A 57,671-nucleotide genomic window follows, 5' to 3' on the forward strand; every position below is an offset into this window, starting at 1 on the left:
TCAGTCTCAGTCTCAGTCTCAGTCTCAGTCTCAGTCTCAGTCTCAGTCTCAGTCTCAGTCTCAGTCTCAGTCTCAGTAATAATTTCATTACCCGTACTAAAAGACCAAACATCACCTACAATCACATCACCGTTTGCTTTAACCGCATCAACCCGCCAAAAATATTGGCTATCAATATCAAGATCCGCAGCAGAATATACATTGTGTGTTTGCGCACTCACTTCAGCTAAGCTCGATTGGCTTTTTGCTAAATACACGCGATAGCTTTGTGCTTGATAGGCTTGTCGCCAAATCAAATCAGTATTGGTTTTAACTTGGTTTGCTAATGTCGCCGGAATTGGATGACTGGTTTGCATTAATTGTCGACCGGGGATCCAATATTGCTCAGCAGTCGGTTTATAGCTGCCAGAATAAGAAAATTGCCCTTTTTCATAATCGGTCAAATAAGCAGAATCAATCAAATCACCTTGATTCAATAAAGAGTTATTTTGTGCTCTAAAATCGCGATTGCTTGCATCTTTTAATGATTCAGATAAAGTGCTGTTTTGTTCAATAGCACTGACATTAAAACCAAGGTTAACCCAATCTAAAATCGGCTCAACACTAGCACGTTGACTTGAGATCACATCAGCGGCGTTATTGATAACAATCGAGTTCTCATTGGCACCACCTAAAATACCGTTTACATTGGCATCATCTAATATAATCAAGTCACTGCGTTTAGCTTCTTGGGTATCAAAAACCGTATTGTGATAAACCTGATGATCCGTACCTTTAACCATGATGCCATTGGCATTCCAAACCACGTTGTGATGTGCGATCGCTTCACTACCGTATAAAGTAGCTGGAATAGGCGCATCAAAACGGATACCGTATTTGCTTGAATCATGCAGCCAGTTATATCGAACAATCGAGCCTTTTTGCGCGGGTATACGCAATTGGATCATCGCGCCATCACTTTGTGCAAAACCTGTATCAGAAATATCGTTAAACTCAGCTGTTAACACACCGCCCGGCGCACCTTGATATAACCCATTACCTGTAGGTGCAGCACCAGAGCTAGCTAAGGTTTCTGAGGTACCCGCGGTTTTGACCGTGTTATATCGGAATGTATTGTAGTTGCCATCAAATACTAGAGATGAGCTTGGAGCATAAGTTTCTGTTGCCGCCCAATCAATATTTTCAAATGATGAGTTTTCGACAACAACGCCATTGCCTCGCATTACAAAACCTTGACCATCAACATTGCGTACACTGATATTGCGTAAGGTGTTGTTAGAACGATGATCGAGCGCTTTATTATTTGAACTAATAAATAAAATATCCGCTTTTTCAGCCGTTTCGCCTAAAGCACGCTTAGCTGAGCCAGCATAATCAAAATTAGCGTTTTCAATAGTAAAGTTTTCACAGCCACCACAACGTATGGTGCTGGCAAAAAAGTCGACATCTTTAATTGTGACGTGATACCAAGAGCTAACGTTAAAAGCATATGCTTGCTTTTTAGCGCGGATTTCACCACTTGGCGCACCATTTGATGAATACAAATACGCTTTTTTCGTATTGCTATCAAAAAACCATTCGTTATCGTTATCTAACAACGCTTTGCTGTTTTCGACATAATAGTAAAAGTGATTTTGGTTTTTCCAAATTCGCGGTGTCGCTTGATATTCAAAACGACTATTACCCGCTTGGTGAGAGGTAATGGTACGTGTCCAAGTATCAAAACTGCCGACATTGGCAACCACCACAGCGCCTTCGAGGCTAATATTGTTAATATTGATATCGCTCGCTAGGCTATCATCAAGCATGACACCTAAACCATTGCCCGAAGTATTGGCATGCGCCCAACTTTCTCGGCTGTAAACCGATTCAATATCACCTTGTTTGTCACCAAAACGAGCATTAGGCCAACGGGCATTCGCTTTTTGTTGCCACTGGCCATTTTCATTAACAAATAACTGCCAAACATCTTCATTTAACTGTTTGCTATAAATGTTATTGCCTTCTGATTGCCAACCTTGAGAAATATCGATACTGCCATCAAACAATACCTTCTCATTGTTGTAGGCTTGAATGGTTATCTGTCTATCAGCAGCCCCTTTTACCCCACTTTTAGTGACTATTTCAGTGTAAGTGCCGCCACGTAATTGGATACTGTAAGGTGATTTTGTACCACTATTGTATTGGGATTGAGCATAAGCTATCGCATCGCTAATGGATTTAAAAGGCTTGGTAATAGAACCATCTGCACCATTATTACCTTTGGTTAAGCCGTTTACCGGGTCGACAAAAACTTGAGGTTCAGTGCTTGCCAGCGCTGTCGTTGAAATAATGAAACCGCTTAATAACAAGCTCATTTTCCAATGAGATTTGCTCATGCTATTTACTCCCAGCCCAACATTGCGATGAACCATTGTTATTATTATGTAACAACAATGTTAACAGAAGAAAAGATAAGCTTGCAAAGTTATGTTTTATGTGGTGATTTATTTAAAATAATAATCATTAGTTTGGGGAATAATAGGATGAAATGAACAAAATACTTTTTTGGTCCTTTATTCAAATTCCCACGACAGTTTTGCTATGAATTACTGCTCAGTATCACCTTTAGGGCTGGCCTTTACATAAGCTAACCCCAGCTCTAAATCATCCACAATTTTATATACCATACCTAAGCTGTAATGGCTGCTGTATTCGTCTTCGCCACTTTCGCCGTCTTCGGTTTCTTTATCCCTAGTGATTTCAGCCATTAGCGCAATATCTTCAAACAAAGGTACCGTGTAGCCTAATCCCAACGCATACTCTTTTTCGTCATCAGTTTGCTCATAACTGACATTAAGATGTAGGGAATGTTTTTCAAATAAAGCTTGGCTAAAAAGTGCCGCTAACTCATAACCGCCCTCGCCTTCTTCATCTTGATAACCCAGCTCAACAGAAAATGAACGTTGATTTTGTTGCTGGTGATAAACGTTATACCCGAGCGAAACTTCAAAGCTGTTCTCTTGTTCGAATATCCCCTCTTCAAGCTGATATTGTGATTGAGTAGCCACTTCAATTTGTAATCTATCGGTTAAACCATATTCTGCCGCTAAACCCCAATCACTTTTATTCTCTTGCTGAAATTCAGTTCGAGTTAACTCAGCATTGAGTTGCCACTCACCGTCATCTTGCAGGTAGGTAGCTTCAGTTAAAAAACCAAACTCTTTAGCTGCCCAACTAGGAAAAGCACATAAAAGTGTAATCAAGCTTAATTTAACTTTCATAAATTCAACACGTTTCATAAAAAAAGCCCAGTTTTAATAACTTTGTTAATTCTAGTAATAAAACGTGTTGATTGTCGTTAATGGTTACAAATAAATAGCCATTAATTACAGATGTTATAGCTAAAATTCGATACAATTCTGGATAAATTACAAGCACATAAGGTGCAATAACGAGTATTTTTCACTATTTATGATGTTTTTGAAAAAAGTTAATACTTCTGTCATCACTACCATTTTCTTAACGCTTCTTGCCGTTTGTAGTGCCTCACTGTTTAATCTCGACCAACCACCGATAGCAAAATGGATGTACATGCTATTTGCTCTGACCACAGGTGCGAGTTACTTTCTTGAACATCCACCACATAAAAAGTTTTTAAGCATTATTAGCTTTATTCTGATCTTTGCTATTGGCCACTTATTTCCGCTAGATATTGAGGATATTGAAGAAATTTACATCGGTATTCCTATTTTATATCTGCTTATTTTCCCTGGCTCACTCTGGCCCATTGCCGTAGGTTTTGCCATTTTAACCGCCTATATGCACTCAGTTGGTATAGCCGAAATGTTTGATATTGTAGAAGATGGCCTAGAGGTTATAGTGATCACTACTTTTGCTTGTGTGATGTCGTTTTATCAACAACAAACCAAGCGCCAAATGATGCAATTTAGGGAAGAAAGCTACACAGATTATTTAACGGGTTTATCTAACCGCAAGAAATTCCAAGAATTTTTATATCATCAAGTCGATAAAACTAAACACATCGCCAAAGCGGGTGAGGGTTTTGCATTAATCAATATCGACCTTGATGGCTTTAAAAAAATTAATGATCAGCTCGGTCATCAAGTAGGCGATCAGTTATTAAAACAAGTAGGACGCCGGCTTGAATCATTTACCGGTAAAGACTACAGCGCCTACCGAGTAGGTGGTGATGAATTTGCTTTCATTATTAAATCGAGTAAAAACATCGCCAATAAGGCGCAATCTTTAAGTGAAAGCATTTTAAAGCAGGCCACTAAGCCTTATGAACTAACCGACAAAAAATACAAAATATCCGCCAGTATTGGTATTGCCATATACCCACAAGACGCTTTTGATGCCGAATCATTAGTCGTTCGAGCCGATCTCGCCATGTACAAAGCCAAAGCAGAAGGCAAAGGGCGTTACTCTTTTTATCAACAGAAACTAACAGAAAAAACCATTCGTTATCGCGAATTAGAAGCCGATTTAAAACTCGCCGCTCAGCGCGATCAACTATCACTTTATTATCAACCTAAAGTTGATATTCAAACGGGCAAGATCTTTTCAGCGGAAGCTTTACTCAGGTGGCACCACCCTAAATATGGCCATGTCAGCCCATTTGAATTTATTAAAATTGCCGAAGAAGACGATACTATTTTAGACATAGGCCGTTGGGTTGCCGAGCAAGCATGCAAGGACATTCATCACTTCAAAGCCATATCAGATATAGAAAACATCGCGATTAATGTTTCAGCAAGACAGTTGGCCGATATTGATTTTGTCGATAAGCTCAAAGTGATTCTTGCGAAACAAAAATGTCCGCCGCACTGGATTGAAATAGAGCAAACAGAAAGTGTGCTGATGCAATCAACTCAAGACAATATTGAAGTACTTAAGCAGCTTAAAGAACATGGCTTTAGCCTGTCACTCGATGACTTTGGTACGAGTTATTCATCACTGTCACAGCTGGGTAATTTACCTATCGATATTCTGAAAATTGATAAGCGCTTTGTCGATCATTGTGACACCAATAACAAAGATCACATGATAGTGCGTACTATCATTCAGCTCGCTCAAAATTTAGGGCTAAGAACAATAGCAGAAGGGGTAGAAACTCAACCTCAACTCGAAGTGTTAAAGTCTGAGGGCTGTGCCAGTTATCAGGGGTATTTATTCTCTAAGCCGCTACCAACAGATGAATTTGAAGTACTGTTAAAAGTACAAACTGACTAAACAAAGAATAAGCCAAGTAATTGTAATCAGTGCTTGGCTTGTCTACCCTAGAGCAAATTTATAATAAGAACCTGAATTTATGAATATTGTTTGCTCATCTTGTTTTGCCACCAATCGCGTACCAGACGATAAAGACCATACCCTAGGCAAATGTGGTAAGTGCCAACAACCGATTTACTCGGCTAAACCGGTTGATTTAACCGATAGTACCTTTGACGCTTTTATTGAGAACAATCAACTCCCGGTTATTGTTGATTTTTGGGCGAGTTGGTGTGGACCGTGCCAGCAAATGGCGCCTGCATTTGGTGCCGTCGCGGCGCAATCGCCACAACTTTTATTTGCAAAAGTAAATACTGAACAAGCACCACAAATATCAGCTGATGCCATGATTCGCAGAATTCCCACACTCATTTTCTTTCATAGTGGAAAAGAAATCGATCGTATTTCTGGTGGTTTATCAGAAGGTCATATCAAGCAATGGATAATGCAATGTATCCAAAAATTAAGTGCATAGCGCAAAGACAAAAAAGCCTGCTAACGCAGGCTTTTTTATGTCGCTTTCAGCGCAGCTTAGCTATTGTTTTGCTGCTGCATTTTCGCTTTAGCTTCTTCTACTTTACTAAAGTCTAATCCTAACTCTTCAACTGCTTGTTTGATTAAATCAGGTTGCGCCATTACCGCCATCATTAAAGGTTGTAATTTCTCTGGCGGAATACCTAACTGCCCCACAGTCGCCATTGCAGCTAACGGGTTTTCTGTTAACGCTTGGAAGACCTCTGCGATTTTTTCATCGCTTACATTGTGTTCTTTTAAAGTTTGAATAATTGGGTTCATAGCTAAACCTTATTGATTAATCATGTTTTAGCCATTGTAAGCGCTAATCAGTATCGAACAAAGCACAATATCTCACTACTTTAAACTCAATATAAAAAGAGCCATAGACTTACTTTTTCCAAAATAGGTTCACTAAGGCTCCAGCGATAATTAACCCACCGCCGATAAAAGTAGTTATTGCAGGCACTTCAGCAAAATAAACCCAGCCGATAATGATTGAAAACACGACTTGAACGTAGGCATAACCAGTTGCTTTACTGGCATCTTCACATGCTAACGCCTTGGTTAACCCCACCTGCCCTACTTGGGTAAATAAGCCAACGAGTAACAATAAACCACACGCTGCCAAACTAGGCATAACAAAATCACTACCGAGTAAAACAAGTGAAAACGGCAGCGCAACAAACGGAAAGTAAAATACAATCACAGAGCTATCGTCGGTTTTAGTTAGCTTTTTCACAACAACATAAGCGATAGCACTACCTAAAGCGCCAAGAATGGCAGCTCCGATACTGACCCAAGAATAAATCAGTGAGGAGCTCACTGAGTCAAAACTCTGAAAATTAGGTGCCACCATGACAAGCAGCCCCAGCAAGCTCAGCGCAATGCAGGCAATTGTTGAGCGTTTTATCACCTCTTTTAAAAACAGCACAGCCAAAACAGCGGTAAATACCGGGTGTAAATATTGTAAAATAGTCGCTTCAGCTAAAGGCAAAGTAGTAACAGCGTAATAAACGAAAATCAGTGCAACGGCACCCATTATGCCTCGTAACCATAGCAGCGGTTTGTTGACTCCCCAAGGCGAGATTTTTTTACGCTTGATATCAGCATAACTCAAAAAAGCAGAGACCAGCGCGCGTGCTGCAACGATTTGTAATACCGGGATCCCCATAGCTGAGACTTCTTTGACACACGCGGCCATTAAAGCAAAACCCAATGCGGATAAAATCATATACCCGACACTAGCAGGTATCATTGCAGCGATTGCATTCATATATCAGAGGATGATTAAAACGTAAGAAAAGACCGCATAAGTTTACCTTATTTCGAATAGAAAAAGGGGTTAAATTTACACTAAGCTTTTAATTTATTGTCGAGCCGCTAAAATAACCGCTTTTTTATCCTGTTGATCTGAATTTATATTTTCATGTGGCGTTACTTCGTTTTTATATTTTTGCTCATTAGTTGCTACTGTTCTTTTGCAAGTACGGCTGAAACGTTTAGCCAAGACTTTGCTAAAACAGTGCAAAAGCAATTCAAACTCAATGACATTCCAGGTGGTGCGTATGTGATTGTTAAAGAAAATCACGTTGTGTCGCTTAAAACTTTAGGTACAACAGTACAAAAGGGCAACCAACCCATTAACCGCAATACAGTGTTCAGGCTAGCGTCTGTCTCTAAAACCTTTGCGGCTGCTATTACCACCAAACTGGCTCATGAAAATAAGCTGAATTTAGAAACGCCCATCACTGATTATGTCCCCTACTTTCAACTGGCAAAAAAAGGCTTTGCAGAGCAAATTCAGCTCAAGCATTTATTGAGTCATTCATCAGGATTAATGCCTAATACTTATGACAATATGCTGCATGAAAAATGGCCACTCGAAAAAGTCATCAAGCGTTTTGACAAACTCAACCCCATTTGTGGCGTAGGTAAATGTTATGGCTATCAAAATATCGCCTATTCATTGGTCGAACCAGCCATTGAGCACAGCCAAGCACTAAGCTATGAACAGTTAGTCAATAGCCAACTGTTTAAACCATTGGATATGAAAAATGCCAGTGTCGGTTATAAAGCGTTTATCAATTCCGTTAACAGCGCGCAGCCGCATATTTTAATCAAGCGCAAACGCACCAAACAAAGAGATAGCTTTGGCGATATCATCAGCCACAATACTTGGCGCAAGGTGAAAGTCAGCCCAGATTATTACAAAGTGCCCTCTGCAGCGGGTATCAATGCCAGTATCAGTGATATGGCAAAGTGGTTGATGGCGAATATGGGCCATAGTCCAGAAGTATTATCACCTAGCCTATTGGATGATATGACAACGCCTAGAGTTAAAACCAAAAAAGATCTACGCCGTAAATATTGGCGAAATCTGCTTACCGATGCACATTACGGTTATGGTTGGCGTATTTATCAGTTAGAGAACTTTCCAATTGTTTATCATTCAGGTTGGGTCGCCGGCTTTAGAGCCGAAGTGGGCTATTCGCCCGATTTAGGTATTGGCTTTGCGATGTTGATTAATGCCGAATCAAACGTAATAAGCAAACTATCGAGCCATTTTTGGAATAATGCGGAACAATTAACTCCTTCAACTTTAAACCAACTTTCAAAGTTAAATAATTAATACAACGCATTAAAGTATTACTACTATCGGTAAATGGGTAGAAAACAAGGTAAACAGTTTGTACTGTCTACCTTTAAACAAATTAAATTAGTTCTCAGAAACGCGGTATAACTTTCCACTAGAATTAATCAATAATTCGCCATCAACAGTCTTTAATGTTTCATGGCTAAAACTTTCTGCAAAAGAATTACTAATTGCAGGTAGTTTCCAAGTTATTTTTCCTTCATTTAATGAAAACGCAGATATCGCTTTTCCATCCTCCCCATATATAGAGTGCCATATTAATATACTATCTGGTGCGATAGACGCATCATAAGTAATTGCATCAACATAGCCATTTATATGAAGATCATAAGTTGCAATTTTATCTAAATCTGATGTGTAAGTAGTGAATTCATAATTCGATAAACAAACTAAGTGATGCTCAGCTGACATCAAGGTTATATCAAGAAGCTTATCACAACTGCCCGATTCAGATTTTATCAAATTCGCTCCTGCTTCATCTATATTCCACAATTTGATCACGCTATAGTCGTGTGCAAATAATTTCACAGCAGTGTCGTCGGCTGAATTCATATAAAGAGGCTCAATATTATTCTCTTGAGTACTTAAATTCAGTATTTGTTGATTATGGATATCGTGGCTTACCATAGTATTATTACTTACATACAAAATATCTTGGTATCCATCTTGATTTAAATCGGCAAAGTGTACTGTTTTACCCCATGTATAATAACTGAGTGTACCTGTAACAAACGGACTTAAATCAGTTAAATTAAATAACGTAAATGTTCTATCATCGTAAGAGACAAATAATTCATCTATACCGTCTAAGTTGTAATCCACTAATTTAAGCAGGGATACAGTACTAAAATTTTCAGGTTTAGGCAAAGATAGTAAAATATTCGGCTCTAAATCTTCAGACAAGGTAACTAAATGCATTTGATCATCATTGTCTTTAGCAATAATGATATCTTTTTTTTCATTAGAACCGACTTTAGCCTCACCTAATAAATCAAACGTTTGATAGTAACGTTCACTTTTATATGTTTGTACTTCGGCCTGAGCTGAATTTACAGCCAGTTCAGCAGGGGTATTGACAACATAAGCTTCATCAGTACTTCGATCAATGACCACCTCATTATAATTGTCATTATCAATATCAAAAACAAAGGCAGAACCGTTATAAGTATTACCTATAGATTGTTGCCAAAACAGATTTAAGCCCTCTGATGATAAATTGTAAGCATCAAAGCTATAGTTATTACAGTTATGCAAAATTAATTCATTGCCAACTTTATTGTCTAATTCACCACTGTCTAAACGACAAAATTCACTAGGGTTAAATTCTATTTCTTGAGCAATTTTTTTAGCCGAGATATCAAATAAAGTTAACTTAGTTACATAATCAACATCGTCATAAGATAGTGATGCAAGTCGACTCATGCCATTATTTGGTTCATCAACTAAAACCATATCAAAACCAAATCCATCTGGATAAAACCATTCATTCTTAAGCGAGACACCGTCATAAACGTAACCATCACTCAAAATAACCTCTTGAGCGAGATCGTCATCAACATTTGCGACAAGCATTAAGGTTCGATTCCATGATTGAATCGCTGGCACGTCAACACTTTTAATAAGTGTAAATTGTTCAGTTTCAATGATGTTTAAATTAGTAGCCGTTAACAAAGCTAGATCGAGTTGGCCATCAGCATTCAAATCAGTAATTGCGATATGCTCAAAGCTTTCATTAATATTTAACTTTTCAGCAGATAAAATTTTCTTTGGTGGTGCTTTAAAGTCACCAATTTGAAACAATTCTGTGCCTGTTAAAATGTAAACCTCATCAGTTTCATCGTTATTTAAGTCTGCTTTAAGTAATTTCCCACTTGGCGCACTATAAGGGTAAAACCACTTTAAACTCGCCGTTTCACCGTCCATTTTTAAGGCATATAAGTCACCGAATGAATAAACAAGCATCTCTGTGTTGGCATCATTATCAAACTGACCCGTTAAAATATTCTCATCATACCAAGCCAAGCCCACGCCTTTATAAGCAGTAAATGTTTTAGTTGAATCAACTAAAGGTAAATACGTTTTGTTTAGCTGAGACCACTCATCAGTCTTAAAACTTACAGGGTAGTATAAATAAGGGAAGCTCTGCTCAAGTGGTGTTTGCCAAACCAAAACTTCACCATCAAATTGACTGTTATTAGGTACTGACTGCACATCTAGATATTGATTGTTAATTGTATCTTCAACATCATCATCATCTAAAACAAACTTCAATTGATAATTTTGATTGGTTAATAGTGGCGATTTAGGCACATCTAGAAAAATAGTTCCGGGGGAATCATTTATATAAACAACAGATGAATCGTAACCCACAAGGTTAATTCCATCGTCTAAAATAACGCGTGCATATACATTGTCATCTTTTCTTGCAATAAAAGGTGGTAATGTTGGTTCTGAAATATCTTGTTTAATTCCATTAATATACCATTCATATGTCACACTAATATGGTCGTTTTCCCTATCATATAAATTATCTAATACAGTAGAAAGACTACTACTTGTGTAGTAGCTACCTGCGGTATTTATAGCAAAGTAAGCTGTTGGCGGGTAATTATAGTCAACAAAGGTTAGCTCAAGCGTATCATCAGAATTAAAGACAACACTGTTGATAGGCTCGCCATTACTGCTCTGTTTGATCACGTAATTAAATCGCTTATTAACAAAGCTACCTTCAAATTCTTTAGTTGAGTCGGTCAATATAATGGCGCCTCTGATATCACCGTTATCAGCAATTACGATTTTTTCATTCGCTTTTCGATTAACGTAAACCCAGCCAAAATCTGCATGATACAAATAACCAGTTATCGACGCTTCTACTGATGGGCTTGTATCACTAAAAAATTCACTCCAGTTTTCAACTTGAAAAGTAGTATCTAAAACAGGATCATAGACGGCCATGTTTTGAAGGCCGTAAGTAGAACTATCTCCGGTCAACTGATACTTTTCGCCACCATCTGTAACGGCCAATTGATTTAAAAACACATTTTCCACAACGCCATAATAAAAATACGTCAGTGCCTCACCATCAAATACTACATTATCAAGTTCACATTGTTGAAAAATTACTGTGATGGGGCCTGTAGAGTTATCATCTAATTCCCCTAGTACTCGAACAGTACCGCTATCACAACTATCTTGCTCATCAATTGAAATCGCTTGCTCTTGACTAGCTACCTGAACCTGCTCATTAGCGGTTTGATTATTTTGTGAAAACTGGCTAATGCGTGAAGTTGTATAGCTGACAAGCTTTAGCGCACTGGCATTAGAGGATGATTCAATGCTATCTGGAAAACCAATATCAGTATTGAGTTGTCTTAGGACAAGCTGGCTAAATTGACGCAAGTTATTATTACTCAATTTTGCTTGAGTAGTAATACCGCCATAAAAAGCTAACCGCATGTCAGTAAAGTCATCGTATATCTGCTCAAATGTTTTATTACTCGGATCGTACTTAACGGTGACATTATCATTTGAGTTATTAGCTCTGCTTGGAGCACTGTTGGATGAGGAGGCTCCTCCCCCTCCACCGCATGCGATTAGAAAGAAAAAGCCAATCAACATTATGATTTTTTTCACAATAGTTCCTTTATTTTGGGTAATTTTTTTCAGGTCAAACCTATCACAAATAGCAATACTTAAAAACACTTCACCATGCTCAAAAAGGAGATATATCCAGATTTTAAAAGTAAAAATGTAAACACTCGCTACACTTTATATGTGTTAGAAATCAAACGTATAAATGATAGGAGAAAAATAATGGTAACCCCTTACCCACGTACCTTTTCACACATTGGTATTTCAGTACCCGATGTTGAAAAAGCGGTAAAGTTTTATACCGAAGTTTTAGGTTTGTACTTAATTATGAAACCAACTGAAATCACAGAAGACGACAGCCCTATTGGTGAGATGTGTACCGATGTATTTGGTGCCAATTGGAAGCGATTTAAAATAGCTCATCTATCGACAGGTGATCGTATTGGTGTTGAATTATTTGAGTTTGATAACCAAGAAAACCCAGAAGATAATTTTGAATACTGGAAAACAGGTATCTTTCATTTCTGCCTACAGGACCCTAATCTGGAGGAACTTGCTGATAAAATTGTCGAACACGGTGGTAAGAAGCGTATGAAAGCACCACGCTATTATTATCCGGGCGAAAAACCTTATCGCATGATTTATGTGGAAGACCCATTTGGTAATATCTTAGAAATCTACAGCCACAGTTATGAATTAACCTACTCTGCTGGCGCTTATTAAACAAATTGGCTTGGCTTTTATAAAATCAGTTACACCCAACAAAAATACGCGACCTAGTTTAATATTAATACGACTCTTTATTTAAGCATCTGCTTTAGCAAGCAGAGCTTATACCACGACTTGCTCTATTTTATCTATCACCATATCAAACCGCGCAGCTAATGTGCGGTTTTTCTTTTTTACTAAATACAAGGTTTCAATTACTGGCTGTGGTGGTTTAAATACCTGTATGGCGTTGTGATCATCAAAGCAGTCTACCGCACTTTTGGGTAATACAGTAAAACCAACACCCTTCGCTACAGGCTGGAGTATTTGGCTGATTTGATTGATAAACCCTGATTCTGCCAAAGTGGCAATATTTAAACTTTGCAGAGATTGTTCTGCACTTTTAGCAAAATAAAGCGATAAGTAATGCTCGGCATCTGGATGGTTAATAAGCCCAAGCTCTGACAATACCGCTGCAATATCCCACAGTTCGAACACCCTATCAATAGTTGCTGGCAATACTAAACACAGTTCTTCTTGTGCCAATTTAGTGACATCAAACAAGCTGGGGTTAGGGACATCCGTAACTATGCCTATATCCACCTTCCCTGTTTGAATTTCTTGAATAATTTGCTGATTTGGGGCGGCTTTGAGTCTTATCACCAAATCTGCATGGCGCTGTTGTAGGGATAAAAGCGCAGGATACAAACCTAATGCTAAAGCGCCAGAACAGGCAATCGTGCATTGCCCAGCATAGGGGCTATCAAACGATAACTGCTCTATTAGCGCTTGTTCATTTTTCTTTTGTGCTTGCGCATATTGATAAACTAAACGCCCCTGTTCGGTTAATTCAAACTGCTTTTTACTGCGTTCAATTAGCGAGTAGCCACAGGCTTGCTCTAACTTATTAATATGTTGAGTGACGCCAGGTTGAGTCATAAAGCGTTTTTCAGCTGTTTTAGTAAAGTGCCCTGTATCGACAAGCGTAATAAAGGTATCTAACCAAATTGGATTAAGCAAAACAGCCCCATAACAATAAATTATTGAAATGATAATAATTGATAATTTTCATTAATCAAAATTTCTTCATAAACTCCTCATATCAAGTCAGCAGGTGACTTAATAATTTTGGAGTAAGACGATGAAAATGAATCACATTGGTATTATGGTTGGTGATATGGACCAAGCGGTTGAGTTCTACACTAACGTTTTAGGGCTTCGTATTGTAATGAACAATACCAAAGTTATTGAAGAGCGAGAAAGTGCAATCGGCCGCATGTGTATTGCAGTATTTGGTGAAGGCTTTAAAGGTTTTAACATTGCTCATTTGGTCACAACAGATGGAATTGGCGTTGAGTTATTTGAAATGAAAGAGCGTGCAGAACGCCATGATTTAGATTTTTCTCGTTTGGGTATTTTCCATTTTTGCCTGCAAACTGATGACTTTGAAACCGTGATGAAAAAGACTGAAGAATATGGCGGAAAAGTGAGAATGGATGTAATGCGTTACCACCCTGAAGATGATACCAAACCGGCAAAAATGGTTTATCTAGAAGACCCGTTTGGCAATCTATTTGAGCTTTACTCTCATACTTATGAAGAAACCTATGCCACCGATTATGAGTAACGCTAGCTAGACAAAACTCATAGGAATAAAAAAAGCGGCAAGTTCGATAATGAACTTGCCGCTTTTATTTTAAATGAGCATATGTATTGTGATTAGAACTTAACCACTAACCAATCTTTATTTTCACTGAAATAAAGCGTGCGAGTTTGTCCTTTGCCTTCAATATTGACCATATTGATTTGCGTAGGCCATAAATCGCGCAGCGAACCATTGTATAGCTTAATGCCGCTTAGCTCAGTCTCTTTCGGTAAAGCGACGTCTTGATATACCCAAAAAAACTTGCCTTCCACTTCGTAGCCGACACTCGATAATGGCAAATCTTTATCATCTAGCGTGCGCGCTAAAAAGTGTTTAGCAACATAGTCAGCAAATTCTTGCTGTGTTTTTTTAGAGTCAAGAATATCTGCTCGCTTATCAAATAAAGTCTGTACTGCGTGCTCTGTATCATGCAAATAAAAGCGGTGCATCACTTCTAAGTGACCTGAACGTTGGTTGAATAAAACCGTTGTCTCTGCCGCTTTTTGCTGATGAGCAAACGCTTGTTGGGCTGCCACAAACGTGGCAACCATTAAAACAGTACTTACAAAGTAACGAGAAAAACGCTTTAACATTACTCAGCCTTGTCCTTGTCTGACGCTTCTTGGTCTTTTTTCAGCTCAGTTTTAATGTCTTGCATGATGTCGCGATGTACCTTACCCGAACGCTTTTTCTTCTTGTATGCTTCAACACGAGAAGGAATGATTTGACGCGGGTAATGGTTGTTCTCAACATCTACATCAGCAGTTTCCCAACCTGGATCGACCACAACACTCGCCAGCTCTTTATCTTTGTCTGTGACAATTAACTTGCGAACATGTTTAGGCGTACGGCGCCAAATTTCAGCCGGAATATACTGCTCTTCAACCGAACCATCTTTATAAGTCAGTTCAAGAAGGATTGGCATCACTAAACCGCCCTTGTTAGAAAACTCTAACACATAGTAGTTTTTGTCTTCTTTAACCGCACGCTCTAGGGCTTTGCGCTCCCAAGGTTTTAATCCTTTTAAGAAATCTTGGTAATCGTTGCGCTCTTTATTCGTTACCGTGAAGCGGTCATTTTCATCGTAGAAATCACTGACATCAGGATTGCGGTTGATCCATAATTCTTTGCCTTCGGCTTTATTGCGTTCAACAAATAACGATGAAGGTTTGTTGTTTTCGATATCGCGCAAACGAGCGAAATCGATATCAGGATCATGCGTGTCTAAACGCATTTGGTAGACTTTGTCGATAGCAATATCTACGTGATCAGTCGAATAGAACCAACCACGCCAGAACCAATCTAAATCAACACCTGAAGCTTCTTCCATTGTTCTGAAAAAATCAGCCGGCGTAGGACGCTTAAACTTCCAGCGAACAGAGAACTCTTTGAAAGCAAAATCGAATAATTCACGACCTAATACTACTTCACGTAAGATATTTAACGCAGCAGCAGGTTTAGTGTAAGCATTTGGACCAAGGCGCAATACGCTGTCTGATTGCGTCATAATTGGTACTTGTTGCTCAGACTTCATATAACCGACGATATCTCGTGGCTCTACACCCCATGGAATGTTTGGATCCCACTCACGACCTGCAACGCCATCTAAGAAACTGTTTAAACCTTCATCCATCCAAGTCCATTGACGCTCATCTGAGTTCACAATCATCGGGAAATAGATATGACCAATCTCGTGAATAACCACGCCAATTAAGAAACGCTTTTCAGCTTGCGAGTATGTGCGCGAGCCATCGTCCTGTAATTCAGTACGCGGGCCATTAAATGTGATCATTGGGTATTCCATACCGCCGACAGGACCATTGACTGATTGTGCCGTTGGGTATGGGTAATCAAAAGAATAACGCGAGTAAACTTCCATCGTATGGATAACCGACTCAGTTGAGTACTTCTTCCATAAGTCTCCGCCCTCTTTCGGGTAGAAAGACATCGCCATGACAAATGGCATATCGTCGCCACCTTGGTCATAGCCTTTAGCATCCCACATAAATTTACGCGATGAAGCCCAAGCAAAGTCACGAACGTTTTCAGCTTTAAACTTCCACGTTTTGCGCTTATTGGTACCAGCTTTTTCATTTGCTAACGCTTCTTCTTCGGTCACAATAAAGACAGGACGTTTAGCCGTTTTCGCTTTTTCTAAACGTTTACGCTGTGTTTTAGTCAGTACGTCTTTTGGGTTAGTTAATACACCTGTTGAGCTAACAATGTGATCGGCAGGTACTTCAATTTCAACTTCATAATCACCGAACTCAAGCGTGAATTCACCACGACCTAAAAACTCTTTATTATTCCAACCTTCGTAGTCAGTGTAAGCGTGTAAACGCGGGAACCACTGTGCTAATAAAAAGATATCATTGCCGCCTTCTCTTGCATCATCTGGGAAATGTTCATAGCCAGAACGAGCAGATACAGCGTCTTCTTCAACAATGTTGAAGGCAAAATCAATGGTAAACTCTACATCTTCACCTGACTTTAACGGCTTAGGTAAATCAATACGCATTTGAGTGCCAACTACAGTAAAGTCGATGGCTTTACCTCGGCTATCTTTTACCGCACTGATTTCATAACCCAATTCGTTATCAGCCATAAATTGCTGACGACGCAATTCACCCAAGCTGATTTTTGCAGGCGTTTTGGCATCACCAGGGGCTGTATAAGGACCACGACGACCAACACCGCCAAAATTATTGGCAACATTAGCAATTGAATCTTCTTTGAAGATATTTTGGTCTAACTGCACCCATAAGTACTTTAACTTATAAGGTGAATTGTTCTGGTAAGTGATGTCTTCAGTACCGGTTAAACGGCGCTTATTTTCATCAAGCGATATTTTGATTTTGTAGTCGACTTTTTGTTGCCAGTATTTTTCACCCGGCTCACCCGATGCATTTCGATATACATTAGGTGTAGGAAGGACTTCTTCTAACTGTCGGAATTTATCTTCAAAATCCCCTTTAGTTTGCTTAATAGCCGAAGCGTAAGCAGAACTAACAGTGAACAAAGTCATCAGTGCGACAAGCACTATATTTTTAGTTTTATTCATAGACAGGTTTGCTATTTTAGTTAGTTGCAATTGAGTTAATCTAGCGTTTGTATTTTGGCCGAGCCAAACAATCAACGTTACAATATAACAATTGGTTAATAAAGGCCTGTATCAGTATAGATACAAATCGCTCTATTTCATTATTTAAAAACCTGTAACTATAAAATTACAAAGCAGTTTTTTAAGGGTGAAATACTTAAAAAGTGTGAATAAAACCGGATTCCACCCACACTTTTTTACCAAAATAATACTTACCTCTCGCTGTACCTATCGACTAAAAAGTCTTTGTGATCTCTAGTTAAATAGGTAAATCGCATCAATTCTTCCATCACATCCACAATGCGATCTCGGTAGCTTGACGCTTTCATCGAACCATCCTGTTCAAACTCATCATAAGCTTTAGCCACAGATGACTGATTAGGGATGGTCAGCATCCTCATCCAACGCCCTAAAACTCGCATATTGTTTACCGCGTTGAAACTTTGAGAGCCACCTGTTACTTGCATGACAGCGAGCACTTTACCTTGAGATGGCCTGATAGAGCCTTCTGTTAGCGGGATCCAATCAATTTGCGATTTCAATACACTGGACATATTGCCGTGGATTTCAGGAGATGACCAAACTTGTGCTTCAGACCATTTTACTAACTCTCTAAGTTCAGCCACTTTGGGATGCGTAGCTGATTCATTGTGATCAAACAAAGGTAAGCCTTTGGGGTCAAAAAACTTCACTTCTGCGCCCATTAATCTTAATACCCTAGCCGCTTCTTCAGCAGCTAATCGGCTATATGAACGTTGACGCAATGAACCATAAAGCATTAAAACCCTCGGTTTATGAATACTTTTTATCAATTCAGCAGGTTGTAACTGAAAATTCTGTTGGGCTAAATAATGCATGATGTCTCCTTTTGATTAGCCGTTTTACCCGTAAGACGTTAAGCTCGAACAAAAGACGACATTTTTTAGTATTTTATTAAGGTCTTAAAATAAGATGGATATTGAGCAAATTTGGCAGGCTTACAAACAGTCTTTAAAAGCATTTCTGCACAGCCGTATCTCCCAACCAGAAGATGTGGATGATTTACTGCAAGATATTTTCATCAAAACCTTTACTAAACTTGAGCAATTAGAAAACCCAAGCAGCATCAAACCTTGGCTGTTCCAATTGGCCAATAACACCATTACTGACTACTACCGAAAAAAAGCCACTCATGGAACAAACTTTATAAGCCAACAAGAAGCTGAGCAGCTGATACCATTTGAACTAACGAATGATGAGCAAACCAAGCAAAATTTAGTGAATTGTATACAGCCGTTTTTACAGCAATTACCCGCTAAGGAAGCACAATTAATTAAAGCGATTGATATAGAGAGCCATTCACAAAAAGCGTATGCGGAAGCACATCAATTAAGTTACTCGACATTAAAATCACAAGTTCAAAAAAGCCGCCGCAACCTTAAAGCAGTGTTCGATAACTGCTGTCATTTTTACACCGATAAAGATGGTCGCGTTTTTGACTACCAACGAAAGCCAGACTTCAAATTAGGTAAGAAATAGATATAAAAAAAGCAGCGGTTAAGCTGCTTTTTTTGATAGTGAAAAAGGCTTATTTAACAATCGTCATCTCTTCAACGATGTTTTGCGCACCATCAACATTTTCCATGGTCCATAACATAAACGGCACACTCGTATGAATGGCACGGTTTAACTTAGTATCGTAATCCCAATCTCCAATGATAGATTCATAAACCCCATCAAAGACTAAACCGACAAACTCACCTTTACCGTTGAGTGTTGGCGATCCTGAATTACCACCCGTGATATCTAGCGTAGAAAGGTAGTTAACAGGAACAGAGCCAACTTTAGCATTGTAATGCTCCCCAAAGTTTTGCTGTTTTATCGCAGTACGCGCAGCTTGGGGTAAATCAAACTCTGCATCACCTGGAATATATTTAGCTAACATGCCTTCTAAGGTGGTAAAAGGTTTAGCGTATAAACCATCTTTAGGAGAGTAACCTTTGACATTACCGTATGTGATACGCAATGAACTATTTGCATCCGCGTAGACAGGCTCTCCTTTGCTCTTTTTATAAGCGATCATCGCGGCCATAAAGGCAGGGCGTGCTTTAGCTAAGTGACCATATAACTCATCGTCTTTTTTCTCTTTAGCCATATCATTGGCATATTGAGAAACGGCAAATTGAATATAAGGGTCGTCACTGTTTTTAAAGTCAGCAACTGATTTATCCATCCAAGCTAAACGCACCGCTTCTTGGTCTAACTCTGTATTAGCATGCATTTTATCGAGCTGGCGAACTAACTTATCAATGCTAAAACCTTGGTCTAAACCAAAGTATTGATCAAAAGCGGTATTGCGCTGCTCAGCTGGAAACTGAGCGTATTGAGAAATAAAATGGGCTAAAACGGCTTTATCCACATTCGCATCATAACGTCGATTGACTCGCTTCATACCTTGACGGAAACGGTTAACATCACGTTCTTGATAACCTTGTTTACGATCAGCGTCTGGCTTAGTTTTCTCGTTCGCTAATCGATATAAGCGCTTGGCAACGCTTATCATATTAGTACGGCCAATATAGGCCATCATTAGATCAAGCTCTTGTTGCGCTTGGCCTTGTGCAACTAACTCATCAAGCGTAGTTAACGCCTGAGCATATTGTGCTTTTCGCGCTTTATCGCTATTGATCCACGCTTGTAAATCGGCGAGTTCTTGTTGTTTGCGATTTAACATATCACCGCTGTGGAAGCTTTTGATCATAGAGCCATAGTTTTTAGCGTAATTAGCAAGCCCTGCTAATGTGCTTTCATACTTTATACGCGCTTCACTCCCCTCAGCTGCTGTAGCTTTGATTACATCCATATACTCTTCACGGTAACGTTTAGCCGTTGGATAGACCCAATTAAATTGGTTTTCTACCTCATCTGCAGTGCGGTAACGATTGGTACGCCCCGGATAACCAAGTACCATGACATAATCATCTTCATCGACCCCATTTGCATTAACGGTTAGAAATGCTTTCGGTTCAAATGGTACATTGTCTTTCGCATAATCTGCAGGTTTACCATCTTTACCGACATAAGCGCGGTAAAAGGCCCAGTCCCCAGTATGGCGTGGCCACATCCAGTTATCGGTATCACCACCAAATTTACCTATGCTCGAAGGTGGCGCATAAACAAGGCGCACATCGCGAATAGCCAGCTGCTTAATTAAAAAATACTCCAAACCACCGTGAAAACTATAAACCTCACAGCGATAATCTTGTGATGTCTCACACTCTGCAACAAGCGCTTTTTCATTTGCCTCTACCGCTTTGTAAAAAGCTTCACCTGTTACCGATGCAGGGATCACACCTGTTACTTTATCTGTCACCTTAGTTAATGATTCTGTGACATAAATACGTGAACCAGGCGCCACTTGTAATTCATCGCTCTTAGTTTTGGCGACGAAGCCTTGTTTAAGTAGGTTTTTATCTTCAGAAGAGTTGTATTGAATAGAGCCATAAGCACAGTGGTGATTAGTGATTGCTAAACCTTGTGCCGATAAAAATGAAGCCGTACAACCACCTAAACTGATGATTGCGTTCATCGGAAACTGCTCTAAGTTTTCCATTTGTTTAGGGTCAAGCTTTAAACCAGCTTGCTTGAGCTTATCGCTAATTTCTTGTAATTGATGTGGTTGCCACATGCCCTCATCTGCTTTTGCCGCACCAACCATTAAAAGTGGAGCCAGTGCTAAAGCCTTAACAAGCTTTTTCGTTAACATCGCCTTTCCTATTATTCTGTTGCATAAGTGTCATCCGCTCATCGTAATGGTAAAAAGCCAGAAACGTTAGCTAAATACCCAAAGAGCGGCTTTATAGCTGTAAAGTTTAGCTTGCAGTTGCCAGATCACCCGATGTTTAAGCAAGATGTCAGCCCTTATTGCCATCAGTCGATATACGAAGGCTTGTTCAATGCTTTCTCTTACCCTTCACGCCTGCTAACCTATGTCAATCATGACTAAACTAACCTGTTAAATGAAACCTGAATTTACCTATACGACCCGCTACAAACTCGATAAAAGTCACTTTAGTGAAACTTATGATGAGTCTGTACCTGCCAACCATTCATTTAGCAAATATAAAAAATCACTGATACTCGCTGTCATTGGTATTGCCCTGCTCTATTTGACCGACCACTCACCTTACTTTGCTTGGTTTATGATAGGTTTAGCTGCAGTAGATGCCTTAAGTGTGCGTTTTGATAAAGCTTGGTGGCTTACCAGACAAATGATCAGTAAAGCTGCCAATAACGAGCTGACGTTGACCATAAATGAAGATGGAGTGCACAGCCAATCGATTTACGTAAACAGCAAAATTAGCTGGGAAGATATTGTCAAGGTCGAACAAACCAAACAAGGCTGGTTATTACACCTAACAAAGGGAAAGACCTATTTATCGAATCGATGCTTGTCAGATGAGGTAATTGAGTTTTTAACTGCTAAAGCTAACAATTGACGAGAGTTTGATCAGGGTTTTCAATAATACTCTGCTCTATCGCTAAAAAGGTATCTAGCTCGAGTTGCAGCATGCCACTTAATACGATTGCCGCTTGACGTTCAGATTTGTGATACTCACCGTCACACATAGCTAATCGAATAATTTGCTCAATTGCAAAAACTTTAGCAGCATCAGATTGAATCGCCTGACACAAGCCATCTAGTTTTTGCTTTTTAAAGCGCTGCTCACATAAATTCAGGCGGTGCTTTTTAGCAAAAAAGGCCAGGTAGTTGAGCTCTTGTTCATCGACTTTTTCATCTGCTTGCACAATGGCATTGAGTAAATATATTACCGCAATTTTCTCACTAACGCTGACATCAGCATTATCTATTTTCACATCACTCATCGTTAACTCTGGCTTTAAAAATACAGTCACCTATCTTAGTTATTACGAATAATACATCCTAATATGATCAGCTTTGATGGGTTTAAGTTCAACGCTATTTAAAAGAGGATGGTTTGGAAAGGTAGAACCGACATCTGTCATATCATACAAATGTCGGTATTAAGTAGGGATTGGGTAAGCGTTTATTGAGCCAGCTTAGCTCTTGCCGCATGTAATTTTTTATAGCTTTCAATTAAGCGTAAGTGTTTGTCTATGCCTTCTAAGTTCATACTGGTTTTGGTTAAACCGTGGAAAGTGACATCGCCGGTAATTGAGCCAACCACAGCGTTCATTACATCTTCGCCAAACATACGTGTTAAATTGTATTGGTAATCTTCAAATTCCAACTCTTCGTCTAAGGCTATTTCTAATACAGTACTCATGGCTTGGTAGAACATACCGCGACCAGGGAAAGTATTATCATTGTATTGTAAAAACTCACCGGCTTTCTCTTGTGCTTGCTCAAGCGCACCTATCGCTAAGTAAATCAATAGCTTAAGCTCTAAAATAGTTAGCTGTCCCCAAACGGTATTTTCATCAAATTCGATACCGATTAAAGTAGTGATATCAATGTAGTTATCGAGCTCACTTGCTTCTAAACGCTCGACTAAATCAATCAGTTCATCTTCATCAAGCGAGTGGATATTTAAAATATCTTCGCGATAATCCAGTGCTTTGTTGGTGTTATCCCAAATCAGATCTTCAACACCATATACTTCAGAATAATCGGGCACTAAGATACGGCAAGCTGCGCCAATATCAGTAAAGTCGGCCACGTAAGCTTCTTTACCCAGCTGTTCTAAAATGCCAAATAACGCATCGCATTCTTCTTCGTTTGTGCCTGAGAAATCCCACTCGACAAATTCATATTCCGCTTTTGAGCTAAAGAAGCGCCATGAAATAAGTCCAGTTGAATCAATAAAGTGCTCAACAAAATTTTCAGGCTCAGCGACAGCCAATGAATTAAAGGTTGGCTTTTGCACATCGTTTAAACCTTCAAAGCTTCGGCCTTGTAAAAGTTCAGTTAAGCTGCGCTCTAATGCCACTTCAAAGCTTGGGTGCGCGCCAAATGAGGCAAATACACCACCCGTTTTTGGGTTCATCAAGGTCACACACATGACCGGAAACTGACCGCCCAATGAACAATCTTTTACAACAATTGGGAAGCCTTGTGCTTCTAGTGCTTCAATACCGGCAACAATGCTTGGATATTTGTTGATAACCTCTTGTGGTACATCAGGCATGACTAATTCATTTTCGATGATTTCACGCTTAACAGCACGCTCAAAAATCTCAGACAAACACTGCACTTTTGCTTCCGCTAAGTTATTACCTGCGCTCATGCCGTTTGATAAAAACAAGTTTTCAATTAGGTTCGATGGAATATAAACCGTCTCGCCATCTGAGTGGCGTTTGTATGGGATAGCAACAATACCACGCTCAAAATTACCCGAGTTAGTATCAATTAAGTGAGAACCACAAAGCTCGTCATCTGGGTTGTAAATATCCAGCATATATTCATCAAGTAAACCTTGTGGTAACGAGTCATCGTCAGTTAATGGAAACCACTTTTCATTCGGGTAATGAACAAACTCTGCATTAGCGATTTCAGGACCAAAGAATTGATCGTTATAGAAAAAGTTACAGCTTAAACGCTCGATAAATTCACCTAATGCCGAGCAAAGTGCGCTCTCTTTGGTTGAGCCTTTACCATTGGTAAAACAAAGCTCGCTCGCGGCATCGCGAATGTGTAACGACCACACATTTGGCACTATGTTGCGCCATGATGAAACATCAATTTTCATCCCTAATTCCGCCAACTTAGCGGTCATATTGGCAATCGTTTGCTCCAGCGGTAAGTCTTTCCCTAGGATAAACGTCTGTTCATCGGTATCTGGCGTAATTGTCAGCAAAGCATCTTTATCGTCATCTAAGCTCTCTACCGAATTAACTGAAAACTCTAAGTCATTTTCAATAACGCGTTTTACCGTGCAGCGCTCAACTGATTTTAAAATCGCTTTTCTGTCTTTGTCTGAAATGCTCTCTGGTAACTCAACGTTAATGACAAACTTTTGTTTGTACCTATCTTCCGGATCAACAATATTGTTCTGCGAGACGCGAATATTATCAGTAGGAATATCGCGGGTATTGCAGTAAACCTTCACAAAGTATGCCGCACACATAGCAGAAGATGCCAAAAAGTAATCAAATGGCCCAGGAGCCGTGCCATCACCTTTGTAGCGAATGGGTTGATCAGCAATAACACTGTAATCATCAAATTTGGCTTCGATACGTAAGTTATCAAGATAATTAACTTTGATTTCCATAAAGGGCATCCACTTTGAAAAGGCCTATTAGATCAACAGGCAAAAAGGCTTAAATTGAATGGCGCTAATTATCGGCTTTTTTTAACCCAGTGTCTTGGTTTAAATAGTATTAAAGCCATAATCACAATAAATTAACCCTCAACGTTGAACTAATTACAGGTTTGATACTCTCAAAGCTCGATAGTTTTAACCACAGGGTTTATAAAACCGTTACCTTTTTGATAAAAAGTAGGTCAGCAATGCAAATATACCAATGCCCTTTTTATAACATCAAAGAACAACTTTCCAACATTTGTCAGGTATTTAACGCCAGCTTTAGCGCATCAGAAGGCGAGAATGAAGGCCAGGTTATTGCCCAATTCACTGAGCAAATGTTAACAACGACAGATGAAGACCAACTTTATTGTTTTGTAGCACAGCAAGATCAACAACTTGTGGGCGGGGTGTTATTTAGCGAGCTGAAATTTAACGATTCGATAAAAGCTTTTATTTTATCGCCAATGGCGATACACCCAGACTTTCAACGCCAAGGGATAGGTCAAAAGCTCATCGCATTTGCTTTAGAGCAGTTAAAAGCAGATGGTGTTGAGTTAGTCATTACTTACGGCGATCCTAATTACTATACTAAGGTCGGATTTAAGCCGGTAACAGAAGCGCAAATAAAAGCGCCTTTACCACTTAGCTTTCCTCACGGCTGGATAGCACAATCTTTAATTGGTAATACCCTGCCAAGTATCAAAGAAAAACCAGTATGTGTGGCCGCGCTCAATCAAGCGCAGCTCTGGTAAAAAACTGATAGCATGCCTAGCCAAGTAAGTAAGCACTTGCATGGCTAGCGTTCACTTTCCGCTCTAATCAATGGTTTACCTGCCCTGGTAATACTTTGTTTAACCACAAGCCAAAGACACAAAGTAATAGAGATACTCATCATTACCCAAATGGCGATCATAATCAGCACCTGATATTTGATTGCTATCATAGGGCTTGTACCTCCGAGTATTTGCCCTGTCATCATCCCAGGTAAGGAAACTAAACCCGTTGTCGCCATCGTTGCCAAAATAGGCGCGAGTGCTTTTCTTAGCGCATTTTGCACAAAGCCAAAACAGGCCTGTTTTGGTGAGGCACCTAATGCGAGAGCCGCTTCATATTCAGGCCACTTATCTTCAAATGATAAGAAAAAATGCTGCAGGCTGACGATATTAGCACTTAGGCTATTGCCTAATAACATGCCTGCAAGAGGAATAAGGTATTGTGCGTGATAAAAAGGTGTCGGTTGGATCACCGCCAAAGTAAGCAGCATCAAAAGGGGAAATAACCCTACCACTAAGCCTAAACTAACTGGGATAAATAGATGTTTTTTCGGTAACTTGGCTTTACTGATAATGGCACTGGCGCCTATGCCAATCATCAAAATTAACCACACCAGATTGACCCAAAGGTTGTTAAGTTCAAACAAAAACGCTAAGTACAATCCAATCAACCCCAACTGAATCACCATTCTGCTAATAGCCAATATCGCATCTTTGCCAATGCTAAGTTGATATCGGTAATTAATTGCAAAAGGGATAAATAAAGTCAGGCTAAATAAACCAAGTTGCCACCAACTTATATCAATAAATTGCTGCATTTATTGTTCTAATTTACGGTTAATTTTAGCTTACTCATTAAGCGTTAGAGATAAACGATGCTCAAACTTAACAAATTTATCAATAAAGAAACCAAAAAAGAAAGCCAAGCTAACACAGTTTGGCTTTTAATTAATCGTTTCCCATAAACGTCTGAGATACATCCACTAAGAACTCACCTTTTAATGCTTGGCGCCCCAACAACATTAAGTAGGTCATATCTGAGCGGTCTGTTAACGTAATTTCAATTTCCCATGTTTTATCACCCAACTTGGCTGGGGTTTTTATCACATACCTTTGTTCGCTTTGGCCATTAGACGATTTTATCTTTCTCACATCGTGTAACACCGCCTGGCACCGCACCACATGTTCAACATTGTGAATTTCGGGGTGGATATCAAATGCCACAGCGGGCTTGTTATCTATTGTGATCCTTTGCAAATTATCGACATGTAATGACGAGGTTTGCGCTCCGGTATCAACCCTAACATCCAGCTGACTAATGGCTAATTCAGGTAAATCAATATTTTCTAGGTGACCAATTATTGGCAGCTGTTTCATAACAAACCTTCGCTACTTTCAATGTTGACGATAAGCTCTTCTTCAACGCTTTCTAGCTCTTCAACAATTTGTTCATCATCTTCAGCAAAAAAGGCAATGTGATACATGGCCTCCCCTTCTTGCACTAAAGGGATATTTTGCTTACCTATAATAATGCCATCCTTGTTGGCAATCACTTCGCCTAACACCTCACCATAGGGCGAGCCAATATGGGCAACAACATCGCCCTTTTTAACTTGATCGCCTAATTCAAAGTGATGGCTGACAATACCACTGGCACTGGCTCTAACCCAACTGCTGTGGTTAGCCACAAAGGGAGTAACCTGTTTTTTCACCGCGCGTTTTTTCGGCAACATTTTTAAGTGTCTGAGCACATTAACAATGCCCTTTATACCCGCGCGAATAGATAACTCATCAAACCTTAATGCCTCACCTGCTTCATACAAAAGTACTTTGGTTTTATTCGCAACTGCAGACTCTCTTAGTGAACCATCGAGCACATTAGAATTAACTACAACAGGCACGCCAAAGACTTTGGCTAACTCCAAGGTTTCTTCATCGGCTAAATCTGCGCGAATTTGCGGCAAGTTAGAACGGTGAATCGCCCCTGTATGCAAATCAATGCCATAATCACAATGACTGACGATTTCAGTTAAAAACTTATTCGCCAAACGCGCAGCTAATGAACCTTTGGCCGAACCAGGAAAGCTGCGATTTAAATCGCGCCTATCAGGCATATACCGACTTTGGTTCATCACGCCATACACATTCACCATAGGCACGGCGATAACGGTGCCTGCTTTAATTTTAAATCCTTTTAAGTTAATTAAACGGCGGATGATTTCAATACCGTTCAATTCATCGCCATGCACTGCTGCACTGACAAAAATAGTTGGTCCAGGCTTTTTTGCCCGAACAATATACACGGGCAAATTAACACTGGCGTCTGTATATAACCGAGCAACGGGCAATTCAATTTTTTTGGTTTCACCGAGTTTAACTTCGTGCTCACCAATTTTTAAAACAGACATTTATTATCCCTCCAGTGGGAATGTTTAACCTTTGCCGCGCGTTTTATTTGTCGCGGTTGCTGCTTTTTTCTCAATAAACTCAATTACTTTACCGGCTACATCTAAACCAGTAGAGGTTTCTATCCCTTCTAAACCGGGTGATGAATTCACTTCCATCACCATAGGGCCGTTGTGTGAGCGCAGTAGATCGACTCCGCAAAAACTCAAACCCATCGCTTTTGCTGCGTTCACTGCTGTTGCTCGCTCTTCTTTCGATAATTTGACCACTTCAGCACTGCCGCCGCGGTGTAAATTTGATCTAAATTCACCTTCAGCGCCTTGACGTTTCATAGCTGCAACTACTCTATCACCCACCACTAAACAGCGAATATCAGCACCACCGGCTTCTTTAATGAACTCTTGCACTAAAATGTTGGCTTTTAATCCCATAAACGCTTCGATAATACTCTCTGCAGCTTTAGCAGTATCAGCAAGCACTACACCAATACCTTGCGTGCCTTCTAATAACTTAATCACTAAAGGTGCACCGCCAACATTTTTGATTAAGTCTTTAATGTTATCGGGTTTACTGGCAAAGCCCGTTCTGGGTAAACCAATACCTTTGCGCGATAACAACTGTAATGATCTTAACTTGTCTCGCGAGCGGCTAATGGCTACCGACTCGTTAATGTTAAACGTCCCCATCATCTCAAACTGTCTTGCTACTGCCGTACCGTAAAAAGTAATCGATGCACCAATTCGCGGAATAATGGCATCGTATTTAGGTAACTCTTCACCGTGATAACGCACTGTTGGGCGATTACTGGTGATGTCCATGTAGCAATGTAAAGTGTCGATGATGTCGACTTCATGGCCTTTAGCTTCAGCCGCTTCTTTTAAGCGACGTGTTGAATATAAGTTTTCGTTTCTAGATAAAATTGCAATGCGCATGATTTGATCTCCTAACCAGTAGATACGCTGTTTATATTGGCAAAATTAGTACAAGAAAACTGAAAAGAAAAACAAAATAAACTAGACTATTTGATAAGATTTTTTTATTAAAAAAGCCAATGAAAATAGAGCTTATCAGTACTTTTTTAGAAGTCAGTCAAACTTTGCATTTTCGAATTGCTGCCGAAAATTTGTACGTTACACAAGCGGCAATCAGTTCAAGAATTAAGCAGTTAGAGCAAGAGTTAGGTGTTTTATTATTTGACCGTTCTCAAAAACGATTAAAGCTCACACCTGAAGGCCACCGCATGGTCAAACACGCCAATGAAATGATGATCATGTGGCAAAAACTCAAACAAGATGTTGGAGTAGGCTCGGGTTTATCAAACCAACTTTACGTCGGCTCTATGATGTCTATTTGGGATATTGTGCTGCAAGACTGGCTACAAAAAATCCACCGAAACTTAGATGATGTTAGCTTGTATACCCGTACTTTTTCAGCGATAGAGCTGCGTAAACAAGTTGTCAGCCGCTTGATTGATATTGCTTTTTTATTCGAACCACCTTATGTCGATGATATCGAATGTGAAAAAGTCAGCAGCGTGCCATTACAGTTAGTTTCAACCTTTGCCGGTGCTCACTCGAGTGCATTAGAAAATATGATCATGGTCGATTACGGCGAATCGGTGAATAGCCAATTTATGCGTGACTTTGCCGATACCACAATCGTTAGACACAATATGAGCCAGCCACGTATTGCAATGAATTTTATTTTAGAAGCCGGTGGTTGTGCTTACCTGCCTAAACAAATGTGTTTTGAAGCTCTGAGAAAAAACAAACTGCATTTAGTGCAAGACGCGCCAAGTTACAGTCGAGATATTTACGCCATATATCTTGTTAACAGCCATAAAAAAGCACTGATTCAAGACGCACTGCAACTATTTCCCTACCTGCGAAGCTAAAATTAATTTTACAGGTTTGATAAAAATTCTTTATCAAACCTGTCATTTAATAGCAATAAACTAAATTATTTTAACTACTCTGTAGCCGAGGTAGGTTCAGAAGGCATGTTTAACGATCTTACTTGTTGATACCAAAGCTTGAAAAAGTCCTGTTTTAGCTTTTGCTCTATCTTGATGGCTTGCTCAGTCGGGCAAAATAAACAAAAAGTAAAACGTATTCTGCCCAGTTCCGTTGTCCCGATTTCCAATGACGGCTCAGGCCCCGGTATTTGTACATCTAAACGCTTTTCAATCATGGCACTGTAACGCTCTGCTACATCATTAAAATCATGACAATACTCTTTTGCCAAAGCCATCAACTCAGCTTTAACACTGAAAGGGTCGACCTTGGCATCATCACAGGTCACAGTAAAACTGTGATTGGCGTAACGCCTTAAGTAATTTAAGTTTTTAATGGGATGCGACATCAACTGATTGTTGGGTATAAAAATAGTCCGTCCAGTAAATGTGTAACTTTCTAAATCAACCTCAAGTAGCGTGGCTTTGGCCCAATCGGTTTCAGATACTTCACCAACAAAATCATCGACTTGGATCCAATCACCAATGCGAAACGGATTGGTACTCGATATGTACAAAAAGCCAATGAAGCACTGGATAAACTCTTTCGTCGCAATGATGATTGCCACCATAAAAGCAGCAATAGACAAGGCAAATTTTTGTAGCTCGTTATGCCAAATGGTAAATAAACAAATAAGTAAAATAAGATTCAGTAAGTTTTTGATATTGTTAACTAAGTAACGCTTATCGACACCGCGTTTGGCTGAACGTGAGCGAATAAACTTTGTTGCACCAAACTTTAGCAGCCAGATAAAAATGACCAAAAACAAACAAATGTATAAGCGAATCTGAACGGAGTTATCCATAGCAACTAAGTAACCTTTACCACTACCAATCAAAAGTATAAGAGATTATTGCTAAGCCTGAGTGAAGCACTGACAAAAACGCTAAAAAATAGGCACAAAAAAGCCGAAACCAAAGTTTCGGCTTTTTAGTTTTTCCAACTCGATTAAAAGTTATTTAAGAAGAATGGAATCATCAACGCATTGACGAGATCAATAAAGAAGGCACACACTAAAGGCACAATGATAAAGGCTAAGTGCGACGTACCATAACGCGCAGAAACAGCAGACATATTGGCCATAGCCGTAGGTGTAGAGCCAAGAGATATACCACCAAAGCCCGAGCAAATGACCGCTGCATCATAGTTACGCCCCATCGCAGGGAAGATAACAAAGATATTGATTAATACCGCAACGATAAACTGCGCACCTAAAATAGTGAAAATAGGCCCTGCTAACTCAATCAAGGTCCATAACTGCATACTCATTAATGACATCGCAAGAAAAGTACCTAAAGAGACATCAGCAATCAATGCAATTGCCGGTGAGCGACTTGGCCACTTTAAACCAGAAATACGCGGACGAGATTGTGGAACTAAATTGGTGATTAAGATACCAGCAAATAAACACGTCACAAACATAGGCAAATCTAGACCCAGCGTAGTGACCAATTTATTTAATAACAAACCGACAATAACACAGAAGTGAATAGCAAAAATGGCATCTAAAAAGGCAAAGCTACTAATTTGTGAATCATCTTTTTGTTCGGTTATACCCACATTCACTTTTTCAGTTGGTTTAGGTTGTAAGTTGTGACGAGTAATTAAGAATTTGGCTATAGGCCCACCCATAATACTGGCGAGAATCAAACCAAAGGTTGCACAGGCAATACCAATTTCCATCGCGCTTTGAATGCCAAATTGCTCTTCAATCTTAGGCGCCCAAGCAATCGCCGTTCCGTGACCACCAATCAGTGAAACAGAACCACCAAGTAAACCCACAGGTGTTTCCTTATCAAATAACGAAGCCACACCAATACCGGTTAAGTTTTGAATCACCATATAACCAACGGTTAAGCCGAGTAAGATCACCAATGGCATACCGCCTTTGAGTAGGTCTTTTAAGCTGGCATTGATACCGATGGTGGTGAAAAAGTAAACGAGCAGCACATCACGTGCAACCAATTCAAACTCAATCTCGATTGAAGTCACAGCATAAAATAAGGCAATTAACACAGAGACTAATAAACCACCCGATACGGGCTCTGGGATACTGTACTCTTTTAAAAAGCCAACTGAATTATTGAGACGACGCCCAATAAAGAGCACGAAGATACCGATAGTAACAGCGAAAAAAGACTGTATATGCAGAACGTTATCAGTGAATTCCATAACACCAACTTATTATTAGTTATTTGAATTAATCCATTTTTCGTTAAGCCCTAACACCATAGTTAGACAGCTCAAAAACGAAAACTAATTTAATTAAAGCACAAGATTATGACTTTTATTTTGCTCATTAATAATATATGACAAAGCTTATAAAACCATAGCAGCTGTACATAACTTGATGCTATTTAGCAGAATTTTTCAACTACACAGTTTGGGCTATTACCCGTTTAAATCCGTATTTAAAGTGGCTTTATGCCAAAAATTTGCTTGTAAAATTTTTGTGGATTTACAGTTTTATACAAGCCAAAACGCTTTACGGTTTGTTTTTTACTGCCAAGCCATGAGCCAAATAAGCGATCCCATATTGACAAACTTGCACCGAAGTTCTTATCTAGATGTTGCGCATGACTACTGTGATGAATTTGGTGCTGTGCTGGGCTGATGAACCAGTTTTCAAACTTGCCAAAACCTAACCAAACATGGCTATGTCTTAAATTAGCGCCAGCTAAATTAAACACTAGGTTAAAGATACTGACACCCAAAACTTCATACACGCCAATGCGCCCGACAAAACAATAAATAAACACACCACTGACAGTTCCTGTGACAACAAGGCTTCTACAGGCATTAATACAATATTCAATAAAGTGAACTCGATACAAAGTCAGCGGTGTCATTGTCAGAGCACTGTGATGAATAGCGTGAAAACGCCATAACAGGGGGACTTTGTGATAGGCGTAATGAACGAGAAAACGGCTGAAATCTTCAAATAGAAAAACCGTAATAGTAAAGAGCAACATCAAACTTAAGCTAGAGATTTGGATAAAATCGCCACTGCCAAAAAACGCCGTTAAAAAGCGGTAGACAGACATCGCCCAAGCAACCTGCCCTGTTAATAATGGTAACAGTAGGAATAAAGCCAGTAACTGATTAACCGTAATCCATTTGAGATCGAGCTGACTGCTTTTACTGAACCAATATTTAGCTGAACAGCTTTTTTTCAGTAGTGACAGCAATGATTGACTCGTCATGAATGCCCATACCAAAGCCAAACCTAAACCCGACAGTAAATAAAGCCAGTAAATGCGTTTGCTCGGGTTAAGTACGTAATGGGCAAGCTCAACGAGTGCGCCTTGTATTTGCGTAAACGCCTCAAACATAAAGCTCAATTCACCTTGGTAATAACAAAAATTTAATCGCGCTTATTCTAACTTGTACAGTCAAAAAATAAACAACAAAACGCCATTGATAAGTCAAATGATAATAGTTATCATAATCATATAACAATTCTAACATCTAACTACTAATCACAAGAGAACAACCTCATGTTCAAAAAAACACTTTCTACGCTTGCTGTTTTATCTGCAATGAGCCTCACTGTTGCTTGTAGCGATGACGATGACTACACCTATACAAGTGCCAGAACCTCAACACAAACAGATACTGAAGTTGAAGCGATCACTACTGACACAGTAAAAGCCAATTATGTAGCTATGGCTTATGCAGCTTATTCTGATTCACTGACGACAGCTCAAGCTCTACAAGAAGCTGTTGATGCCTTTATTGCAGCACCCACTGAAGATAATTTGACAGCAGCCAAAGCCGCTTACAAAGTAGCGCGCGCACCTTATCAAGAATCAGAGATCATGCGCTGGGATAGCAATATCACAGTAGGTAAAGACCTAACAACTGACGGCGGCGTGGCTAGCGTTGATGAGTGGGAAGGCCAAGTAAATGCATGGCCATTAGATGAAAACCACATTGTTAGCATTATTGAAGGTAGTGCGCAGATTGACACTGCTCTATTACTTGATCAAAACGGCGCAAACGATAACGAAGCGAACGTTACTACCGGTGTTCACGCTATCGAATTTATGCTTTGGGGTGAAGACACGCACGGTACAGATGCAGGCGCAGGTGAGCGAGCAGCGGTTGAATTTGATGTTAACAACTGCGCAGATGCCCTATGCGATCGCCGAGCTCAATATTTAAAAGTTGCTACTGACTTATTAGTTGATGACTTAGTGCTGATGCAAGCGGAATGGAGTGCGGATGCTGTGACTACAGAAGGCACATTGGCATATAACTTCACAGAAAGTGAATTAGCACTTGATTACATCTTAGGTTCTATTCATGCGATGGCGACAGACGAATTAGCGGGTGCACGTATGAACTCAGGCCTGACGTTAGGCGATCCAGAAGAAGAGCACGACTGCTTTAGTGATTTAAGTCATGTTGCTATTTATCACAACTTCCAAGGTGTAAAAAACGCATTTTACGGTAACTATGGCGAGATTGACGGTCCAGGTATTGGCGACCTTATTCGCGAAGCAGATGAAACGACTTACAGTGATATCGATGAAGCGTTAACCAGCATCGAAACCCATATGGCACAAATTCTTGCCTTTGGTGAAGACGAAACGAACCCTGTGAAATTTGACCAAATTATCGGTCAAGCATCAACTGATGCAGAGCGTCAAGTTGCAGAAGCAGCCGTTGCAGAATTAATTGGCTTAGATGCCAAATTAAAAGCCGCAACAGAAGTGCTGTCACTTAACCCAATTGACACAACTGGTGGTGGTGACGGCGATTAAGCCCCTCCTCCAGCCTTAAATACAGCGCTATTGCCTAATAAGGCTTAGCGCTTTTTACGTTTTAAAAGACCTGAATTTATGAAAACTCACTCTCTGATCAGTTTAGCTTTACTGTCACTTGTATTGACCGCTTGCGGAGGCGGCTCAGGTGGTAGTGGGGAGACTAAAACCAATCCTGTTGTTACCAATACTCAAACGTCGACACAAACGGCCACCGAAACGGTCACATCAACACAGACAGAAACAGAAACAGAAACCGACACCGACTCAGATACAGCAACCGAAACTGAAACCGAGCTAAAAATAGAACACCTATCAGGCGGTGAAACCAGTACCCCCGATAACACTGCAGATGCTTTTTCAGAACGCTCTTTTAATATGACCGACGTGCAGCGCATTGCACAGTTTGAATTAGGCGATGATTTTTTCCAAAACCCTTGGGTTGCAGGCAGTGCAAGTACATCATCGAGAGACGGACTGGGTGGATTATTTAACAACAATGCTTGCCAAGACTGCCATATTCGCGATGGCCGGGGCCATGCACCGAGTGGCTTAATGACAGATGGCGATGAAGATTTTGCCAGTATCTTATTTAGAGCGGCGCGCAGTAATATCAGTGAAGATGAAAAAGTACAAATGCTCAATTCACTGCTCGCTAATGTTGAAGATTCAAGTGTTGGGGCTCAACTTCAGCAAGAAGCCATCGCGCAAGTAATGCCAGAAGTTGAACTCGGTATTGAGTATGAAACAAAAACAGTGACCTTTGCTGATGGTTACCAAGTTGAGCTTCGCGACCCAATTTGGCACTTAACAAGCACAAGAGCAGCACAAGGTTATGACTTTGATGCTGATACTGTCTTTTCAGCGCGTGTTGCCCCACCTATGATAGGTTTGGGTTTATTAGCCTTAATTTCTGAACAAACGATCTTGGCTAATCAAGACATCAATGACACAGATAATGATGGCATCTCAGGCAAAGCTAATTATGTTTGGAGTGTTAAAGATCAAGCTATCGCACTTGGTCGTTTTGGCTGGAAAGCATCACAACCTTCTTTAATTGAGCAATCAGCTGCGGCGTTTGTCAACGATATGGGGTTAACCAATAAATTCCATCAGCAAGAATCCTGTTTAGCGCATCAAACAGATTGCATTAACGCACCTAATGGCAATGGCGATAGTGTCAACGACTATGATTATGAAGTATCGGATATCATTTTAGACGCAGTTGGCTTTTACTCTGCTCATTTATCCGTTCCGCAACGAAAAAACGCCTATGATGATGATGTGCAGCGCGGCAAAGCGTTGTTCATGCAAGCGGGTTGTCAGCATTGCCATACCCCAAGTTATGTCACCGAATACAGTGACGAACACCCTGAACTGTCTGAGCAAACTATCTTCCCTTATACCGACTTATTACTCCACGATATGGGCGAAGATTTAGCGGACTTTACCCAAGACAATCAACCAGCCAGTAGCGACATGCTTTATGAGTTTTTAGCGACGGCTACAGAATGGCGCACACCGCCATTGTGGGGAATTGGACGGGCAAAAACGGTCGACCCAGAAGCGAGCTTTTTACACGATGGCCGCGCGAGAACCATAATGGAAGCCGTACTCTGGCACGGTGGTGAAGCCCAAGCGGCAAAACAGGCGGTTTTACAATTTAATGCCGAACAGCGAAGCGATTTTAACGCGTTTTTAAACGACTTATAAAAGCGAACAAATAACAAAAAGACGCGTCAATCTATTCTATTGGCGCGTCTTTTTTAATGAATAACGTATCGCAACTAATCAATTAAGTGTGCATTATCCATGCGTTTATAGACACCAAAAGCCGAAATCCCCGCCCAGCAAATCTGCAAAGTGAAAACTGGTAAATTATCCTGCTGCCATAAAAGGGGTAGCAAAGCCACCGACGCATAAAAGTTGAAGCTTAAGTACTGAATATGGCTTAATTTTTTACTCGAAAACAAAAAGTAAGATAAACAAAATACAAAACTTGATGACCAACCTAAAGACGTATAAAAGTTGAGTGAAGTTAGTCCCGATTGCCAAGCGGACCAGGTACAAAACCCGATAAAACTAATAAAGCCTACATAGAAGGCTTGTTTGGGTATCGCTACCTTAGTGATATCAACCTTTATCAGCAGTAAAAAAGATATAACGGCCCAAAAGGTGTTAATGACAACAGCTTGATAGGAAGATAAAAACAAAGAGCTAATCACTAAACTCAGTGCTGCAACTAAGTTACCGCCATAGTAGATATCATTGCGCCAGTTTTTGACGACAGAAATATAACCGTGGTTAACTAAATAGAGAATAGAACCGAGCCAACCTAAAAACGCAACCACTATTGGATCTCCAAGTGCATATTTCGGATATACAGCTCTTTACCCACATGTGGCCCATTTAAAATAACGACCTGACTCAGATCGATCATGCTTTTATACAAACGGTCTGATTCAGAGGCTTTGAGTATCTTATCACTCCAATTTAAGACTAATACTCGTGTGCCTTGTGGCAAAGTGAAGTATTGCGTATTTGCCGATAAGCTCGTCTGACCGACGATGGCAGGATAACCTTCTGCAGTTATCAATTTTGCAATGTCTTTAGGGCGCTCGCGCTCCACTTGTTTGAGTTTTAAGCTAGCGATATCAGCCACTTGTGCAATCAAGCGATTGACTTGGGCAATAGCCTGTTTACCTTCATCCGTTTTAGCGGCAATTAAATGCATCGAATCTTGCTCTGCAATTTGTTCAACGTGTTTAATCAGTAGAGCTTGATCCTTATACTGCTGATTGAGCATGGTATTCATCACACTTTTAGTCATAGGCAGAAAATCGATTTCATTTTGCAGCAAAGCCGCTAAGGCATCATTTTCATTGGCAAAAATCACTGCACTTTTAGTGAAGCCATCGATTTTCTCTCCATAGCTGTAGCCAGCTACTCGTCCAAACGTGTGTTTATCGAGTGCATTAAAATTGAGTTTACTCGCTTGCTGTCGGTTGTAGTAAATATGGTTTGTCACGGTAAAAATGGCGTCCGAATACAAAACGCTGGCAGCGCGCTGCTCTGTTTTAAAATAAGGAAAAGCCAAGGTTTGTTTACCCAAAGCGACTTGATTAAAAGCCAAGTCATAGTTTTGATAACGCCAGCTTATTTCATGGTCGTCTTGACTCACAATTTGAGTGAGTAACTCAGCTGCGCTGCCTAAAGGGGCAGATTGTGAATTGATATAAGGCTGCCATTGATTGGTTGCAACCGACATTGTTTTAGCTGAAACAGAATAGGTAAAGAAAATAGCGATGGCCAAATTGGCGAGCGTGATAACTGATTTCATATTAATTACGTTTGATGTAGCGATAAACAAGGATAAGTAGCAAGGTTAGGCCGAAGCCCAATGAAAACATGATGTCAGCATCAATTTCGGCAATCACACTTAAAAAGAATGAACTGCTAGAGTCGTTATAATCAAGTGCAGGCCTGCTCATCATTTCACGGCTAAATTCCGTCAAATACATAGATAACTCAAACACCGCCAAAAAGCTCAAACCAACCAGTAAAAAGTCTGTCATGACCGTACTGCGTTCACGCTTTTTATTGTCTTCCTCTTGTAGCTTGGCATTGCAAATTTCAATCATACGCTCAGAGTTTTCAACCAGCTGATCAAATTTCCAGCCATTCAAAATAGCTTCGAGCAATGCCCGATTTGGTTTGGTTAAGTATTTAATGTGTTCATAAAATACAATTTGGTTAAGCCTAGAAGCGGTGCGGGTTCGCGCTAACGTTTTAATGATGGTTTGTTTATTTCCTTGACCGTAAGCAGTTTCAATTGCACCGCGCAGTGCGTTGTTACAGTTCTCTTGTGAGACATAAAAATACTGCGATAGTACCATGATATCCAGATAAGGATCTTGCCCTACTTCTGCAGCATTGTTAACCGCATAATTAAGCCAAGTCAGTGAATAGTGTTTATCGCCATTAATGATATCAGTGGCATCTTCAGGTCGATTTGTTTTCGCTAGCCATGCTGTTAAAACAGCCTGTATCGACGTATCAGCTAGCTGAGTATCGTCGAGTAAAAGGGTTCTTGCGGTCCAAGCAATATCGACATTGTCAGGCGCAGCCGTGAGTTCAAATTGGTTCGAAAGTTTAGGCCTTAGTTTAATGATGTCTTGGCAAAAAGCCGGATAGTACTTTTCAATGATAGGCTCTGCGGCTGCTTGTACCTTATCTTCAATTAGTTCTACTGGTACATCTTGACTACGCTCAATCTCACTAAGTGTTGGCAACTCAATATTGATATCAACTTCAACAACAGCAATATTGTTAGGGAAAACATGAAAAACAACATTGTTTGTACCTTCGGGCTGCCAAGCCATCAGTCGAATATCATTAGAGTTAATATCTGTTGATTGATATTGACGAACCTTATCTTGTTGCCCACCTAAATATAAAAATTGCCCTAACCATTTATTGTGACTCTGCTGATTAGCGGTAGTGTCATCGGAAATATCCGCTAGCTCCACTTGTTTAAGTGAATCGGTAAACACTTTAGAAAATTGATCGACCCCTAAGTGCAAACTGAGCGGCGAGAAGATAGGCGCAATGGCGCGAAACGTTAACTTCGTATTAGACATTTAAAGATGTAAATTCCAGTATATAACTGTCCGCATACTAACAAGCCACCAAACAAGATAAAAGACCACTTATTTGAAACGACAGTGATTTTTTGTAACTGTGACAAGGTGTTAATCACAGCGGCCTATCTGATAGAGTTTCTATCGTGTCATCGCTAAGCTACAATGCCGAACACTGAGCAGTTGGACGAGCAAATTAAACCGTGGCGTTATATTTAACGGATCAAATACAAGTTGATACTGAAAACACCTGATCCTCTTTCCCGATCAGCGAGAAGTCACAATAAGACCAAAAACCTTCTCTTTACTGCAACACTTTATCCTGCAACCGAAAACCTTAATCAGTAAACAAACCCTGCTTGATGAAGTGTGGGATGATGTTATCGTTGATGAACAAGTATTGTTTCAAACCATTCGAGAATTAAGACAAGCCTTTAATAACCCTAAAATTATTAAAAACATTCCTCGCAAAGGGTACATTTGGCAAGCGAGTGTTGAGCTAATCACAGAGATAAATACTGAGCTAAAAACTGAGCTAAATTCAGCAGTTGATGATGAGTCAGCCACAAAAACAACCCCAAATAGTGCAATGAATCACTCAGCTAATGAAGTGAGTAATTCACAAACCAATGAAAAAGCAGGGTTAACCAACAAACAAAAACTTAATAAATACAGTCTTATCCCGTCAGCATTGTTATCAATAGGCTTAATGTGCAGTATTAGCTACCAAGTACTTTTAAAACCAGAGGAAAATTTCCCACCTGCCTTTAAACAAACGCAAAAGCAATCAGGCTCTTTGATTATCTTGCCGTTTGATAATCAGTTAGCGAACCCAGCTTATAGTTGGTTACGACTCGGGGCGATGGATCAGATTAATCAGCAAATTACCTCGACTACCTCGTTATCTGTGATGAATACCGAATATGTACTCGATATGATAAATACGGCAGATAGCAAAGCCCCATCAAAGTTGGTTAATCGTCTATTTGAGCTGACCGGTGCATTAGTGGTTGTTGAAACTCAAGTTTCAGGTGACCCAGGTGATTTTCAAATCAGCTACAACTTTCATTACCCAGATCACATCAAACAAGGTGTACTGTTTGCGCAATCGATTGACCAAGGTTTGAGTCAACTTGCCAATACGATTGCTCAAACCACGGGGACAAAAAAGACCAGTTACGACAATTTTAATAACCAGCTCATGGCTAAAGCTTGGCAACACATACATCAAAGGCAATGGCGACAAGCTCAAGAGTTATTAACTGCAAAAGTAGCCATAGCCGATAGCCAATACTCTAGCCAAGCTCACTTTCTATTGGCATTGAGTTATTATCGACAAAATCAGTTTGAACAGTCGACTAGAGTGATTAAGCAGGCGCTAGGTAAAATAGACACTGAAGATAAAAACCTTAAAAAACTACATTTTTTAAATGCCTTAAATCAAGTTGCTCAAAACAAACTTGAATTTGCACTTGTCCAGTTGCAACACATTCAATCAGCTCAAACAATCACTGATAGGCTTTATTTGGCTTATAGCTTTGAATTATTAGGCCAAATTCAATTAGCCAAGCACAATGTGGAGCAAGCTTTTTCTGCCTTTAACCAAGCCTTGTTTTATCACCAACAAATAAATTGCCCAACAGGCCAGTTTTTCACTTACCTGCAATTGGCCAATATTGGCTATCAAATGCAGCAAGAAGAATTTGCCGAGCAAAACTTACACAAAGCAAAACACTTGATAACCCAGAAGAAAGTTGCGTTCCCGCTGCAAACAATCGCAGAACGCGATTTTAAAAAAGCATTTAAAATCATTGATTTTAGAAAATTTTAGAGACTTTTATTGGTAACTAAGTATTAAAAATCTCAATCTAATTGAGTTCATACAAGGAGAACTCGATTATGAAATTTGAAGCCACAATCAACAAACGAACACTGGTCAGTTTATCTATATTCCTCGCATTTGCAGTAATGTTAGTCACATCAGTGCTAATGTTTTTAACCAGTCACAACCATCAAACAGCCTTGATTCACACAGTTATAGGTTTTGTACTGGTGGGCTTTGTACTTTGGCATATTAAAAACAACTTCCGTCCTTTAAAACAATACTGGCGCTGGCGTAATAACAAAATAATGAATACCAGTATGCTAATCGCATGCTTATTATCTTTGTCATTGCTCGGACTTGCATTGGCTCAATTTGCGCCTTTTCAAATGTTTTATCAATGGGGGCAAACGCAGCGTACTATGTCAGCTAACACACAAGAAAATGAATTTACCTATCAAACAATCGATATGCCTATTGTTACTCAGCAAGGGCAAAAGATAAGTATTGATATGAAAAAAGGGCCTTACTTTAGCTTTCCACAATATGCGATTTGGTTAGAAACACTAGAAGGCGAGTTTGTTCAGCCTCTTTATGTCACAAGTAAGTTGGCACAAAACGATTTCTATTTTAAAGCCAGTTATAAAAACAAAGAGAATGCGATTAGCGATAACCTGATGTTTTCAGAAAATCACAACATCAATGATTATGTGAATTTTGAAGAATCGAGAGAAACGGCAAGCCAAAGATTAAGACCTGAATCTTTACCAGTATTTTTACACAAGCTAGGCAAACAAAGTAAAGACGGTTTATACGTACCCACTAAAGGCGATTTAATTGCAGATGCTTATACCGGTGCAACTATGCTTGAGAACTTCTTATTAAATAGTAAAAGTGAACAAGCGTTGTCAGGTCAATATCGAGTTCGATTTGAGATAAACCAATCATTTGATTTTAATCATTATTATTCAAGTGACCGTTTCCCTGAAGATGACATTTATTCTGGCGATGGGTTTACAGCTCAACCTTCTGTTGTTTATGAGGCCATCGTCGATTTTGATAGCACACAAACCTACTTCGCAATGCAGCTTATTGGCAGAGGTCATCACTCAGGCAGAAATGGCGATATATATACCGATATGGAAAATCTAACAACTGCCAAAGAAATGATTGATAGAGTCATTGTTGGTATTAACGAGTAGCAATAATTCTAATTATTAAATGGTAAGAACCTATAAAATTGACCACTGCTACTTTATGTGTAGTGGCCAATTTTATAGTTAATTACAGGGGTACTTTACTAAATAAGCATGATGAACAAGAGAGTAAGCAGGTTGAGATAATAAAGACTCACTTTGCATTAATCCGAAGCTAACTAAAGTATCCACTAAGTTATAAACATTGGGTTGATGTTTATTTGAACAAAAGTGAGTAATATGATTAGTTTTTTCATTGAAAGACGATTGGCTCGCAATACCGTTGATAAAACTAGTGCAACGGCATGATGTGCAGGTGACTTAACTTTGTCCCATTCCCAAACTTTATTTCTCCAATCACCTAGCGTGATACTACAAGCTTGTAGAAGAAGTTTACCAGTTAAGGGGCTATTATTAGCACTTGCACAGAAAGAGCAGCAAAACAAAAGTGAAAAAAATAGGTATTTCATGATCTTTCCTTAATCATTATAAAAACTTAGTTTGATAGAGTTATGAGTTTAAATCACAAATTAGTAGAACTAAACGTCAGACTATTACTTGACCATATCACCACTCAATGGAATGACAATATAGAAAAAACAGTAGTATTGCTATTTATGAGTCATCAGTTCCCATAAAATAATTAATCAAATTGACGCCTTAAATTGAGTACTGTAGGTTTCATTATTAAACGCATCTGCTCAAACCAACGACTTTAGAATTTTTAGTATATCTCTCTCCTTGACACCCTCAAATTAATGGTTAGATTAATAATCACTAATGGATGAGATAATACACAAAAGGATTTAATTGTGAGTTCAAAAATTAGCTCATTTGAGAGGTTAGGTGCAGCTGGTCGAATAGCTTCTTTTAGTAGTTATCTTTATAAAGGTTTTTTCGGTAATGCAAATGAGGCATACAAACGAATTTACCCTAGCGTAAAGTCAACGATTCAAACTTACGGTAGAAAATCTAAGGAGGCTGAAAGCTTACTCCTTCTATTAGCCGATCTTGCACCTAAAGGTGCAAAGAGAAGGAATTTTACTAGGCGATATATCTCACCATTAGATGGGTGGGAAAGGTTGCCCAAGGATCCTAACTCCATCCCTTTTGGTTATTGGTACTAGCAATGCTTAAACAATATTTTTGGCATAGCTTACTTATATTATTAGTACTGACTTCCGTATGGGATATTTACTATGCCAATACAGTGCCAGATATATTAGCCCCAGTTCACCCAGCCTCTATTTCAGCTGCAATAATATTACTAGACTGGCTTACAATATTTGCATGTTTAGGCATCATTAGAAAATATTACCTAGGCTCCTACTTATTTTGGCAATTAATTTTAATAAGCCAGATAGTAGTTACTTGCTTAGCTTTTTATTACGAGATAAGTGCTGGCGGCTATACCTTTAATGAAATTCTGATATACGGAAACATTCTATTCTGGTTAGCAGGTTTGTTTTTATTGCCTTTGTATAAATATCAAAAAATACTTAAATTGAATAAAGCAATTAACCTAAGCTAAAACCCAAAATGCAGTCGAGTTTGCCAAATTTTAGTATCTTGATCGATATATTCGGCATCTACCTTATTTGTCGCTTCGGCATCAATATAGTTAAATTGCAGCTTTAGATTATCTTCTAAATACCAGTTGGTACCCAAAATCAGTGTGGTCAAGTCGCCACCGTAGGTTAATTCATCTTCGAGGAAGTTAGCTTTGTCATAGCGAATAGCAACCTCCCATGCCCCCCAACCGCCTTCAGATAGTGATTTTTCAGGACGTGGCGATTTCATCGAGCCCTTTTTACTACTGTATCGCCACTGCTCGCCCGTTAGCACATAAGAAGCCGTTAGATTATACGCATCGACATCAACACTGCCGCCTTCAAGCTTATCCGCACTTGAAAGCATATACTCGGCTAAAAATAGTAAGTTTTGGTGTTTTAAAATACCTTCAACGCCAAAGTTATCACTGCCATCCGATGCAAATTTTTCGGTCTCAACCATGCGGTTAGTTGGTTTTGAGCCTGGTCTTGCTCGGTAACGCAACTCTTTGTTGTCACGCCCCAAATCAAGCATCATATAACTGGTACCTAAGTGTACTAAAGAAGACTTTTCGTTTATTGGCGCATAAGTTAACCGATTTGTTATAAAGCGTGTTTCTTCATAACTAGATGTATCATCTTCTTCTATTTCACTGTAATCCAGTCCTACACCCGTGCTAAAAGTCCAATTTTCACCCAAATATCGCCACTGTAGGCCCAGTGCTCTATCAGGTGCAAAAGTATCAACCGAAGCTCTTTCCATCATGATTTGATGCGCTGAACTTTGGGTATTACTCAAACCGAAAGCATATTTTTGAAAACCTAAACTTAAGATTTGATCGTCCCAACCTTTGAAAGCAATATTGGCATCTTTAACTTCAACTTCATCGTCAGAAAAATCAACTTCAAGCTCATATTCCCACTCTTTTGCAAACTTTCCTTCAAGCCCCAAACGAAAGCGACGTATACTGGTATCTTTTTCAGCTGGCGTATAACTCGCATCTTTGCCCGTTAGCATTTCATCTGCATCAACATAATCGGCTTGAAAACGCGCTTTAAACTCTAAAGCGCTTTGTCCATCACTGGAGACCAACTCTGGCGCGGGTGAACTTTTAGAAAACTTGAACTGTTGTTTTTGCTTAACGGCTGATTTCAATTCATTTAATTCTTTTTGTAACGCTTCTAAGCGCAATTCTAACGCTCTAATTTTATCGGCATCTGACGCCATAGCAGGCATGGCTGCTATGGCGATTAATAACGAAGTCGCGACAGCGAGTGGCTTTTTAGTTTGGCAAGACATGGCTTAACAAGTCCTTAGTGTTACATATTGATATTGAGCTTATCTGTGCTTTCATTGACACAGTAGGTATTGGCGATCAATTGAGTCATTGCCAATTCAGGCATTGGTTTAAAGTATAGGTAGCCCTGCCCTGTTTCGCACTGTGACTCGATTAAGAAATTAGCTTGAGCTTGGGTTTCAATTCCCTCTGCCACGACGCCAATATCCAGCTGATGGGCCATGGTGATAATCGCATTACACAAGGAACGATCGTTTTGGTCTGTTTCCGTATCTTTGATAAAACTGCGATCAATTTTCAGTCCATCAACATTGAATTGACGCAGAAATCCGAGCGATGAATAACCTGTACCAAAATCATCCAGCCAAACTTCCACACCAAGCGCTCGCAAACTGTCGATGGTTTTTTTAGCTCGATTGCGGTCATTAAGGAGCGCGGTTTCAGTGACTTCGATGTGTAAGCTGCCAATACCTAATTCGTATTGCACTAATTTATCTGTGATATATTGAATTACTTTGCTGTCGTAAAGCTGCTTGGCCGATAAATTCACAGCAACATGAAAAGCACTATCGCCTGTTTTTTTCTGCCATTGCTGTAAAAAACGACAAGCCTGATCAATTACCCACTCACCCATTGGCACAATAAGTCCTGACGTTTCAGCAACGGGAATAAATTCATTAGGTGCTATATTTCCTTGCTCAGGATGAATCCAACGCAATAGTGCCTCAGCACCAATAACCTTGTTGCTCGTCAATGCTATTTTGGGTTGATAATGCAATTGGAATTGCGTGAGGTCTTCTAAAGCAATGCGCAAATCACGCTCGATTTGGCCTTTAACAATAACTTGTTGTTCCAGCTCTTGGTTGAAGTGACAGTAGTGCCCTTTGCCATTTGATTTAGCGTAATACATGGCAATATCGGCATTTTTAACCAAGTCTTCTGAGTTATCTGCGCTTTCAGGATAAGTTGCAATCCCAATACTGGCACCGACTACAACCCACTCATCGGGCTCTTTTAGATAAACGGGTTTACTAAACTCATCAATGATACGCTTAGCAATGCGAGACATTACCTCTTTGTTGGATAAATTAGGAAAGCAAAGTAAGAACTCATCCCCACCTACTCGAGCAGCAGTCCCCTCTGCACGATCGCTATGCCTCAAGTTTTGGTTAATACGTTTGGCAATAGCTTGTAGCAATTCATCACCAGCAGCATGACCTAAACTATCATTCACTTTTTTAAATCCGTCTAAATCTATAAAAAAGACCACAATAGAATCGACTGTAGAATTCATCATTCTATTTAAGTTATTCAAGAAATAGGTTCGGTTAGGTAGCTTAGTTAATGGATCGTTGTAAGCTAAAAATTCAATCGCTTCGTTGCGCTCTTTTAAGCAGGTTCCCATTTCATCAAACGCTTTGGCGAGCTCACCAATTTCATCCTTGCGATCGACATTATTGGGCGTTTCATAATCGCCTTTGCCAATTAACTTAGAGTGATTAACTAAATTTTGAATCGGGTCTATTAAATTTCGTGCGATCAATGCCGAGAACCACAAACTCAATACCGTCATGATCAAAGTAACAATTAATGTTAACGAGTAACCTGAGTCCTTACTGGATAAATTAATCTGCTCAATTAACGAGCGATTTTTTTCAATATCATCGCGAATCGTCGTTAATGAATACGTTAACTTAAAGCCGCCTAGTAGCTCATTGTTCATTAACAAGGGTTCAGCCAGAATAAAGTAGTCATCTTCATTTTGAAAATAGGGTGTTTTATTTTCTAAAACTGTTTTTTCTAGCTCAGGCATATCGAGCTTAACACCGTAACTATCGGTTTCACTGCGTTTGGCTTGTGCCAGTATGCCGTTTTTATCGAAAACCGTTATTTCCAAAATAGATTGGTTGTTCAGCGCGGGGGTAATTGTTAGTTCGATGCCACCGATATCGTAAAAGTACAGAGGATTAACTAAAGCTTCTGATAAATACGCAACTGTTTGAGCAGCATGGCTTCGAGTAAGCTTAATATATTGCTCTGACATGTTTTCAGAGGTTTTTTCTAAGATTTGTGTGTTGTAATAAGAGGAAATTAACCAATTAGAAATAGACAATACACCAACAGTAAGCACTAACATCAACATGCTTGCTGTTATTAATCTACCTTTTAACTTCATTCTTACTCCAGCTTAAAACAAGGTATCATCGACAAGTTTCTTTTTCTCTCCCATAGCCATAACCACCTTTCTCATCTCCTCTGTGACGGCATCAAATTTAGCGGTGTTTTTATACCGGGTTAGTACAGCCTTACCCGCTTCTGTTTTATGGGCATTAAATAGGGCTTGTTGCAGAGTACTTTTCAGTTCGGGTGCTAAGTTAGTACGCGCAACAACTAAAGCTCGGGGAATTGGCTCACCGTTGTGGAACACTTTTAAATCTTTTCTGATTGGAGGTGGAATTTCTTTTTCCCAATCGAGATTACTAAATGCCGATGCTGCAACAATTTTGCGGTGTACCCAAGTCATCATATTGGCTTCACCATTCGTTTTAGAGACTTCACTAACAAAAAAGTAGCCGATGCTACCTTTTGGAGGCAGCTCTCTAGGGTGAGAAATTTCATACAAGTCATAATTGTTAGATAATAAAATATGGGCAGGTAAATAAAACGCACTGGTCGAGTCGCGATCTTCAAAAGCAACTACCCGGCCGACGAGATCATCAAAATGATTAACGTTCGATTGTTTATTGGTAAAAAAGATTGAATGGTACTCACCGACTCCACCTTTCCAACGTCTGGCAATCAGTTCTACATCGCCGCGCTTTATCAGCTCGTTTGCTGAAAAGGCAGATTCAGACACCATATCAATGCGATCGCGATCAATTAACTTACTTAACCTTTTTAGGTCTTTAGTCACGACCACTTTTGCAGCTTTTATCCCGTGCTTATGCAATTTTTCGGCTAAGAAATTTGCCAATGGTGTCGTTACTTTTATCGATTTTGAAGGGTTAGTCCCCACTACACCTATTACCAAGGTCTCGTCTCGAGTCAGTTCTTGTGCTTGAACACAGCTGTTCATAGTAAATAATGCAAGGAGAAAGATGGCAAGCTTTTGCGCTTTATTCATGTGAATCCCTCAAGTTTTACAAGCACATAGTTTCCGCCTATGTACTTTCCATCCATATACTAGGCGTACGATTTAAATCATAAAAAAATTTAATTAGCTTAAATTATACTGGCTATCGCTCCAGACTCATCGTTAAGCTTTGTAACACCTTGTGATCATTTCTTTCGTAACTTGTGCTATAGGGTGTTCAAATACATACAAACTATCAACCCGCTATTAATCGTTTAGAGAAAAACATACAGACATTTAGCTGGTAATAATTGATACCTTGACGACTGATTTTGAAGTAACAGCAAAATGGTCCGTATAAAAATACAGATAAACCCAAAGCTGAATTTATCTGTAGCCGTTTATTTTAATCCATCAGGTCAATCCGGGTAATCGTCCATTATCTTTATCACTTCTTCGATATTATCGATAAAGAGTTCGACTAATCTTGGGTCAAAATGTTGGCCTTTTTCCTCTTCTAATAGGGCTAACACTTTATCTATGGGCCAAGCTTCTTTGTAGCACCGAGAGTGCGCTAAAGCATCAAATACATCAACTAATGCCACAATGCGACCATAAATATGAATATCCTCACCAGCTAGTCCATTGGGGTAACCTTGACCATTGAACTTTTCATGATGTTGACCAGCAACAATAGAGGCCGCTTTTAGTGTGGGTCTTTTAGAGCGAGCAAAAATTTCACAGCCAATATTCACGTGGCTTTTCATGATCACCCATTCGTCTGGCGTCAACTTCGCTGGCTTAAGCAATACAGCATCAGGAATAGCCACTTTACCAACATCGTGCATAGGGGAAGCCATAAATAGCTCTTGCGCTTGTTCTTGAGGTAAACCAGCCCAAAGAGCTAAGGCACGAGATAAATGCGAAACGCGTTTTACATGATTGGCTGCTTCTTTAGAGCGGCTTTCAACGACTTCACCTAAAGTATCAATAATTTCAGATTGGGTTTCGAAGACTTCTTTATTCAATTCCAAATTATCAAATGCAACGGCAATATTATTGGAAAACAGCTCCAATAATTTTTTATCTAAGTCATTTATTTCTAAAATATTTTCAATGTAAATCAAATTCTCACCGGCGTTATTTGTTTTGAAATAACTGACAAAACAATTGCCTTCTAAAATACTGACTTGTTGGTCACATGCTTTGTTTAATAACTCAGTCACAGCGGGTTCAAAACTAACATTATCATCATCGACGGGGGCATATGCGCCCGTACCAGCCAGCATCTTAAATTGCGTTTTATCTTTTCTAACAACAAAGCTATTACCCGGGTGGCTATCTGACTTATCAGCTCGAAGGATACTGGCAATTTGGACTAATAAACCACTAGCAAAATCTTGCAGTGAACGGATTTTGAAAAGGCTCGTTGTTGAGTCAATGACTTTCTCTAACCCTTCGCGATGGTTTTCTAACTTCTTACGCGCCACTTCGATATCAAGAATATCTCGATAACCTCTCAGCCCGGTGTAAACGACAGAAAATAGTTTCTCGCTACTGAGGCTGGTTTTATCTTTATAGTCGTTGATGTCATAACTGGTAATGACAGAGCGCTCTGGAGCTTGTCCTGGTTGACCTGTACGCAGAATAATCCGGATAAAATGATTATCTAGCTCTTCTCGAATAAAGCTCGCCACTTTAAGACCTGCATCATCCGTTTCCATCACCACGTCGAGTAATACCAAAGCAATATCCGATTCTTTTTGCAAGACAGCCCTTGCTTCTTCGCCACTAAAGGCACTAATAAATTCAGCCTCTTTGTTATCGAATTCAAAGTTACTCAATGTCAGCTTAGTCACCGCATGTACATCGGGTTCATCATCAACAATTAAGATCTTCCAAGATGCTTTTTTCTCTGTTTTGGCTTTTGAAGACTTCTTAAACAAGCCCATAACTATCCACCTTTAACATAAGAACTAATATCAATTGGCACTTCAATAATAAACTTGCTGCCTAGCCCTTGGGCACTGTGCAGGCTGATGGTGCCGTACATTTTTTGTGTCACAATATTGAACAGAATATTCATACCTAACCCCGAACCGCCATTTGCGCGATTTGTGGTATAGAAAGGTTCGAAAACCTTTTTTTGGGTTTCTTCGGTCATCCCTTTACCATCATCAATAAATTCAAAGTGCAAAGTATCGCCATGTTTGCTGAAATTAAGTTGCACCTGCCCTGCCGATTGTGGTTCGTAGGCGTGGATCATGGTGTTTTGAATAAGGTTGGTGAAAATTTGCGCCCAAGATCCCGGGTAATTATTGACAACTAAAGGTTTTTCCTGACTATTGACGGTAAAGGTCAATTTGCTTTGTTTGATTTTGTTGTTCAGGCTGATCATGGTTTCATCGAGATACTCAATCAAGTCAAACTGCCTGATCTCTTCAGCTGATTGATCAACTGCAACTAATTTGAAACTGCGAACTAAGTTAGCGGCGCGCTGCAAGCTGTTGTGAATGGTGCTGGATAGCTCTTTCGACTCTTTAATAAATTTCTCGAATTGGTCTTCTTCTAAGTCGCCCGCATCATAGAGCTTTGCTACATCTTCAACACAAACTTGGAAATGAGAAATCCCTGTTAAGCTCAAACCTACAGGTGTATTAATTTCATGCGCAACCCCTGCTACTAAACCACCAAGTGAGGCCATTTTTTCTGATTCGATAAGCTGACCTTGAGCAAATTTTAATTCCTCAAGCGATTTTTCAAGTGCAGCTTCAGAGCGTTGCCTTACTTCCACTTCTTGCACCAACTTATCTTGTTCAACGTGTAATTGTTCTACGGTCTGTTGTAGTTCTTCGGTTCTTTGTTTAACCCTAAGTTCCAAATCTTTGTTGAGGAAATCGAGTTTGCCGATCACCTCTGCTGTTTTTTCAATCATGTCGTTAAGGGCTTTTTGTAAAACCCCCAATTCATCATCTGGATTTTGAGCAATATCAATTAAAGACGATTGCATTTCATTGGGGTTAATTTCCCCCGCTTGCCTCGCTAAACGCCCCAATGGATTAGTCAATAAGTGCTTAAAAACAATACTAATTAAGATAAAGATAGCAATCGTTTTGATCGCAGCATTAAACGCCAATAAATAGATGCCAGGTTTAATGCTATTGATGATGAAGTTATCATCGGAGTAAAGCTTTACTGAGCCAATTTCGTTTAACTCACCATCGAGAATTTTAATAAGTGGAAAAGTGTAGTGGAAAAGCCCTTCGTGATCGGGCGATGAGCTTAACGTTTTACCACTGCTGACTATCGTCTCTTGTTCCGCGGTAATGAGCTCAATGCCAACAACATGCGGTAAGCCTAATAAGCTTTTAGCGGTAATTTCTAATTGCTGATAATCATAATTCCACAGGTCGGTTACCAGAATGTCGTGAAACGTTTTTTCTGAGGCCGTTAAAACAACTTGCACCTCTTCTTTGGCATTATAGTAGTCAATCATGATGTGAACTCCAGTTACCACTAATGTTAGTAACAGGTAAATGGACAGCACAATACCTAGTAGCTTTACTGAGATAGAGTCTTTCACAGTGCCAATTTCGCGTTTCACAAACTTAACCATACAACCTCAAATTGCATGCTAGACCTAAGATTAAAACTAGTATTTGAACGAAAAAAGTACAAGGCAAAAGCCAGTTAAATTGAACAATAAACAAACAGTTAGATTTGCGCACTTGTCACTTCGTTCTATACTCAAAGCTCAAATCACTAATGGTTTTCGGCTAATGCTTTTACGCTTTTTTGTCTTTATTTGTCTGTGTATTTTGCCAATTCAACTGATGGCTGAAACCGTTAGGGTTCGAGGCAGCCAATCAGAATTTGATAGCACTCACGATTACTACGTGGGCTTATTAAAGCTGGCATTTGAAAAAGCCAATAAACCACTTACCATCAAGTTCTCACCTTATATGGTACAAGACAGAGCCTTATCTGAATTGAAAGCGAAGCGCTTAGTTGACTTGTACTGGGCAGGTACTAATCAAGCAAGAGAAGATGAATTAGGTTTTGTGCCGATACCGCTGAATAAAGGTTTACTGGGTTATCGTGTTTTTACTACCCACAAAAAGAACATAGCGAAGCTCGCGGCGATAAAGTCGGTTAAAACATTAAAACAGCACAGGCTTTGCCAAGGCCAACACTGGCCTGATACCGATATTATGTTAGCGGCAGGGCTGAATGTTCTGCCTAATGTGGTTTATGAAAACATGTTCAAGCAAGCTTACTCTGGACGTTGTCTAGCTTTTCCTCGTGGTATTAACGAAGCGTTTTCTGAAGTTAAGAGCAGACAAGCTGTCATGCCTGATTTGGTGGTATACGATAAGCTTATTCTAAAATACCCATTCCCTATGTATTTCTTTACACACAAAGAAAATAGCCAGCTAAGGGATACCCTGTCGATAGGACTCAACGCCGCATTGACAGATGGTAGCTTTGATCAGTACATGAAAAGTCACCCTGCCACTCAACACTTATTTCCGCTTTCTCAATGGCAAGACAGTTTAATTCTTACTATTGATAACCCCTTCTTACCTGAAACCATCGATACCAGTAACAATCTACTTTGGTTCACTTTAGGTCGTTAATTTACTTGTGAAAAGTGGCTAAAAATGACAACTTAGTAATTAAATGATTTGCCGCATAGGACGCCAAGTGAATTACGCCTTATTTACCCTTTCTATTTTATTAATATTATCTAGTTTCACCCCTTTTGCTGCCAGTTTTGCACAAGGCCCGAAGGTGGATATGGGCGGGGCATTTAGACTCAATTACGCTTGGAAAGACTATGGCGAAGATGATAATGGTAGTTTTGATTTTGAGTTATTTCGTATCGATACCAAAATCGAGCAAGGTGATTTATTTTTAGATGCGCAATATCGCTGGTATCAAGAGTTTGATACCGTGCATCACCTTGAGCTCGGTTATATCTACGACAAAAATAACACCTTTTTAGTGGGCCTGACTCAAGTCCCTTTTGGTATTGAGCCTTGGGCCTCACACAGTTTTTGGTTTGGCGGAACCTACTATCTAGGGTTAGAAGACGATTATGATATGGGCGTAAAGTGGCAACATAAGTTTGGCCCTTTTACTTTAGATACCGCTTACTTCTTTAACAGTGAATACGACAATGCTGATCACTGGAAACGCTACTCTTTCGATGTTTCGGCCGGGTATGACAATCAAAGAGCTAATCGCGAAGATGGCCAAATTAATACCCGATTACAATACAAATGGGGTAAACATACATTAGGTACGTCATTGCAGTATGGGCAGTTTACCAATGATAAAAGTAGTGATTCAGGCGATCACTACGCCGCCGCTTTTCACTTTGACGGCTATTTTAAAAATGATTGGAAATTACAACTGCAGGTTATCAAATATGAATACGATGCCGAGGAAACTCTAGAAACGGCTGACCACCGCATTACCCTATCCGCTTTTGAAGCACCCTTTGAAATAGCCTCTTCAGCGCTCGTTAGCTCAGTCAACTTGGCCAAGTCGTTTAGAATTAATAAAAAATGGTTAGATACCATCACTTGCTACAACGATTACACTTATATTGCTGCTGCAGATGAAGTCGGTCTTACTGATTCCATCCAAAATGTCACAGGCTGTGCATTCAGTAAAGGGGCTATTTATACCTATGTAGATTGGATTGCCGGTAAAAATATGTGGTTTGTAGGTGGTGATGGTGTTGGTATCAACGATGGCACTGACAGCTGGCATTCAAGGCTTAATATCAACTTTGGTATCTATTACTGATGGATTAAGACTACTGGTAGCAACAACTGATTATCAATAAGAACATCAGCTTGTTAAAGTAAAGCCAATTTATGGGATAGCCTAGATAATAATGAAGTTGGCGGACACTGATAAAGCTGCCTACGGGGTTTATAGGACAATTATCTGCTCAAGCTCAAGAATTAAAGATAGTTGTTATCAAAGGTGAAGTCAGTTTAACCACAGAAGGGCAAAAAGACGTTGCCCTTGCTGCAGCGAGTTTTATTAATGCATCGGGCACAGTGCAATATCAATTATCGGCAAACGAGCAAACGTTATTGTACATGCGCACCAATGGCCAATATCAATTTAACCAGTAACTGATATGCGCTAAAGGTCAGATTGTAGCTGCTGCTGTTTGGCCTTTAACTTGAGAATATTGTGATAAATATCCGGGTTGTCTATCGACTTTAGTAAATGTGTTTCTGGTAAACAGTCATCATCGACATAATCAACAAAATCCCCAGCAGAATCAAACATCAAAATATCCCAAGCCAGGCGCTCTAAACCATATAATCCGCGATGTAACATATCTGCCGAGAACACTAATAAGTCGCCAGCCTTGAGCGGAATACGCTCAGCATTAGGTAAACTTTCATTACTATGCCTGCCATTCAATTCTTCCCTGACGGCAAATTCTTCTTCGGTATCCCAGCGCTTATGCGTGCCCGGTATGAGCTCTACACCTAATTCATCGAATAGCGGAACGCGAAAATGCACAACTTGCGTTTCGTGTATCACTATTTTTTGCATATCAACATCGTGATCATACTGGCAATCTCGATGCCAAAAATCTTTTAATTCAGGGTTTGGCGGATTAAAAAATAGCTGCGTATTCATAAAGGCAGGAAAATTAGGGATCACCGCATTAACCACAGCCATTAACTTGTCACTGGCGATAAAATTAAATAACTGTAATCTTTGGCTATCAGCTAAATATTGGCTGCCAGTTATCAAAGAAGAGTTAAAGGCTACTTCTTGATAAAACTCATGGTTATCCGCTTTCCATTTTTCATGAAAAGCCAGTATGGTCGAGCGTAACTTGGCCATCTCATCTGGACTGAAAAAGTCCCTCAAAACGAAATAGCCGAGTTCATCGTAATCGTGCTTTAGTTGCGATAAATTTAGGTTCATAATCAAACGAGCCAACAGCAAATTTAAACGTCAGTATTTATTTGTAATCACCACAAAAAATAGCGTGACAGCGCATTAAGCTTTTTTGACAAATTTCGCTGTTACCATCATCTCACCCACGCCATCTACTTTGCAGTCGAGTTCGTGGTCTTTGGCATCTTTGATATAACGGATAACCGCTTTAGTGCCAATTTTAATGACTTGAGAACTGCCTTTGATTTTTAAATCTTTAACCACAGTCACTCTATCGCCTTCTGATAACAAGGTGCCATTGGCATCTTTTGCGGTAATAGTATCTTCTTCAGCTTGCTCTGCTGGATTCCATTCGTAGCTGCATTCAGGGCAAATCAATAAATCTTGGTCTTGATAAACGTATTCAGAATTACAGTTTGGGCAGTTAGGTAACATAATTTTCAGGCCGTGTATTAAAAACGGCCGACATTCTAGCAGGCAATTTACAGAGATACAGCTTTGCAATACAAAGAAGTTACGCTCAGTAAGCCGCTGATAAGGGCTAAATCTGCTCGACTTGGTAATGCTGAATTATCAGACCACGCTCGGGATGAGCACTCAGCTGCCACTTTTCATTGACCACAATATCAACAGACTCACCTTTAAAGCTCGAATACAAGTGGGTTTGAGCCTTTAAGTTAACCGTTAATTCAACATAAAATCCCTGCTCCGTTTTGTTGACTTTGATCGCTTGAACTTGATGATTACAATCTGCTATAAACTGTTGCTTAATCAAGGCGTACCAATCTCTAAAACCCTCGTGTCCGATAAATAACCCCTCGGGCATCGACCAAGTAATATCTTGCGCTAAGTATTGAGTAAATTGCTCACTGTCTTTTGGCAATTTATCCATTGCTTTAAACCACTTTCTAGCAAAACGTTCTACATATTGCTCATCCACTTTTTTAAGTGCATCAATGGCATGAATTAAACTTTCACTGTGTTTTAAAGCTTTATTTTGTAAATCAGCAAGTTCGTTATAAACCCCAGGAATATAAACCATTCCGTGGCTGTACACAGGTGGGTGAAACACCATCCCAGTCAAATAGGCCGTTTGCTGCAAAGGTTGAATTAACTGCGCAATCGGAAAGTGGTTATAGCCAAGAGGGTCATATGATTCCTTTGGTCCACCAATAGTAAATGACAAAATTAGATCTTTGTTATGTAGTTTGTCCCCTTTATTGCCATAGGCAAAATCATAACTAAACACATCATCAATCCATTTTTTCAGCAATGCGGGTACTGAATACCAATAGAACGGGAATTGCAACACAATAATATCTGCTGCCAATAAAGCCAATTGTTCCGCTGCTACATCTATTTGATAGTCAGGATAGAGCTGATCCAATTTTCTTATCTCAACGTCATTAACCCTATTGGCGATGGTTTGTAAAATAATTTGATTGGTATTGGATTTGGCTAAATTGGGGTGACCTGAAATCACTAAAACGTTACTCATATTTTTACCTTCATATAAAAATCATGAGAAAAGTCTAAGTCATGTTATTGTTAATCATTAGAACCACATTAACTAAAAGATTATTAGCTAAAAACTAACAATCATTACGCAAAATGAATGGCAGTACATACAATCAAATAAGAATCTTCAATATGATCGCTAAAGAAGGCTCTATTAGTGGAGCGGCGCGTATTTTAGAAATGAAAACGCCATCGGTTAGCCAAGCGCTTAAAGTTTTGGAAAACCAATTAGGCTTGCCTTTGTTCACCCGAACGACTCGAAAAATAGAACTAACAGAAGCGGGACAGCTGTTATTTGAAAATACCGCTCAACCACTACAAACCTTGAGCCTTGCCTTTGAAAGTGTCAGTGATTTAAACCACACCCCAAGCGGGAAAGTGCGTATTACCATGCCGCGTTTTGTTTATCAGTACATACTGGCCCCCATTTATGCTGAATTTTGTCAGCGCTACCCCGAAATCGAATTGGAGATCAGCTTATTTGATGGCACGGTTGATATCATAGAGCAAGGCTTTGATTTAGGTATTCGATTTGGCGATCGCATCGCTGAAGGAATGGTTGCAAGACCATTGACACCGAGTAAAAAAGACGCCCTGTTTGCATCTCCAACTTATTTAGCACAATACGGTATGCCGACAAACATCACCGATTTGCAGTCGCATAAATTTATCTATTATCGGTTTATCACTTCCAATCGATTATTACCGTTAATTCTACAAGATGGTGATAACCCAGTTCATGTAGATATGAAAACGGCATTAACTGTCAACGATACCGAATTGATGAAAGATGCCGCTTTACGGGGTTTAGGCATAGGCCGATTACTCGAGTCTATGGTAGAAAAAGAATTTGAATCTGGTGAGTTAGTACCTATTTTACCTGAGGCTTGGTCACCAGTAGCCGGGCTATTTATTTACTTTCA

49 protein-coding genes (1 of these 49 running past the window's edge) are annotated in these 57,671 nt (G+C 39.7%); 18 read left to right on the forward strand and 31 right to left on the reverse strand.

The annotated features are described in order from the left end of the window. Both HR060_RS14105 and HR060_RS14110 read right to left on the reverse strand, forming a co-directional pair. Window positions 1-2,378 (reverse strand): hypothetical protein (locus tag HR060_RS14105; protein ID WP_174200940.1); only part of this gene is annotated, 2,378 nt, incomplete at its 3' end. Window positions 2,379-2,588: 210 nt separating this feature from the next. Next, window positions 2,589-3,281: a porin gene (locus HR060_RS14110; protein WP_174200941.1), complete on the reverse strand. Its 693-nt coding sequence runs from the start codon at window positions 3,279-3,281 to the stop codon at window positions 2,589-2,591. A gap of 172 nt (window positions 3,282-3,453) precedes the next feature. On the opposite strand from HR060_RS14110, the gene HR060_RS14115 reads away from it, so the two are divergent. Further along, window positions 3,454-5,235 (forward strand): putative bifunctional diguanylate cyclase/phosphodiesterase, encoded by a 1,782-nt coding sequence (locus HR060_RS14115; protein WP_174200942.1) that lies wholly within the window; start codon window positions 3,454-3,456, stop codon window positions 5,233-5,235. A gap of 79 nt (window positions 5,236-5,314) precedes the next feature. Then, the gene (gene trxC, locus HR060_RS14120) at window positions 5,315-5,749 is read left to right on the forward strand and encodes a thioredoxin TrxC (RefSeq protein ID WP_174200943.1); all 435 of its coding nucleotides are present in this window, start codon (window positions 5,315-5,317) and stop codon (window positions 5,747-5,749) included. Window positions 5,750-5,805: 56 nt separating this feature from the next. On the opposite strand, the gene HR060_RS14125 is transcribed toward trxC, so the two are convergent. The 3 genes from HR060_RS14125 to HR060_RS19465 all read right to left on the reverse strand — a co-directional run bounded on the left by HR060_RS14125 (window position 5,806) and on the right by HR060_RS19465 (window position 7,297). Then, on the reverse strand, window positions 5,806-6,069 hold the full coding sequence (locus HR060_RS14125; protein WP_174200944.1) for a DUF2999 domain-containing protein: 264 nt from the start codon (window positions 6,067-6,069) through the stop codon (window positions 5,806-5,808). A gap of 109 nt (window positions 6,070-6,178) precedes the next feature. Then, the gene (locus HR060_RS14130; RefSeq protein ID WP_174200945.1) at window positions 6,179-7,063 is read right to left on the reverse strand and encodes a DMT family transporter; all 885 of its coding nucleotides are present in this window, start codon (window positions 7,061-7,063) and stop codon (window positions 6,179-6,181) included. Between the two features lie 93 nt (window positions 7,064-7,156). After that, entirely contained in the window at window positions 7,157-7,297 is a 141-nt protein-coding gene (locus tag HR060_RS19465) for a hypothetical protein (protein ID WP_246283185.1), read from the reverse strand. Between the two features lie 15 nt (window positions 7,298-7,312). Here HR060_RS19465 and HR060_RS14135 point away from each other — a divergent pair, with 15 nt between their 5' ends. Then, window positions 7,313-8,419 (forward strand): serine hydrolase domain-containing protein, encoded by a 1,107-nt coding sequence (locus HR060_RS14135; RefSeq protein ID WP_343044238.1) that lies wholly within the window; start codon window positions 7,313-7,315, stop codon window positions 8,417-8,419. Window positions 8,420-8,506: 87 nt separating this feature from the next. On the opposite strand, the gene HR060_RS14140 is transcribed toward HR060_RS14135, so the two are convergent. Further along, window positions 8,507-12,076, reverse strand: coding sequence for an FG-GAP repeat domain-containing protein (locus HR060_RS14140; protein WP_174200947.1), 3,570 nt, complete (start codon window positions 12,074-12,076; stop codon window positions 8,507-8,509). A gap of 180 nt (window positions 12,077-12,256) precedes the next feature. On the opposite strand from HR060_RS14140, the gene HR060_RS14145 reads away from it, so the two are divergent. After that, window positions 12,257-12,757 carry a lactoylglutathione lyase family protein gene (locus HR060_RS14145; protein ID WP_174200948.1) on the forward strand — a complete coding sequence of 167 codons (501 nt, stop codon included), beginning with the start codon at window positions 12,257-12,259 and terminating at the stop codon, window positions 12,755-12,757. A 108-nt stretch (window positions 12,758-12,865) separates the two neighbouring features. Here the strand turns inward: HR060_RS14145 and HR060_RS14150 are convergent, their stop codons facing one another. Continuing rightward, window positions 12,866-13,762: a LysR family transcriptional regulator gene (locus HR060_RS14150; protein ID WP_174200949.1), complete on the reverse strand. Its 897-nt coding sequence runs from the start codon at window positions 13,760-13,762 to the stop codon at window positions 12,866-12,868. A gap of 121 nt (window positions 13,763-13,883) precedes the next feature. On the opposite strand from HR060_RS14150, the gene HR060_RS14155 reads away from it, so the two are divergent. Further along, on the forward strand, window positions 13,884-14,369 hold the full coding sequence (locus HR060_RS14155; protein WP_174200950.1) for a VOC family protein: 486 nt from the start codon (window positions 13,884-13,886) through the stop codon (window positions 14,367-14,369). A 92-nt stretch (window positions 14,370-14,461) separates the two neighbouring features. Here HR060_RS14155 and HR060_RS14160 read toward each other — a convergent pair whose 3' ends face one another. From HR060_RS14160 to arsH, 3 genes are all read right to left on the reverse strand, one after another. Further along, window positions 14,462-14,980, reverse strand: a complete 519-nt coding sequence (locus HR060_RS14160; RefSeq protein WP_174200951.1) for a DUF6702 family protein — start codon at window positions 14,978-14,980, stop codon at window positions 14,462-14,464. Continuing rightward, a complete protein-coding gene (locus tag HR060_RS14165) occupies window positions 14,980-17,412 on the reverse strand; it encodes a M1 family metallopeptidase (RefSeq protein ID WP_425487460.1) in 2,433 nt (810 codons plus the stop codon). Before HR060_RS14165 ends, HR060_RS14160 begins: the two co-directional genes overlap by 1 nt. 287 nt (window positions 17,413-17,699) lie before the next feature. Beyond that, window positions 17,700-18,344, reverse strand: coding sequence for an arsenical resistance protein ArsH (gene arsH, locus HR060_RS14170; protein WP_174200953.1), 645 nt, complete (start codon window positions 18,342-18,344; stop codon window positions 17,700-17,702). A gap of 94 nt (window positions 18,345-18,438) precedes the next feature. Here arsH and sigZ point away from each other — a divergent pair, with 94 nt between their 5' ends. Continuing rightward, window positions 18,439-19,005 (forward strand): RNA polymerase sigma factor SigZ, encoded by a 567-nt coding sequence (gene sigZ, locus HR060_RS14175; protein ID WP_174200954.1) that lies wholly within the window; start codon window positions 18,439-18,441, stop codon window positions 19,003-19,005. Window positions 19,006-19,054: 49 nt separating this feature from the next. Here the strand turns inward: sigZ and HR060_RS14180 are convergent, their stop codons facing one another. After that, on the reverse strand, window positions 19,055-21,232 hold the full coding sequence (locus tag HR060_RS14180) for a S46 family peptidase (RefSeq protein WP_174200955.1): 2,178 nt from the start codon (window positions 21,230-21,232) through the stop codon (window positions 19,055-19,057). Between the two features lie 253 nt (window positions 21,233-21,485). Between HR060_RS14180 and HR060_RS14185 the strand changes: the two genes are divergently transcribed. Further along, on the forward strand, window positions 21,486-21,965 hold the full coding sequence (locus HR060_RS14185; protein WP_174200956.1) for a YcxB family protein: 480 nt from the start codon (window positions 21,486-21,488) through the stop codon (window positions 21,963-21,965). Here HR060_RS14185 and HR060_RS14190 read toward each other — a convergent pair. Both HR060_RS14190 and HR060_RS14195 read right to left on the reverse strand, forming a co-directional pair. Further along, window positions 21,955-22,383, reverse strand: a complete 429-nt coding sequence (locus tag HR060_RS14190) for a hypothetical protein (protein ID WP_174200957.1) — start codon at window positions 22,381-22,383, stop codon at window positions 21,955-21,957. The two genes, HR060_RS14185 and HR060_RS14190, sit on opposite strands and share 11 nt — an antisense overlap. A gap of 152 nt (window positions 22,384-22,535) precedes the next feature. Further along, a complete protein-coding gene (locus tag HR060_RS14195; RefSeq protein ID WP_174200958.1) occupies window positions 22,536-24,719 on the reverse strand; it encodes an OsmC domain/YcaO domain-containing protein in 2,184 nt (727 codons plus the stop codon). A gap of 239 nt (window positions 24,720-24,958) precedes the next feature. Between HR060_RS14195 and HR060_RS14200 the strand changes: the two genes are divergently transcribed. After that, window positions 24,959-25,507, forward strand: a complete 549-nt coding sequence (locus tag HR060_RS14200; protein WP_174200959.1) for a GNAT family N-acetyltransferase — start codon at window positions 24,959-24,961, stop codon at window positions 25,505-25,507. 44 nt (window positions 25,508-25,551) lie between these two features. On the opposite strand, the gene HR060_RS14205 is transcribed toward HR060_RS14200, so the two are convergent. From HR060_RS14205 to rimK, 4 genes are all read right to left on the reverse strand, one after another. Beyond that, entirely contained in the window at window positions 25,552-26,346 is a 795-nt protein-coding gene (locus tag HR060_RS14205; protein WP_174200960.1) for an ABC transporter permease, read from the reverse strand. Window positions 26,347-26,476: 130 nt separating this feature from the next. Beyond that, entirely contained in the window at window positions 26,477-26,905 is a 429-nt protein-coding gene (locus HR060_RS14210) for an ATP-dependent zinc protease family protein (RefSeq protein ID WP_174200961.1), read from the reverse strand. Continuing rightward, window positions 26,902-27,936 (reverse strand): succinylglutamate desuccinylase/aspartoacylase family protein, encoded by a 1,035-nt coding sequence (locus HR060_RS14215; protein ID WP_174200962.1) that lies wholly within the window; start codon window positions 27,934-27,936, stop codon window positions 26,902-26,904. Before HR060_RS14215 ends, HR060_RS14210 begins: the two co-directional genes overlap by 4 nt. 24 nt (window positions 27,937-27,960) lie before the next feature. After that, window positions 27,961-28,866, reverse strand: coding sequence for a 30S ribosomal protein S6--L-glutamate ligase (rimK, locus tag HR060_RS14220; protein WP_174200963.1), 906 nt, complete (start codon window positions 28,864-28,866; stop codon window positions 27,961-27,963). 119 nt (window positions 28,867-28,985) lie between these two features. Here rimK and HR060_RS14225 point away from each other — a divergent pair, with 119 nt between their 5' ends. Beyond that, window positions 28,986-29,828 (forward strand): LysR family transcriptional regulator, encoded by an 843-nt coding sequence (locus HR060_RS14225; RefSeq protein ID WP_174200964.1) that lies wholly within the window; start codon window positions 28,986-28,988, stop codon window positions 29,826-29,828. A gap of 74 nt (window positions 29,829-29,902) precedes the next feature. On the opposite strand, the gene HR060_RS14230 is transcribed toward HR060_RS14225, so the two are convergent. The 3 genes from HR060_RS14230 to HR060_RS14240 form a co-directional block, all read right to left on the reverse strand. Continuing rightward, window positions 29,903-30,751, reverse strand: a complete 849-nt coding sequence (locus HR060_RS14230) for a mechanosensitive ion channel family protein (protein WP_174200965.1) — start codon at window positions 30,749-30,751, stop codon at window positions 29,903-29,905. Between the two features lie 143 nt (window positions 30,752-30,894). Beyond that, window positions 30,895-32,118: a sodium/glutamate symporter gene (gene gltS, locus HR060_RS14235; protein ID WP_174200966.1), complete on the reverse strand. Its 1,224-nt coding sequence runs from the start codon at window positions 32,116-32,118 to the stop codon at window positions 30,895-30,897. A 239-nt stretch (window positions 32,119-32,357) separates the two neighbouring features. After that, window positions 32,358-33,278 carry a sterol desaturase family protein gene (locus HR060_RS14240; RefSeq protein ID WP_174200967.1) on the reverse strand — a complete coding sequence of 307 codons (921 nt, stop codon included), beginning with the start codon at window positions 33,276-33,278 and terminating at the stop codon, window positions 32,358-32,360. Window positions 33,279-33,443: 165 nt separating this feature from the next. Here HR060_RS14240 and HR060_RS14245 point away from each other — a divergent pair, with 165 nt between their 5' ends. Both HR060_RS14245 and HR060_RS14250 read left to right on the forward strand, forming a co-directional pair. Continuing rightward, complete coding sequence (locus HR060_RS14245; RefSeq protein ID WP_174200968.1) at window positions 33,444-34,712, forward strand: imelysin family protein; 1,269 nt, start codon at window positions 33,444-33,446, stop codon at window positions 34,710-34,712. A 78-nt stretch (window positions 34,713-34,790) separates the two neighbouring features. Then, entirely contained in the window at window positions 34,791-36,425 is a 1,635-nt protein-coding gene (locus tag HR060_RS14250) for a di-heme oxidoreductase family protein (protein ID WP_174200969.1), read from the forward strand. A gap of 74 nt (window positions 36,426-36,499) precedes the next feature. Here HR060_RS14250 and HR060_RS14255 read toward each other — a convergent pair whose 3' ends face one another. Genes HR060_RS14255 through HR060_RS14265 form a run of 3 tightly spaced genes read right to left on the reverse strand, consistent with a single transcriptional unit; the run spans window position 36,500 to window position 39,352 of the window. Continuing rightward, on the reverse strand, window positions 36,500-37,063 hold the full coding sequence (locus HR060_RS14255; RefSeq protein ID WP_174200970.1) for a CBU_0592 family membrane protein: 564 nt from the start codon (window positions 37,061-37,063) through the stop codon (window positions 36,500-36,502). Continuing rightward, entirely contained in the window at window positions 37,063-38,052 is a 990-nt protein-coding gene (locus HR060_RS14260) for a substrate-binding periplasmic protein (protein WP_174200971.1), read from the reverse strand. The genes HR060_RS14255 and HR060_RS14260 overlap by 1 nt, the downstream gene beginning before the upstream one ends. A gap of 1 nt (window position 38,053) precedes the next feature. Beyond that, on the reverse strand, window positions 38,054-39,352 hold the full coding sequence (locus HR060_RS14265) for a hypothetical protein (protein ID WP_174200972.1): 1,299 nt from the start codon (window positions 39,350-39,352) through the stop codon (window positions 38,054-38,056). Window positions 39,353-39,635: 283 nt separating this feature from the next. Here HR060_RS14265 and HR060_RS14270 point away from each other — a divergent pair, with 283 nt between their 5' ends. From HR060_RS14270 to HR060_RS14280, 3 genes are all read left to right on the forward strand, one after another. Next, window positions 39,636-41,183, forward strand: a complete 1,548-nt coding sequence (locus tag HR060_RS14270) for a winged helix-turn-helix domain-containing protein (RefSeq protein WP_343044240.1) — start codon at window positions 39,636-39,638, stop codon at window positions 41,181-41,183. 68 nt (window positions 41,184-41,251) lie between these two features. Then, window positions 41,252-42,376 carry a DUF4405 domain-containing protein gene (locus tag HR060_RS14275; RefSeq protein WP_174200973.1) on the forward strand — a complete coding sequence of 375 codons (1,125 nt, stop codon included), beginning with the start codon at window positions 41,252-41,254 and terminating at the stop codon, window positions 42,374-42,376. A 1,123-nt stretch (window positions 42,377-43,499) separates the two neighbouring features. Next, complete coding sequence (locus HR060_RS14280) at window positions 43,500-43,901, forward strand: hypothetical protein (protein WP_174200974.1); 402 nt, start codon at window positions 43,500-43,502, stop codon at window positions 43,899-43,901. Here HR060_RS14280 and HR060_RS14285 read toward each other — a convergent pair. From HR060_RS14285 to HR060_RS19790, 5 genes are all read right to left on the reverse strand, one after another. After that, window positions 43,898-45,220, reverse strand: coding sequence for an OprO/OprP family phosphate-selective porin (locus tag HR060_RS14285; protein ID WP_174200975.1), 1,323 nt, complete (start codon window positions 45,218-45,220; stop codon window positions 43,898-43,900). The genes HR060_RS14280 and HR060_RS14285 overlap by 4 nt on opposite strands. A 20-nt stretch (window positions 45,221-45,240) precedes the next feature. Continuing rightward, on the reverse strand, window positions 45,241-47,394 hold the full coding sequence (locus HR060_RS14290) for a bifunctional diguanylate cyclase/phosphodiesterase (protein WP_174200976.1): 2,154 nt from the start codon (window positions 47,392-47,394) through the stop codon (window positions 45,241-45,243). A gap of 12 nt (window positions 47,395-47,406) precedes the next feature. Beyond that, window positions 47,407-48,342, reverse strand: a complete 936-nt coding sequence (locus HR060_RS14295; protein ID WP_174200977.1) for a phosphate/phosphite/phosphonate ABC transporter substrate-binding protein — start codon at window positions 48,340-48,342, stop codon at window positions 47,407-47,409. A gap of 368 nt (window positions 48,343-48,710) precedes the next feature. Beyond that, window positions 48,711-50,249: a DUF3369 domain-containing protein gene (locus HR060_RS14300; RefSeq protein ID WP_425487461.1), complete on the reverse strand. Its 1,539-nt coding sequence runs from the start codon at window positions 50,247-50,249 to the stop codon at window positions 48,711-48,713. After that, entirely contained in the window at window positions 50,246-51,895 is a 1,650-nt protein-coding gene (locus HR060_RS19790) for an ATP-binding protein (protein WP_174200978.1), read from the reverse strand. The genes HR060_RS14300 and HR060_RS19790 overlap by 4 nt, the downstream gene beginning before the upstream one ends. A gap of 175 nt (window positions 51,896-52,070) precedes the next feature. Between HR060_RS19790 and HR060_RS14310 the strand changes: the two genes are divergently transcribed. The 3 genes from HR060_RS14310 to HR060_RS19880 all read left to right on the forward strand — a co-directional run bounded on the left by HR060_RS14310 (window position 52,071) and on the right by HR060_RS19880 (window position 54,443). After that, complete coding sequence (locus tag HR060_RS14310) at window positions 52,071-52,928, forward strand: type 2 periplasmic-binding domain-containing protein (protein ID WP_174200979.1); 858 nt, start codon at window positions 52,071-52,073, stop codon at window positions 52,926-52,928. A 67-nt stretch (window positions 52,929-52,995) separates the two neighbouring features. Beyond that, window positions 52,996-54,105 carry a hypothetical protein gene (locus HR060_RS14315; RefSeq protein ID WP_174200980.1) on the forward strand — a complete coding sequence of 370 codons (1,110 nt, stop codon included), beginning with the start codon at window positions 52,996-52,998 and terminating at the stop codon, window positions 54,103-54,105. A gap of 110 nt (window positions 54,106-54,215) precedes the next feature. Continuing rightward, entirely contained in the window at window positions 54,216-54,443 is a 228-nt protein-coding gene (locus tag HR060_RS19880) for a DUF4437 domain-containing protein (protein ID WP_425487462.1), read from the forward strand. A 10-nt stretch (window positions 54,444-54,453) separates the two neighbouring features. On the opposite strand, the gene HR060_RS14325 is transcribed toward HR060_RS19880, so the two are convergent. From HR060_RS14325 to HR060_RS14335, 3 genes are all read right to left on the reverse strand, one after another. Then, window positions 54,454-55,257, reverse strand: coding sequence for a phytanoyl-CoA dioxygenase family protein (locus HR060_RS14325; protein ID WP_174200981.1), 804 nt, complete (start codon window positions 55,255-55,257; stop codon window positions 54,454-54,456). Between the two features lie 75 nt (window positions 55,258-55,332). Continuing rightward, the gene (locus HR060_RS14330; RefSeq protein ID WP_174200995.1) at window positions 55,333-55,668 is read right to left on the reverse strand and encodes a zinc ribbon domain-containing protein YjdM; all 336 of its coding nucleotides are present in this window, start codon (window positions 55,666-55,668) and stop codon (window positions 55,333-55,335) included. 103 nt (window positions 55,669-55,771) lie between these two features. Next, a complete protein-coding gene (locus HR060_RS14335) occupies window positions 55,772-56,728 on the reverse strand; it encodes an NAD(P)H-dependent oxidoreductase (RefSeq protein WP_174200982.1) in 957 nt (318 codons plus the stop codon). A gap of 113 nt (window positions 56,729-56,841) precedes the next feature. Here HR060_RS14335 and HR060_RS14340 point away from each other — a divergent pair, with 113 nt between their 5' ends. Continuing rightward, window positions 56,842-57,671, forward strand: the 5' portion of a protein-coding gene (locus HR060_RS14340) for a LysR family transcriptional regulator (RefSeq protein ID WP_174200983.1). The gene runs 67 nt beyond the window's last position; the window shows 830 of its 897 coding nt (coding positions 1-830); its start codon is at window positions 56,842-56,844; its stop codon lies beyond the right edge, outside the window.

Source organism: Marinifaba aquimaris (genome assembly GCF_013328345.1).
Taxonomy (GTDB): Bacteria; Pseudomonadota; Gammaproteobacteria; order Enterobacterales; family Alteromonadaceae; genus Marinifaba; species Marinifaba aquimaris.

Coding starts and splice junctions, on each gene's coding strand:
- HR060_RS14145 (WP_174200948.1), top strand. CDS start 12,257: ATGGTAACCCCTTACCCACGTACCTTTTCACACATTGGTATTTCAGTA.
- HR060_RS14125 (WP_174200944.1), bottom strand. CDS start 6,069: ATGAACCCAATTATTCAAACTTTAAAAGAACACAATGTAAGCGATGAA.
- HR060_RS14265 (WP_174200972.1), bottom strand. CDS start 39,352: ATGTCTAATACGAAGTTAACGTTTCGCGCCATTGCGCCTATCTTCTCG.
- HR060_RS14115 (WP_174200942.1), top strand. CDS start 3,454: ATGATGTTTTTGAAAAAAGTTAATACTTCTGTCATCACTACCATTTTC.
- HR060_RS14310 (WP_174200979.1), top strand. CDS start 52,071: ATGCTTTTACGCTTTTTTGTCTTTATTTGTCTGTGTATTTTGCCAATT.
- HR060_RS14205 (WP_174200960.1), bottom strand. CDS start 26,346: ATGCAGCAATTTATTGATATAAGTTGGTGGCAACTTGGTTTATTTAGC.
- HR060_RS14210 (WP_174200961.1), bottom strand. CDS start 26,905: ATGAAACAGCTGCCAATAATTGGTCACCTAGAAAATATTGATTTACCT.
- HR060_RS14200 (WP_174200959.1), top strand. CDS start 24,959: ATGCAAATATACCAATGCCCTTTTTATAACATCAAAGAACAACTTTCC.
- HR060_RS14225 (WP_174200964.1), top strand. CDS start 28,986: ATGAAAATAGAGCTTATCAGTACTTTTTTAGAAGTCAGTCAAACTTTG.
- HR060_RS14285 (WP_174200975.1), bottom strand. CDS start 45,220: ATGTCTTGCCAAACTAAAAAGCCACTCGCTGTCGCGACTTCGTTATTA.
- HR060_RS14245 (WP_174200968.1), top strand. CDS start 33,444: ATGTTCAAAAAAACACTTTCTACGCTTGCTGTTTTATCTGCAATGAGC.
- HR060_RS14195 (WP_174200958.1), bottom strand. CDS start 24,719: ATGGAAATCAAAGTTAATTATCTTGATAACTTACGTATCGAAGCCAAA.
- rimK (WP_174200963.1), bottom strand. CDS start 28,866: ATGCGCATTGCAATTTTATCTAGAAACGAAAACTTATATTCAACACGT.
- HR060_RS14335 (WP_174200982.1), bottom strand. CDS start 56,728: ATGAGTAACGTTTTAGTGATTTCAGGTCACCCCAATTTAGCCAAATCC.
- sigZ (WP_174200954.1), top strand. CDS start 18,439: ATGGATATTGAGCAAATTTGGCAGGCTTACAAACAGTCTTTAAAAGCA.
- trxC (WP_174200943.1), top strand. CDS start 5,315: ATGAATATTGTTTGCTCATCTTGTTTTGCCACCAATCGCGTACCAGAC.
- HR060_RS14295 (WP_174200977.1), bottom strand. CDS start 48,342: ATGAATAAAGCGCAAAAGCTTGCCATCTTTCTCCTTGCATTATTTACT.
- HR060_RS14250 (WP_174200969.1), top strand. CDS start 34,791: ATGAAAACTCACTCTCTGATCAGTTTAGCTTTACTGTCACTTGTATTG.
- HR060_RS14275 (WP_174200973.1), top strand. CDS start 41,252: ATGAAATTTGAAGCCACAATCAACAAACGAACACTGGTCAGTTTATCT.
- HR060_RS14160 (WP_174200951.1), bottom strand. CDS start 14,980: ATGTTAAAGCGTTTTTCTCGTTACTTTGTAAGTACTGTTTTAATGGTT.
- HR060_RS14290 (WP_174200976.1), bottom strand. CDS start 47,394: ATGAAGTTAAAAGGTAGATTAATAACAGCAAGCATGTTGATGTTAGTG.
- HR060_RS14280 (WP_174200974.1), top strand. CDS start 43,500: ATGCTTAAACAATATTTTTGGCATAGCTTACTTATATTATTAGTACTG.
- gltS (WP_174200966.1), bottom strand. CDS start 32,118: ATGGAATTCACTGATAACGTTCTGCATATACAGTCTTTTTTCGCTGTT.
- HR060_RS14110 (WP_174200941.1), bottom strand. CDS start 3,281: ATGAAACGTGTTGAATTTATGAAAGTTAAATTAAGCTTGATTACACTT.
- HR060_RS14180 (WP_174200955.1), bottom strand. CDS start 21,232: ATGTTAACGAAAAAGCTTGTTAAGGCTTTAGCACTGGCTCCACTTTTA.
- HR060_RS14240 (WP_174200967.1), bottom strand. CDS start 33,278: ATGTTTGAGGCGTTTACGCAAATACAAGGCGCACTCGTTGAGCTTGCC.
- HR060_RS14260 (WP_174200971.1), bottom strand. CDS start 38,052: ATGAAATCAGTTATCACGCTCGCCAATTTGGCCATCGCTATTTTCTTT.
- HR060_RS14215 (WP_174200962.1), bottom strand. CDS start 27,936: ATGTCTGTTTTAAAAATTGGTGAGCACGAAGTTAAACTCGGTGAAACC.
- HR060_RS14165 (WP_425487460.1), bottom strand. CDS start 17,412: ATGACTTTGTTCACTGTTAGTTCTGCTTACGCTTCGGCTATTAAGCAA.
- HR060_RS14230 (WP_174200965.1), bottom strand. CDS start 30,751: ATGGATAACTCCGTTCAGATTCGCTTATACATTTGTTTGTTTTTGGTC.
- HR060_RS14130 (WP_174200945.1), bottom strand. CDS start 7,063: ATGAATGCAATCGCTGCAATGATACCTGCTAGTGTCGGGTATATGATT.
- arsH (WP_174200953.1), bottom strand. CDS start 18,344: ATGCATTATTTAGCCCAACAGAATTTTCAGTTACAACCTGCTGAATTG.
- HR060_RS14185 (WP_174200956.1), top strand. CDS start 21,486: ATGAAACCTGAATTTACCTATACGACCCGCTACAAACTCGATAAAAGT.
- HR060_RS14325 (WP_174200981.1), bottom strand. CDS start 55,257: ATGAACCTAAATTTATCGCAACTAAAGCACGATTACGATGAACTCGGC.
- HR060_RS14155 (WP_174200950.1), top strand. CDS start 13,884: ATGAAAATGAATCACATTGGTATTATGGTTGGTGATATGGACCAAGCG.